69 protein-coding genes, 3 tRNA genes and 1 pseudogene (2 of these 73 running past the window's edge) are annotated in these 56,939 nt (G+C 35.7%); 2 read left to right on the forward strand and 71 right to left on the reverse strand.

What is annotated here, in order from left to right; translation table 11 throughout:
* A protein-coding gene (locus tag IPN41_02615; GenBank protein QQS59999.1) for a hypothetical protein crosses the window boundary here: on the forward strand, positions 1–493 show its 3' portion. The gene continues 71 nt to the left of window position 1, outside the view; the window shows 493 of its 564 coding nt (coding positions 72–564); the start codon falls outside the window, past its left edge; its stop codon occupies positions 491–493.
* A gap of 48 nt (positions 494–541) precedes the next feature.
* Here IPN41_02615 and mrdA read toward each other — a convergent pair whose 3' ends face one another.
* The 19 genes from mrdA to IPN41_02710 all read right to left on the reverse strand — a co-directional run bounded on the left by mrdA (position 542) and on the right by IPN41_02710 (position 19,564).
* The gene (mrdA, locus tag IPN41_02620; GenBank protein QQS60000.1) at positions 542–2,509 is read right to left on the reverse strand and encodes a penicillin-binding protein 2; all 1,968 of its coding nucleotides are present in this window, start codon (positions 2,507–2,509) and stop codon (positions 542–544) included.
* Positions 2,506–3,033: a hypothetical protein gene (locus tag IPN41_02625; GenBank protein ID QQS60001.1), complete on the reverse strand. Its 528-nt coding sequence runs from the start codon at positions 3,031–3,033 to the stop codon at positions 2,506–2,508. The genes mrdA and IPN41_02625 overlap by 4 nt, the downstream gene beginning before the upstream one ends.
* 4 nt (positions 3,034–3,037) lie before the next feature.
* On the reverse strand, positions 3,038–3,844 hold the full coding sequence (locus IPN41_02630; protein ID QQS60002.1) for a rod shape-determining protein MreC: 807 nt from the start codon (positions 3,842–3,844) through the stop codon (positions 3,038–3,040).
* Positions 3,845–3,853: 9 nt separating this feature from the next.
* Positions 3,854–4,897 (reverse strand): rod shape-determining protein, encoded by a 1,044-nt coding sequence (locus IPN41_02635; protein QQS60003.1) that lies wholly within the window; start codon positions 4,895–4,897, stop codon positions 3,854–3,856.
* Between the two features lie 24 nt (positions 4,898–4,921).
* A complete protein-coding gene (locus IPN41_02640) occupies positions 4,922–6,172 on the reverse strand; it encodes a prolyl-tRNA synthetase (protein QQS60004.1) in 1,251 nt (416 codons plus the stop codon).
* A 101-nt stretch (positions 6,173–6,273) separates the two neighbouring features.
* Positions 6,274–7,188, reverse strand: a complete 915-nt coding sequence (gene secF / locus IPN41_02645) for a protein translocase subunit SecF (protein ID QQS60005.1) — start codon at positions 7,186–7,188, stop codon at positions 6,274–6,276.
* An 8-nt stretch (positions 7,189–7,196) separates the two neighbouring features.
* Positions 7,197–9,218: a protein translocase subunit SecD gene (gene secD / locus IPN41_02650; GenBank protein QQS60006.1), complete on the reverse strand. Its 2,022-nt coding sequence runs from the start codon at positions 9,216–9,218 to the stop codon at positions 7,197–7,199.
* A 79-nt stretch (positions 9,219–9,297) separates the two neighbouring features.
* Positions 9,298–9,735: an N-acetylmuramoyl-L-alanine amidase gene (locus tag IPN41_02655; protein ID QQS60007.1), complete on the reverse strand. Its 438-nt coding sequence runs from the start codon at positions 9,733–9,735 to the stop codon at positions 9,298–9,300.
* 75 nt (positions 9,736–9,810) lie between these two features.
* Positions 9,811–10,362: a nucleoside monophosphate kinase gene (locus IPN41_02660; GenBank protein ID QQS60008.1), complete on the reverse strand. Its 552-nt coding sequence runs from the start codon at positions 10,360–10,362 to the stop codon at positions 9,811–9,813.
* Complete coding sequence (locus IPN41_02665) at positions 10,359–10,847, reverse strand: adenylyltransferase/cytidyltransferase family protein (protein ID QQS60009.1); 489 nt, start codon at positions 10,845–10,847, stop codon at positions 10,359–10,361. The genes IPN41_02660 and IPN41_02665 overlap by 4 nt, the downstream gene beginning before the upstream one ends.
* Positions 10,848–10,947: 100 nt before the next feature.
* Positions 10,948–11,211 (reverse strand): DUF3850 domain-containing protein, encoded by a 264-nt coding sequence (locus tag IPN41_02670; protein QQS60010.1) that lies wholly within the window; start codon positions 11,209–11,211, stop codon positions 10,948–10,950.
* Between the two features lie 48 nt (positions 11,212–11,259).
* Positions 11,260–14,049, reverse strand: coding sequence for a preprotein translocase subunit SecA (gene secA, locus IPN41_02675; GenBank protein QQS60011.1), 2,790 nt, complete (start codon positions 14,047–14,049; stop codon positions 11,260–11,262).
* Positions 14,050–14,170: 121 nt separating this feature from the next.
* A complete protein-coding gene (gene raiA / locus IPN41_02680) occupies positions 14,171–14,509 on the reverse strand; it encodes a ribosome-associated translation inhibitor RaiA (GenBank protein ID QQS60012.1) in 339 nt (112 codons plus the stop codon).
* An 11-nt stretch (positions 14,510–14,520) separates the two neighbouring features.
* On the reverse strand, positions 14,521–15,654 hold the full coding sequence (rseP, locus tag IPN41_02685) for an RIP metalloprotease RseP (protein ID QQS60013.1): 1,134 nt from the start codon (positions 15,652–15,654) through the stop codon (positions 14,521–14,523).
* Between the two features lie 35 nt (positions 15,655–15,689).
* A complete protein-coding gene (gene frr, locus IPN41_02690; protein ID QQS60014.1) occupies positions 15,690–16,244 on the reverse strand; it encodes a ribosome recycling factor in 555 nt (184 codons plus the stop codon).
* A 17-nt stretch (positions 16,245–16,261) separates the two neighbouring features.
* On the reverse strand, positions 16,262–17,323 hold the full coding sequence (locus tag IPN41_02695; GenBank protein ID QQS60015.1) for a hypothetical protein: 1,062 nt from the start codon (positions 17,321–17,323) through the stop codon (positions 16,262–16,264).
* A gap of 8 nt (positions 17,324–17,331) precedes the next feature.
* Positions 17,332–18,306: a hypothetical protein gene (locus IPN41_02700; GenBank protein ID QQS60016.1), complete on the reverse strand. Its 975-nt coding sequence runs from the start codon at positions 18,304–18,306 to the stop codon at positions 17,332–17,334.
* Between the two features lie 64 nt (positions 18,307–18,370).
* Positions 18,371–18,922 (reverse strand): hypothetical protein, encoded by a 552-nt coding sequence (locus tag IPN41_02705; GenBank protein ID QQS60017.1) that lies wholly within the window; start codon positions 18,920–18,922, stop codon positions 18,371–18,373.
* A 246-nt stretch (positions 18,923–19,168) separates the two neighbouring features.
* Positions 19,169–19,564 carry a tryptophan-rich sensory protein gene (locus IPN41_02710; protein ID QQS60018.1) on the reverse strand — a complete coding sequence of 132 codons (396 nt, stop codon included), beginning with the start codon at positions 19,562–19,564 and terminating at the stop codon, positions 19,169–19,171.
* A gap of 65 nt (positions 19,565–19,629) precedes the next feature.
* Between IPN41_02710 and IPN41_02715 the strand changes: the two genes are divergently transcribed.
* Positions 19,630–20,034 carry a hypothetical protein gene (locus tag IPN41_02715; GenBank protein ID QQS60019.1) on the forward strand — a complete coding sequence of 135 codons (405 nt, stop codon included), beginning with the start codon at positions 19,630–19,632 and terminating at the stop codon, positions 20,032–20,034.
* Positions 20,035–20,036: 2 nt separating this feature from the next.
* On the opposite strand, the gene IPN41_02720 is transcribed toward IPN41_02715, so the two are convergent.
* From IPN41_02720 to IPN41_02975, 52 genes and pseudogenes are all read right to left on the reverse strand, one after another.
* Positions 20,037–20,537, reverse strand: a complete 501-nt coding sequence (locus IPN41_02720; protein ID QQS60020.1) for a GreA/GreB family elongation factor — start codon at positions 20,535–20,537, stop codon at positions 20,037–20,039.
* A gap of 18 nt (positions 20,538–20,555) precedes the next feature.
* Positions 20,556–22,097 (reverse strand): hypothetical protein, encoded by a 1,542-nt coding sequence (locus IPN41_02725; protein ID QQS60021.1) that lies wholly within the window; start codon positions 22,095–22,097, stop codon positions 20,556–20,558.
* Between the two features lie 72 nt (positions 22,098–22,169).
* Positions 22,170–22,243 (reverse strand) — tRNA-Trp (locus tag IPN41_02730).
* A gap of 56 nt (positions 22,244–22,299) precedes the next feature.
* Positions 22,300–22,452, reverse strand: a complete 153-nt coding sequence (rpmG, locus tag IPN41_02735) for a 50S ribosomal protein L33 (GenBank protein QQS60022.1) — start codon at positions 22,450–22,452, stop codon at positions 22,300–22,302.
* Between the two features lie 90 nt (positions 22,453–22,542).
* Positions 22,543–22,628 (reverse strand) — tRNA-Tyr (locus tag IPN41_02740).
* Positions 22,629–22,802: 174 nt separating this feature from the next.
* Positions 22,803–23,549, reverse strand: coding sequence for an endonuclease/exonuclease/phosphatase family protein (locus IPN41_02745; GenBank protein ID QQS60023.1), 747 nt, complete (start codon positions 23,547–23,549; stop codon positions 22,803–22,805).
* Between the two features lie 8 nt (positions 23,550–23,557).
* Positions 23,558–24,100, reverse strand: a complete 543-nt coding sequence (gene cyaB, locus IPN41_02750; protein ID QQS60024.1) for a class IV adenylate cyclase — start codon at positions 24,098–24,100, stop codon at positions 23,558–23,560.
* A 466-nt stretch (positions 24,101–24,566) separates the two neighbouring features.
* The gene (locus tag IPN41_02755; protein ID QQS60025.1) at positions 24,567–25,469 is read right to left on the reverse strand and encodes a hypothetical protein; all 903 of its coding nucleotides are present in this window, start codon (positions 25,467–25,469) and stop codon (positions 24,567–24,569) included.
* A 146-nt stretch (positions 25,470–25,615) separates the two neighbouring features.
* Positions 25,616–25,688, reverse strand: a tRNA-Thr gene (locus IPN41_02760).
* Positions 25,689–25,759: 71 nt separating this feature from the next.
* Positions 25,760–26,581, reverse strand: coding sequence for a tetratricopeptide repeat protein (locus tag IPN41_02765; GenBank protein ID QQS60026.1), 822 nt, complete (start codon positions 26,579–26,581; stop codon positions 25,760–25,762).
* Positions 26,582–26,588: 7 nt separating this feature from the next.
* The gene (locus IPN41_02770) at positions 26,589–26,963 is read right to left on the reverse strand and encodes a hypothetical protein (protein QQS60027.1); all 375 of its coding nucleotides are present in this window, start codon (positions 26,961–26,963) and stop codon (positions 26,589–26,591) included.
* A gap of 4 nt (positions 26,964–26,967) precedes the next feature.
* Positions 26,968–27,867: an aldolase gene (locus tag IPN41_02775; protein QQS60804.1), complete on the reverse strand. Its 900-nt coding sequence runs from the start codon at positions 27,865–27,867 to the stop codon at positions 26,968–26,970.
* Between the two features lie 63 nt (positions 27,868–27,930).
* A complete protein-coding gene (locus IPN41_02780; GenBank protein QQS60028.1) occupies positions 27,931–28,683 on the reverse strand; it encodes a triose-phosphate isomerase in 753 nt (250 codons plus the stop codon).
* A gap of 11 nt (positions 28,684–28,694) precedes the next feature.
* Entirely contained in the window at positions 28,695–29,627 is a 933-nt protein-coding gene (locus IPN41_02785) for a D-alanyl-D-alanine carboxypeptidase (GenBank protein QQS60029.1), read from the reverse strand.
* A gap of 3 nt (positions 29,628–29,630) precedes the next feature.
* The gene (scpB, locus tag IPN41_02790) at positions 29,631–30,179 is read right to left on the reverse strand and encodes an SMC-Scp complex subunit ScpB (protein ID QQS60030.1); all 549 of its coding nucleotides are present in this window, start codon (positions 30,177–30,179) and stop codon (positions 29,631–29,633) included.
* 3 nt (positions 30,180–30,182) lie between these two features.
* Positions 30,183–30,893, reverse strand: a complete 711-nt coding sequence (locus tag IPN41_02795) for a segregation/condensation protein A (GenBank protein ID QQS60031.1) — start codon at positions 30,891–30,893, stop codon at positions 30,183–30,185.
* Positions 30,894–30,905: 12 nt separating this feature from the next.
* Positions 30,906–31,844, reverse strand: a complete 939-nt coding sequence (locus IPN41_02800) for a hypothetical protein (protein ID QQS60032.1) — start codon at positions 31,842–31,844, stop codon at positions 30,906–30,908.
* 18 nt (positions 31,845–31,862) lie between these two features.
* On the reverse strand, positions 31,863–33,656 hold the full coding sequence (gene aspS, locus IPN41_02805) for an aspartate--tRNA ligase (protein ID QQS60033.1): 1,794 nt from the start codon (positions 33,654–33,656) through the stop codon (positions 31,863–31,865).
* Positions 33,653–34,375, reverse strand: a complete 723-nt coding sequence (gene recO / locus IPN41_02810; protein QQS60034.1) for a DNA repair protein RecO — start codon at positions 34,373–34,375, stop codon at positions 33,653–33,655. Before recO ends, aspS begins: the two co-directional genes overlap by 4 nt.
* 7 nt (positions 34,376–34,382) lie before the next feature.
* Complete coding sequence (gene ruvX / locus IPN41_02815) at positions 34,383–34,763, reverse strand: Holliday junction resolvase RuvX (GenBank protein QQS60035.1); 381 nt, start codon at positions 34,761–34,763, stop codon at positions 34,383–34,385.
* A gap of 62 nt (positions 34,764–34,825) precedes the next feature.
* A complete protein-coding gene (locus tag IPN41_02820; protein ID QQS60036.1) occupies positions 34,826–35,134 on the reverse strand; it encodes a GIY-YIG nuclease family protein in 309 nt (102 codons plus the stop codon).
* Between the two features lie 132 nt (positions 35,135–35,266).
* Positions 35,267–36,070 (reverse strand): type I methionyl aminopeptidase, encoded by an 804-nt coding sequence (gene map, locus IPN41_02825; protein ID QQS60037.1) that lies wholly within the window; start codon positions 36,068–36,070, stop codon positions 35,267–35,269.
* Between the two features lie 8 nt (positions 36,071–36,078).
* Positions 36,079–36,753 (reverse strand): nucleoside monophosphate kinase, encoded by a 675-nt coding sequence (locus tag IPN41_02830; GenBank protein QQS60038.1) that lies wholly within the window; start codon positions 36,751–36,753, stop codon positions 36,079–36,081.
* A 132-nt stretch (positions 36,754–36,885) separates the two neighbouring features.
* Entirely contained in the window at positions 36,886–38,154 is a 1,269-nt protein-coding gene (gene secY, locus IPN41_02835; protein ID QQS60039.1) for a preprotein translocase subunit SecY, read from the reverse strand.
* Between the two features lie 5 nt (positions 38,155–38,159).
* Positions 38,160–38,597, reverse strand: a complete 438-nt coding sequence (locus IPN41_02840) for a 50S ribosomal protein L15 (protein QQS60040.1) — start codon at positions 38,595–38,597, stop codon at positions 38,160–38,162.
* A 62-nt stretch (positions 38,598–38,659) separates the two neighbouring features.
* Positions 38,660–39,316 (reverse strand): 30S ribosomal protein S5, encoded by a 657-nt coding sequence (rpsE, locus tag IPN41_02845; GenBank protein QQS60041.1) that lies wholly within the window; start codon positions 39,314–39,316, stop codon positions 38,660–38,662.
* A gap of 11 nt (positions 39,317–39,327) precedes the next feature.
* Positions 39,328–39,678 (reverse strand): 50S ribosomal protein L18, encoded by a 351-nt coding sequence (locus IPN41_02850; protein QQS60042.1) that lies wholly within the window; start codon positions 39,676–39,678, stop codon positions 39,328–39,330.
* Positions 39,679–39,687: 9 nt separating this feature from the next.
* Positions 39,688–40,233, reverse strand: coding sequence for a 50S ribosomal protein L6 (rplF, locus tag IPN41_02855; protein QQS60043.1), 546 nt, complete (start codon positions 40,231–40,233; stop codon positions 39,688–39,690).
* Between the two features lie 10 nt (positions 40,234–40,243).
* Positions 40,244–40,645: a 30S ribosomal protein S8 gene (gene rpsH, locus IPN41_02860; GenBank protein ID QQS60044.1), complete on the reverse strand. Its 402-nt coding sequence runs from the start codon at positions 40,643–40,645 to the stop codon at positions 40,244–40,246.
* Between the two features lie 13 nt (positions 40,646–40,658).
* Positions 40,659–40,844: a type Z 30S ribosomal protein S14 gene (locus IPN41_02865; GenBank protein ID QQS60045.1), complete on the reverse strand. Its 186-nt coding sequence runs from the start codon at positions 40,842–40,844 to the stop codon at positions 40,659–40,661.
* A gap of 9 nt (positions 40,845–40,853) precedes the next feature.
* A complete protein-coding gene (gene rplE / locus IPN41_02870) occupies positions 40,854–41,396 on the reverse strand; it encodes a 50S ribosomal protein L5 (GenBank protein QQS60046.1) in 543 nt (180 codons plus the stop codon).
* 1 nt (position 41,397) lies between these two features.
* Positions 41,398–41,724 carry a 50S ribosomal protein L24 gene (locus IPN41_02875; GenBank protein QQS60047.1) on the reverse strand — a complete coding sequence of 109 codons (327 nt, stop codon included), beginning with the start codon at positions 41,722–41,724 and terminating at the stop codon, positions 41,398–41,400.
* 14 nt (positions 41,725–41,738) lie between these two features.
* Positions 41,739–42,110: a 50S ribosomal protein L14 gene (gene rplN, locus IPN41_02880; protein ID QQS60048.1), complete on the reverse strand. Its 372-nt coding sequence runs from the start codon at positions 42,108–42,110 to the stop codon at positions 41,739–41,741.
* Between the two features lie 5 nt (positions 42,111–42,115).
* Positions 42,116–42,361, reverse strand: coding sequence for a 30S ribosomal protein S17 (rpsQ, locus tag IPN41_02885; protein ID QQS60805.1), 246 nt, complete (start codon positions 42,359–42,361; stop codon positions 42,116–42,118).
* A gap of 37 nt (positions 42,362–42,398) precedes the next feature.
* Positions 42,399–42,581, reverse strand: a complete 183-nt coding sequence (locus IPN41_02890) for a 50S ribosomal protein L29 (protein ID QQS60049.1) — start codon at positions 42,579–42,581, stop codon at positions 42,399–42,401.
* Positions 42,582–42,585: 4 nt separating this feature from the next.
* A complete protein-coding gene (rplP, locus tag IPN41_02895) occupies positions 42,586–42,993 on the reverse strand; it encodes a 50S ribosomal protein L16 (protein QQS60050.1) in 408 nt (135 codons plus the stop codon).
* 8 nt (positions 42,994–43,001) lie between these two features.
* The gene (gene rpsC, locus IPN41_02900) at positions 43,002–43,694 is read right to left on the reverse strand and encodes a 30S ribosomal protein S3 (protein QQS60051.1); all 693 of its coding nucleotides are present in this window, start codon (positions 43,692–43,694) and stop codon (positions 43,002–43,004) included.
* A gap of 8 nt (positions 43,695–43,702) precedes the next feature.
* On the reverse strand, positions 43,703–44,269 hold the full coding sequence (gene rplV / locus IPN41_02905; GenBank protein ID QQS60052.1) for a 50S ribosomal protein L22: 567 nt from the start codon (positions 44,267–44,269) through the stop codon (positions 43,703–43,705).
* A gap of 8 nt (positions 44,270–44,277) precedes the next feature.
* Complete coding sequence (gene rpsS, locus IPN41_02910; protein QQS60053.1) at positions 44,278–44,562, reverse strand: 30S ribosomal protein S19; 285 nt, start codon at positions 44,560–44,562, stop codon at positions 44,278–44,280.
* Positions 44,563–44,570: 8 nt separating this feature from the next.
* Entirely contained in the window at positions 44,571–45,413 is an 843-nt protein-coding gene (gene rplB / locus IPN41_02915; GenBank protein ID QQS60054.1) for a 50S ribosomal protein L2, read from the reverse strand.
* 4 nt (positions 45,414–45,417) lie between these two features.
* On the reverse strand, positions 45,418–45,852 hold the full coding sequence (gene rplW / locus IPN41_02920; protein ID QQS60055.1) for a 50S ribosomal protein L23: 435 nt from the start codon (positions 45,850–45,852) through the stop codon (positions 45,418–45,420).
* 4 nt (positions 45,853–45,856) lie between these two features.
* Complete coding sequence (gene rplD / locus IPN41_02925; protein QQS60056.1) at positions 45,857–46,504, reverse strand: 50S ribosomal protein L4; 648 nt, start codon at positions 46,502–46,504, stop codon at positions 45,857–45,859.
* Position 46,505: 1 nt separating this feature from the next.
* Complete coding sequence (rplC, locus tag IPN41_02930) at positions 46,506–47,420, reverse strand: 50S ribosomal protein L3 (GenBank protein QQS60057.1); 915 nt, start codon at positions 47,418–47,420, stop codon at positions 46,506–46,508.
* A gap of 207 nt (positions 47,421–47,627) precedes the next feature.
* Positions 47,628–47,986: pseudogene (gene rpsJ, locus IPN41_02935) on the reverse strand (30S ribosomal protein S10).
* Between the two features lie 87 nt (positions 47,987–48,073).
* Positions 48,074–49,261, reverse strand: a complete 1,188-nt coding sequence (gene tuf / locus IPN41_02940; GenBank protein ID QQS60058.1) for an elongation factor Tu — start codon at positions 49,259–49,261, stop codon at positions 48,074–48,076.
* 56 nt (positions 49,262–49,317) lie between these two features.
* Positions 49,318–49,710 carry a hypothetical protein gene (locus IPN41_02945; protein ID QQS60059.1) on the reverse strand — a complete coding sequence of 131 codons (393 nt, stop codon included), beginning with the start codon at positions 49,708–49,710 and terminating at the stop codon, positions 49,318–49,320.
* Positions 49,711–49,796: 86 nt separating this feature from the next.
* Complete coding sequence (fusA, locus tag IPN41_02950; protein ID QQS60060.1) at positions 49,797–51,884, reverse strand: elongation factor G; 2,088 nt, start codon at positions 51,882–51,884, stop codon at positions 49,797–49,799.
* Between the two features lie 73 nt (positions 51,885–51,957).
* Positions 51,958–52,425, reverse strand: a complete 468-nt coding sequence (gene rpsG, locus IPN41_02955) for a 30S ribosomal protein S7 (GenBank protein QQS60061.1) — start codon at positions 52,423–52,425, stop codon at positions 51,958–51,960.
* 91 nt (positions 52,426–52,516) lie between these two features.
* On the reverse strand, positions 52,517–52,936 hold the full coding sequence (gene rpsL / locus IPN41_02960) for a 30S ribosomal protein S12 (GenBank protein QQS60062.1): 420 nt from the start codon (positions 52,934–52,936) through the stop codon (positions 52,517–52,519).
* Positions 52,937–54,210: 1,274 nt separating this feature from the next.
* Positions 54,211–54,900 carry a site-2 protease family protein gene (locus IPN41_02965; protein ID QQS60063.1) on the reverse strand — a complete coding sequence of 230 codons (690 nt, stop codon included), beginning with the start codon at positions 54,898–54,900 and terminating at the stop codon, positions 54,211–54,213.
* 85 nt (positions 54,901–54,985) lie between these two features.
* Entirely contained in the window at positions 54,986–56,560 is a 1,575-nt protein-coding gene (locus IPN41_02970; protein ID QQS60064.1) for a glycosyltransferase family 2 protein, read from the reverse strand.
* A gap of 44 nt (positions 56,561–56,604) precedes the next feature.
* On the reverse strand, positions 56,605–56,939 hold the 3' portion of the coding sequence (locus tag IPN41_02975; protein QQS60065.1) for a DUF1361 domain-containing protein. Its footprint extends 328 nt past the window's final position; the window shows 335 of its 663 coding nt (coding positions 329–663); the start codon falls outside the window, past its right edge; its stop codon occupies positions 56,605–56,607.

Raw genomic sequence — 56,939 nt, forward strand, 5'->3', positions numbered from 1 at the left:
AGATACAAAGGAGCAAAAACAAATTGTACCGGAAAATTCAAAAACCTTAGACTTCCAAATTCTAAGAGTCTTAACTAAGGTTGGTTATCATTACAAAATAACGGGGAATCCCGATAGACCGGTAGAATATTTTGTTCAAGAGGACATTATGTATTTAAAAAGAAATATAAAATATAAATTAAATGCTTTACTGTCTTTATACGAATGGGAAGAAAGTCGTAGCGGTCATGAAGTTGTAAAAAATCAATTAACCGGTTTTCAGAGATTAATTGGAACTGGAAAATTGAATATTGATCGTAAAAAAAATAATGGATATTTTTTCTGGACAGGACTAAAATCCTTCGGAAGAATTTATCTATTAGTTCCAGGGTATTATGGTAGAAAAATTGGAAAGTATCAAGAGTATATTAGAGTAAGCGAAGATACAAATATTAAAGATGCTTCTATTATATATGATCCAAAAAAGTATATAATAGTGCCAAAGTTTTTCTAATACACTGCCCGCTGCTAATCTACAGCGGGCATTTTTAATACAAAAAAATTATTTCTTTTTATATTCTCCAAAATACCATTGTAAAAATTCTCTTGCAACTGGTGTGGCAGCCACACTTCCCTCTTTGCCCTCTTCAACTAAAATCGTAATAACAAGTTCTGGGTTTTCAAAAGGAGCAAAGCCAGTAAACCAAGCGTGTGGATCTTTTTTTGAAGACCACTGGGCAGTTCCAGTTTTTCCAGCTGATGAAACTGGTAAGACACTCAAACTACGGGCACTACCTGATATAGTTGTTTCTTTCATGCCCTCTCTCACAATCCTAACAACTTCAGGAGATACAATATTTTCAGCCAGTGGTTTTGGTGAAATATGTGTTACCAAGTGACCGTCTGGTGATCTAACTTCTTTGACTAGATGAGGCTGAAACAGTGTAGATCCATTTGCAAAATACGATGTATAGGCTGATACTTGCAGTGGAGTTGTGATTAAATCCCCCTGACCAATTGCCACATGATACGTATCACCAATATACCATTTTTCTTTTTTAACTTCTTCTTTCCAGGCCTTTGTTGGAACAAATCCCGAAGCTTCGTTTGGCAAATCAATTCCCAGAGTCTGACCTAATAAAAACTTTTTTAAGTATACTACCATTTTATCAATTCCAAGACCTTGAAAATCATTATGCCCTCCACCAATATAGTAAAAAAAGGTATTAACTGATTCAGCAATGGCTTTACGAACATTACTGACACCGTGTCCGCCGGCTTTCCAATCTGGGAATGACCATTGACCGACTTGAAGACCCCCTGTACTCAAAAATGAGGTATCAGAGCTAATAATTTTTTCTTGAAGGGCAGCGGCGGCGATTATAGGCTTAATTGTTGATCCAGATGGATATTCACCACTTACGGCTCGATTAAACAATGGTTTATCTATTGATTGCTCCAAGGATTGATATTCCTCAATGGTAATACCACGAGCAAAAACATTAACATCAAAAGTAGGCAAGCTTACTAAGGCTATAATTTCGCCATTTTGCGGATTCATAATAATTCCAACTCCTTTTTGGCGGTTCAGCTTTTTTAAATTATCACTTAAAATTTCCTCTAATTTCTTTTGGATGTTAGCGTCAATTGAAAGTATTAAGTCATTACCTGGAATTGAAGTTAATTCACTAACCACACTTTTTTCTTTACCCAAAGCAGTTACTTCAATTTGCTTAACACCAGGCTTGCCTCTTAATTCTTTTTCCCAAGTTTTTTCTAAACCACTTTTTCCAATATAATCAATTTGTGTATAGTCCTTACTATCTTTTTTTAATTCCTTTTCACTAATTTTTCCCGTATACCCAAGTATATGTGAAAAAGATAAACTAGGTGTTTGATATTCACGTCGACTTTTGCTTGATAAAATGACTCCAGGTGAAGAAAGAGATTCCAGATAGGTCTTTATAGCTGCTTCATAAGAAATATTATCGGCTAAAAATATTGGTTGATAATACTCGAGTTGTGATGGTTTGATGCTTTCAATAGATTTAATAACTTCTTCTGAATTAAATTGACCTGTTAGATTGGCTAATTTTTCAAAAAGATTTTTTCTTTCAGTGATATCTTTTGGTAAATCGGCTGGAATACAATATAAAAGAAAATTAGCTATATTATGAACAAGTGGCTTCTCGTTAGAATCATAAATAGTCCCTCGACTAGCTTCTAACCTCTCTAATCGTAAGCGATTTCCATTAGCCATATCTCGATAATACTCACCTTTAGCAATTTGAAGCCAGAGTAAACGAGTGCCAAGTAAAATTATTAAACAAGCAAGACACCATTTTAAGAATACTAAAAATGTTGTATTAAAATGATTGGCAACTGTTTCTTGGCCTTCACCAGTTGGCGTAAAAGCATCCTCAATCCAACCTCGTTTAAAACGACCGGCAAAATCACCATATTTAAGTCTCCCCTCTTGAATAACAAAGGGGTTAGTATTTTTTCTTTTATTTTTTCTCTGAATCATCATATTTTGTAACCTCTTTGTGCTAGAAAAACCGGTCGAAGTCGTTTTGTAGCTGCATTAATCAAATAGAAAAGTACTGTGGCTATAGCAATACTATACAAAATAGTTACGCCTTGTTCAGTAAAAAAAGTTGGCCAAGAAATACTTCGTTGTTGAATACCAATATACACTTCAAGAAAAAGACTTGAGTTATATAACAGTACAGAAACTCCAGAAACAAAAGCAATGGAATATAAAGAACGGTTTGTCATTACTTGTTCAAATAAAATATATATAGCCGCAAGAGCTAGACCTAAACCTAAGAAATGTAGGCCATAAACTCCAAAGGAAAAAAGTTCCAAAAAATAGCTACCACCAATTACCCACCATGCTGAATAACGAATATTACCAAGTAAAAAAACAAATAATAACATAATAGGGAAAAGATGCACCCGATGTAAGCCTAAAGGTAAGCGACTCATAAAGGCAATATCAATCAGTGCAATAATAATTATTAAAATTAAGTGACTGATAACTTTTATATACACAATATTATTTTATTACGGTTACTATTTTAATATTAGTAAAATTACTAATTGGTTTAACCAAAGCATGCTGCCAGAGTTCATTACCATCTTTGATTACTTGGTTAATTCGACCAATAACTAGTCCAGCCGGCATCCCCTCTTCTAAACCAGAGGTAACTACAATTTGATTTTCTGAAATTTGCTGGCTATGGGGGATAAAATCAATCTTTAGTGTAAGTGATAAATCACTTTGAATTACGCCAATAGTTTCTGGCTGACCCTGAATAGCCACAGCTATTCGGCAAGAATTATCAAAAAGTAAGCATCCTTGGGAAATATGGTCTTTTGTTTCTGTTATTTTTCCAAGTAATACGCCTTCATTATCAACTATTGGCATTCCAATAGTAATACCATCAAGGCTCCCATGATCAAGGGTTATACTCTGCTGTTGGCTAAAACTATTTGGTAATCCGCGAGCAATAACGTTAGAGATAACATATAATCGAGGACTTGCATTAAAAAAATCAAGGAATTTTCGTAGGGTAATATTTTCTTGCTCAATTTCTGCTACTCGTGCGTTTTCAACAATTAATGTATTATTTTCAGTAGTAAGTCTTGATACTTCATTTTGTAATTGATCTAAGTTTTTTTCACTATCTGAACTAGTAGAAAATATATCTCCAAACCAATACGTTAAACGGACAAATGGAGAAAGAAGTTGACTCATTCCTTCATTAATTGGTTTTAAAATATTAATTTGCTGTCCTATTACTAAAAAAATAGCAATTACTGCCATAGCGATAAACGTAAGCAGGGATTTTTTTTGTTGCATAAATTGGCTTTACAATTCTCTTGTTCCTGGAGCAACAACTTTTTCTAACAAAACTGAATCAGCTAATAAAATACCTGTACCACGGACTACACACGTTAAAGGGTCATCGGCTGCCCGAACGGAAATTTTTGTAGCTTGAGCAATTTCTTGATCTAGGCCACGTAAGAGGGCTCCCCCACCGGTTAAAATAATTCCATATTCATAAATATCGGCCACTAATTCAGGAGGTGTGGTTTCTAAAATTAATTTTATATTATCAATAACTTGATGAATAGTTCTACTCATTGCTTCACGAACTTGGCTGTCAGTAATTTTCATTTCTTTTGGTAAACCGTTCATTAAATCACGACCGCGAACCATCATGTCTAGTGATTCTTTTAATGGTGTGGCAGAGCCTATACGAATTTTTATTTCTTCAGCTAATTGCTCGCCAATTAATAGATTAAATTCTTCACGAATATATTGAATAATCTCATAGTTTAAAAAATTTCCAGCCAGACGTAGATTTTTCCAACTAACAGCTCCACCAAGCGATATAACAGCAATTTCAGTGGTTCCTCCGCCAATATCAACTACCATAGTGGCACTGGCTTCGGTGACTGGTAGGCGTGCTCCAATAGCTGCTGCCATTGGTTCTTCAACCAAATATACTTGCCTAGCCCCAGCTGATTTGGCAGCATCTTCAACGGCTTTTTTTTCTACTTCAGTAATATCTAGTGGTATTCCAATTACAACTCGGGGACGTGGTGAAAGACTAAACTGTTCATTGTGAGCTTTATCAATAAAATATTTTAACATTTTTTCAGTAACTTCAAAGTCAGAAATAACTCCATCAACTAAGGGTTTTATAACCTGAATGTGAGCCGGTGTTTTACCAAGCATTTTTTTAGCTTCTTCACCAACAGCTAAAATTTCTTCAGTTCGGATATTAACGGCCACAATTGATGGCTCATTAATTAAAATACCCTTGTCTGGAGTGTAGACAAGGGTATTTGCTGTGCCCAAATCAATTCCCAAGTCTTTACTAAATTTTCCAAAAAATTTATTAAACATGTATATACATTTTAAAATAAAAAACTACAAAAATCTTGCAAGTAAATTATCAAAAGCTAAGACCTCACTTTTTTCTTCTTTTCGACCCTTAATTTCCAAGCCACCGGCTGCTAATGATTTCTCACTAACAACAACTCTAAATGGACAACCAATTAAGTCAGCATCCTTAAACTTTTCACCATTACTAATTTCGGATCTGTCATCAAACAAAACTTCAATATTTTTTTCTAGCAATTTTGTATAGGCTGATTGAGCAGCCGCTATAACCTCTTCATTATTACCAAGTGCGAGTAAGTGAATTGTATAGGGGGCAATATTTTCTGGCCAAACAATTCCTCGATCATCTGAAAGAGTCTCAACAATTGTGCCCATAACGCGAGCTGGACCAATTCCGTATGAACCCATTATTACTTTTTGAGAATCTCCTTGTTCATCAAGATAGGTTAAGTCTAGAGCATCGGAAAAACGAGTACCAAGATTAAATATATTCCCAACCTCAGAGGCTTTTGACTCAACAAGGTCTGTTTCTGATAATTCTAATTCTGAAAGTATATCTTTTGAGAAAACTTCTTTATTAATAGCTAGTTTTTTTTCTTTGTGTATATAGATTGTGTCTTCACCGGCGTCAGTAACCACCTGAAATTCGTGTGAGAATTTTGAAAAAACGCCTCCTGAGGCTGTTGTGATATAGGTTATGTCACCAAGTCCCAATTGATTAAATATTTCAGTATAAGCTTGTTTGATTTTTTCATATAAGCTTTCATGTTCGGAAATATTTCGAGAAAAAGAGTACATATCTTTCATTACAAATTCTCTCGTTCGCATAATACCACTTTTGGCACGAACTTCATTTCGGAACTTTGTTTGAAATTGATAAAGTAATTTTGGCACATCACGATATGATAAAATATAATTTTTCATCATTTTAGTGATGGCTGCTTCGTGCGTAAAGGCTAAGCCTAGTTCAGTGTCATTTTTTAATTTTGTTTTAAACCAAATATCAACTTCTGCATCATCCCATTGATTGGTTGGTTCCCATGTTTCTTTGTTTTGCAGTGAAGATAAGGTAATTTCCTGACCACCAACCTTATTCATTTCTGTTCTAATAACATTCTCAATCTTTTTTATTACTCTAAGGCCTAAAGGAAGAAAACCATAGACCCCCGCCATTTCTTTGTATACAAATCCAGCTTTGAGTAAAAGTTGAGCATTCAAAGAAGTTTCGTCCTTTGGCGTTTCTTTGATTGTTTTGGTAAATAATTGAGATTGACGCATATAATTTGTTCTGGAAGTATACCGGAAATATAGCTCTTTGTCAAAATAAAAACAGCCCATTTTTTATAATAAATAGGCTGTTTTATTCAGAAATAAGAATATTATGATTGACGTTGTTTCATTTGCTGCCAAATAACCAATAACGGAGAGGCTAGGAAAATTGAGCTATAAGTCCCAAAGAAAATTCCAATCAATAAAGCCAAAGAAAAATAATGGATTGACGAGCCACCAAGAACAGTGGTTGAAAGCAAAACTAATAATACTGTTACTGAAGTGTTTATAGAACGACGAAGAGTTTGGTTAACACTGGTATTTACTGTTCCAGCAAAGTCGTCATTAGAACGTGGTAAGTTTTCTCGTAATCGGTCAAAAACAACAATTGTATCGTGAACTGAAAAACCAAGCACAGTTAAGACAGCTGCAATAAAGCTTGTATTAATTTCAACCCCGTGAAAATGTCCAAGGTAAGCAAAAAAGCCAAGAACAATTATAACATCATGAAATAATGAAATAATCGTTGCCATGCCATATTTCCATGAAGTAACAGGACGAGAAACTTTTCTAAAGGCCCAAGCAATATACAAACTAATAGATAATAATACTAATAAGGTGGCGTAGATGGCCTTTTGTTGTAATTCTTGACCAATTGATGGTCCTACAGACTCAAAACGCAATTCTTCAAAGTTTACTTGGTTATTCTCTGATATAGGTGATAGTTCTCGTAATTTTGTTAAGACAGCCTGGTGAGTTTCTTCACTAGTATCTTGAAAACGTAAAATCATTCCCTTCTCATTAACAGGTTGGACGGTTAAACTTTTTAGATTATTACTTTGTAGTGCTTCCTCAATTATGGTTACTGATGGGCGATCAGTATTATATTGAATTTCTAATAAACTTCCTCCAGTAAAATCAATGCCAAGTCGTAAGCCCCACATTGATAATGCGACTATTGAGGTGGCTATTAAGAGACCGGAAATAGAGAGCCAAATTTTACTTTTTGAAATAATATTATACATAATATTGTCTATTGATTTTTCTTATAGCCAATTAACCATCGGTGTTTCTCAAACCACTGCTCGCTAAACAATCGTAAAAGAGTTCTGGTTATGGTAATTGCGCTAAACATTGAAAGCAAAACACCAAGCATCAAAGTAACGGCAAAACCTTTAATTACACTGGTAGAAAATTCAATCAATACAAATGTAGTTAACAATGTAGTGAAATTACTATCTCTGATTGATGGCCAAGCTCTTGAGAAGCCTTCACTTATAGCCGTTGATAATGATTTTCCGGCTCTTAATTCTTCCTTGAGACGTTCAAAAATCAAAATGTTAGCATCAACCGCCATACCGATAGACAGAATAAATCCAGCAATTCCTGATAAGGTTAAAGTTACAGGCCACAACTTAAAAATGGCTAATGATAATATTCCATAGGCAGCCAGAGCAATAATAGATAGAAAACCAAGAAATCTATAGTAGATTAACATAAAGATGGCGACCAAAATTAAACCAATCATACCTGCATATAAGCTGTCTCTAACTGACTGTTGACCCAAACTTGCCCCAACTGTTTGCTGATTAACTAGAGTAATTGGAACCGGTAAAGCTCCAGCATTAAGTCGCTTTGCTAAATCCCGGGCTTCTGTAACAGTGAAACTACCAGAAATTACGGCTTGTCCTCCAGTAATTTTTTCATTAACGTTAGGTGTGCTAATTGGGTAATTATCAAGAAAAATGGCCACTGGTTTACCAACATTTCGTTCAGTAATTTCTTCAAACATCTTTGATCCAGCTTCATCAAACTCTAGACTTACTTCCGGAGAATTATCTTGAGGATTAAACTGAACAGTTGCCCGCTTGAGGTTTTTTCCTGTTAACTCAGTATTTTTCCAATCAGATTCAGGTCCAAGAATATCATCAATTGATTGTGTAGCAATCAAAATATGGCTGATATTGTATTCAGGATTTTCATCGGTTTTATGAATTAAATGATAGCCAAACTTTGTTTCAACAACAAAAGAAATAGTGTCAATTTTTTGACCAAAAGCAACTTCTTCAAATGGTTTAGCCATTATATCTTTACCAAACCAACCAAGATCACCGCCACGTTCCTTATTAGACGCATCAGTGGAATGTTGTTTAACTAAATCAGCGAAATTTTTTGGTGTTGCTTGTTCTTTTATTTCCTTAATTTTTTTATAAGCATCTTCTTTACTCATTTCACTGGAACATCCTTCTGAGCCTTTATAGCAAAGTAGTAAATGAGAAGCTTTAACTTCTTTAATTCGTTGGTCATTAACTTTTATTATTTCAAAGCCACGATCTGTCTGAATATAGGTTGAACCAACTTGCCCAATAGCAATTTTTGAGGCAACACTAGCGATCTCCTCACTATCTCGTTTTGAAACCCACTCCACATTACCTCCGTTGTCTTTACTGGTTGTGTCATCGCTATATTCTTTTGCTAAGGCAGAAAAATCGCCATTACTTTTAACTTTTTGTAATACTTCATCAGCTTTCTTTTTGGCTGATTCATTAAAAACTTTTAAGCTATTCTCTTCTTCCGTAGTAAGAGCTCGTCTGGCTGTATTTTGTTCTTTAAATTCTAGTAATGGTGTTTCACCAATTTTTTTAATGGCTTCTCCAATATCTTTGATACCTGCTAATTCAACTAGAATTCGATATTTATTATCAGCTGTTCGGTTAACTTCAACATGAGGCTCACTAACACCAAAGACGTTAACTCTTTTTTCAATGACATCACGGGCGCCTTCAACTGCATTCCCCTGTTCTCCAGCCGGAACTCCTGAAACATCAGCATCATATGTAAGCTGGGATCCACCTAGTAAATCAAGACCAAGTCTAAAAGGAATCTCTTTTACTTTTGGTAAAGGGATCTTGTAGGCGTCAATTGCTTGATTATAATAGTTACCAAAAACTACTAAAGAACCGGCAATTATAATTATTAATATAAAAACAAAGCTCCGCCAGACACGGCCTTTGCTTGTCACACGAAGTAATTTAGAAAAGCGACTTTCAGGCATAGAGGGAAATTTAAGGATATTTGGGTATTATACAGTAAGGACTATAAAAAGCAAGGCTAAAAATGTGGAAAAACTTAGTCTATTTCAGAAGGGATTGGATAAATAATATATTTAGATTTATTCCTGGGCAAGATTTATGGGCAAAATCACGATGAAAGAATATATAGTTTGATTCAATTTTATATTTTTTGGCTAATTTTCGTAATAAATCACGAAGGGCATACATTTGCTCAGCTTTTGGTTTTTCTTGATCAAAATTTCCGTCAAGGCAAATATGAAGACAACGCCCATCGTTCATTCTTTTTTGCCAACAAGCTACTGAGATTTCTCCATCTTGCCGAGCTTGTCTTATTTTTCCATTAGTGGCAATTTCGTAATGATAGCCATTATAAAATCCTTTACTACTTTTTACACCCCACTTTTTCTGATGATAGAGATTAGTTGCTTTAAACTGATCAGGATTTTTGTTAATTGAGACAGCAGTGTGATGAATCATTATACTGGATGGCTTAATCATAAAGCTAAATACAAAATGACTAAATTTTAAATCCAAAACTATCAAATAAAAAAATAAAATCTCAAAATTAAATGACTAATCTTTTTTTATCTTTTCAAGTAGTGAATCAAGTTTTCGATATAATTCAGCACGGATGCCAGAGTTTTCAATAATATAATTTGCTTTGGCTATAACATTATCTACTTCATGTGATTCAGGATCATTATTCCTTTCAGCTTCTTCTTGCTCTTGAAATTCTTCAAACGAAATATTATCCCCAACGCGATTACGACTAATTGTTCGTTCATATCGGGAATGTAACGGAGCTTCTAGCGCAACAAGTGTAAAATTGTCTTTAAAAAAATTTTTAGTATAATCTGCTTCTGCCACGTTTCTAAAACCAGTTATCACAGTATTCCCTTTCACTTGCTCACAAGCTATATCAACTGGATAAAAGGCACCGCGTTTTTTCCTTTCTTCAGCAGCAAACTTTCGAATTGAAGGTCGATCAATGGAAAGATTTCTTTTTTTCATTTCTTCCCGGAGTAAATCTCCACAAGAAATATGAGCAAAGCCCTTACTAGCGATAAATTCAGCGGCTGTATCTTTACCCGAGGAAGGATGTCCGGTTAATCCAATAATAATCATTTATATTTGCTTAAAGTTTTTTTAGCAGCTTTGCCGACTAAAACAGAGCTTGATTGAATTTTACCACCTTTGCCAATATTAAACACCATTTTAATCCCTAATTTTTTGCACAATTTATTTTCAGGAATTTCATCCAAAAAACGATCTCCGCCATTAGCGAAAATATCGGGTTTAAGTTTAGCAAGTTCTTTGACAACACTTCGTTCAAGTGGATTGCTATATGTAGTATTTTTTTTATGTGAAGTATATATAACTTTATCAACGGCTGATAAGGCCATTAGTAACTCTTTGCGCTCTTTTTGAGGCATGAATATATAGCCCTTTTTAGCGCGTAGCCAGTGATCATTGTTCATTATGACTACTAATTCATCCCCAAGTGCCTTAGCCTCGTTAATAAGACGAATATGGCCAATATGGATGGGGTCAAAGCCACCACTAATAGCTACGATGATTTTCCTCTGGTTTTTTAGGGAGGGTTTTTTCATATAATTCTGTCATCCCCGCGAAGGCGGTGATCTGATTAATCACAAGGTCTCCGCCGGAGTTTATCCCTGCGTAGGCAGGGACCAGGATGACAATAGTAAATTACTCCAAAGAAATTATCTGAAATCCTTTCTTCTCTATCTCCTCAACTGGCCAAAAAAGTTTGTCGAGTTTAAACTTCTTTACGTAAGTTACTTTTTTCTGAAGTTTTCGGCCTGTTAACTGTTTATTCTCGTCTATCTCTACTAATTCTAGCATGTCCCCTTCTTTAATTGTGAAGTTATTAAGTCGCAAATCAAACTTTTTCTTTCCAGACAGCAAGTCTTCATAATATCCCTTAACAATTTTCTTTCTGATACGGTTCATAAAATTTTACCTAGATCCCCGCTTTCGCGGGGATGACAGGAGAAAGTATTACTTCTTCCCTATCAACTCCTGATGCTCAACAGTATTTAATAACCCACATTTCTTATACTTCTTCCCACTACCACAAGGGCAAGGGTCATTACGTCCAATTGTATTTCCCTCACTATCTTTAGCTTTTCTTTCAATATAAACAGGAGTCGTAACTGAAAGTGAGCCTTCATCACTCATTTCTTTGGCTGGGGCGGTTAATTGAATATTTTGGGTATTAATTGTCGGCATCATAAATTCCTGCAAACCACCAATCTTATAGATTGAATAAACAACTTGCTTCTCAATCATACTGTTTAATTCGTTAAATAGTGTGTAAGCTTCTTTTTTATACTCAACTAACGGATCACGCTGACCATAACCTCGCAAACCAATACCTCGACGCATATAGTCCATTGTTTCCAAGTGATCCATCCACAACATATCCATTGAGCGTAATAAAACTGAACGCTCAACTTCTGGCCAGTTAAAGCCTGCTTCAGTAGCCAGTTTTGTCATTTTGTCGTAGGTCTCATGAGCTAACTTTGATAAATGTTCAATAATCTCCGTTTTTAAATTAATTTTATCAAGTTTTGAAGCATCACTTGTCAATTGCCCAAGTACTTCTTCAAAATTATTCTCAATTGGAAATATTGTCGCAATGGCTTCTCTGATTTCTTTCAAACTCCAATCCTTAGAATTATCAGCCTCGGTATGAATGGAAATAATTTGTTCAATTTCATGTTCAACCATTCCTAAAATGATATCTTTTAAAGTTTTTTCAGCTTCATCAGACTCTGGCAAATCTGCCAAGCGCAAGACTTCAGCTCGACGTGTATACATTGCCATTCTATGACGATTAATAACGTCATCATAATCAACTAAATGTTTTCTGGTATCAAAGTTATTGCCTTCAACTCGTTTTTGAGCTGATTCAATTGAACGTGAGATAATTTTATTTTCTATTGGAGTGCTTTCAGGAAGTTTCAATGATTGCATCATTCTTTTCATACGATCCCCGCCGAAAATACGCATCAAGTCATCTTCCATAGAAACAAAAAATCGACTTGATCCAGGATCACCCTGACGACCGGCCCGACCTCGTAACTGATTATCAATACGTCGTGCTTCATGTCGCTCTGTACCAATAACATGCAAACCTCCAGCAGCTACCACTGCATCATACGATGCTTGATCAAAAGGTGTTCCGCCTAGGATAATGTCCACACCACGACCAGCCATGTTTGTAGCAATTGTCACAGCACCTGGTTTACCAGCTTGAGAAATAATTGAAGCTTCTTTTTCGTGTTGTTTAGCGTTTAAAACATTAGGGGTTATACCTTCTCGGTCTAATAGTTCAGCTAAATGCTCATTTTTCTGAATAGAAATCGTACCAACTAGAACTGGCTGACCATTACTATGTCGTTCTTTTATTTCTTGAATAACAGCTTGATATTTTCCTTCCTCCGTTGCATAAATTAAGTCATTCTCATCTTTACGAACGGTTGCTTTATTAGTTGGGACCGAGACAGTTTCTAATTTATAGATCTTAAAAAATTCTTCAGCTTCGGTAAGAGCCGTTCCGGTCATACCGGACAATTTCTTAAACATACGGAAATAATTTTGAAAGGTAATAGTGGCCAAGGTTCGGCTTTCGCGTTGAATTTTTACTCCTTCTTTAGCTTCAATAGCCTGATGCAACCCTTCGCTATACCGACGACCAAACATTAATCGACCAGTAAACTCATCAACAATAATAACTTCTCCTTCGCGAACAACATAATCACGATCGCGTTTAAATAAAACTCGAGCTTTTAAGGCTTGTTCAATATGGTGAACTTCTTTGATCCCACCTTCTGTATAAATATTTTTAATATCTAGCCAATCTTCCATTTTCTCAATTCCGGCTTCGGTTAAGGTTGAGACACGAAGCTTTTCGTCAACGTTATAATCTTCATTTTCATTAAGTCGTTCTACTAATTGAGCAAAAGTGTAATATCGATCTGTTGATTCTTCGGCTGGGGCACTAATAATTAAAGGTGTTCTGGCTTCGTCAATTAAAATTGAGTCTACTTCATCAACAATGGCATAATTTAAATCACGTTGAACTCGTTCTTCAGCTTTTTGAACCATGTTGTCTCGTAAATAATCAAAGCCAAATTCATTATTTGTGCCATATAGAATATCACATTGATAAGCCTCATTACGTTTTACTGACCGAAAATGTTGAAGTCGTTCATCAAATTGCCTGTCATCAATATGTTCTGGGTCATATACCACTGCTTCATCATGAATAATAACTCCAGTTGAAAGACCAAGAGCTGCATACACAGGGGCCATCCAACCCGCACCGACACGGGATAAATAATCGTTGACTGTTACAAGATGAACTCCACGTCCTGTAAGCGCGTTTAAATATAAAGGTAGTGTTGCAACTAAAGTTTTTCCTTCTCCAGTTTTCATTTCAGCAATTTGGCCTTTATGTAAAATCATGCCTCCAATTAGCTGAACATCATAGTGTCTTTGTCCACTCACTCTTCTAGCTGCTTCACGAACAGCAGCAAAAGCTTCCGGCAATATTTCTTCAAGAATTTCATTCTGCTCTTCAAGACTTAATGATTGCTCGGGTAAATTTTGTTCGTTGAATGAAACCCCTAGTTTTTTCCGAAAGGTATTTGTTAGTTCTCGTAATGCTTCGTCACTTAAAGCAGAAAACTGCTCTTCAAGACTATTGATTTTTACAACAATCGGTTTATAAGCCTTAACTTCTTTTTCATTTGGATCACCAAATAATCTTCTAAAAATACTCATAAATATAGTTAAATTGACTTCTATCTAGATTAAATAGTTATACAATCTTAGCCTAAAATAGGAAATAAATCAATTATTCCCTTAAATATACAAATATTAGACAATTTATAGTAACAATTAATTAAGACGCCTTTTTGGTTGTAATTCTGCGTTTAGCTAACCTTTTGTCCTTATGCTTCTTAATTAAATCGCTAATGTGATCCTTTACTTTATCTATAGCCTTGTATAAGTCGTCTGCAGTGCAATCGGCCCACAAAACTTCTCCAGGAATTGTTAAATTAACTTCTGCTCGAAAAATCTCACCTTTATTATGATGTTTAGTTGTTAGTTCAATCTCAAAATCGCAATTAATTACTTTTGTTTTTCCTAAAAACTTCTCAACCATTTCCATCTTTTTCTCAATATACGATTGAATTGCTGGAGTTATTTCTAAGTTAGTAGCTCTAATTTGTGGCTTCATAGAATTAGAAATTAATTAAATAAATTTTTGATATCCTTAAAGGTCACTAAAATAATCAGACCTATTAATAACATAAAACCAATATTGTGAATCAAAGCTTCGGTTTCTTGTTTTGCCGGTCGTCCTTTTATTTTTTCTATAATTAAGAATAAAATTCGACCACCATCTAGAGCAGGAAAAGGTAAAATATTTATAACTGCCAAATTTAATGATAGCAAGGCGGCAAATTGTAATAAATACTGGAATCCCATCTCAGCAACTTGTCCGGTAAGAACAGCTATGCCAACCGGTCCTGCAATATCAGCGCTTACTCCCCCACCAGTTACTAATTTTGTTAGAAGGTCAACGAAGCCTGTGATAATTAACCAAAGATAAAATCCTGTGGTTTTTACTCCTTCATAAATAGCTAAATGCCAAGGAAAACGAACAAAAGCATTTTCTGAAATAGTAATACCTATACCTCCTCGGCTGGTTTCTTTTATGGTAACAGGAGTAATTTCTTTGGTAATAGTTTCTGTATCTCTAGCAAAGGTATAAGTTACAACTTGGCCAGTCTTTTCACCAACATAATTTTGAAGGAAATCTGTGCTACTAATTTCATTATTATCTACGGAAATAATTCTATCACCTGGTTGTACTCCGGCTTTTGCAGCTGGTGAGTCACCTGTAACTGAATTAACTGCAATATGTCTGTCCCTAACAATCGCACCGTCAAGTGGCACACCTTCAATTGGCTGAACTGCACCGATTAGTAGGTTAAATGAGATAATAATGGCTGCTAATATGACATTCATAACGACTCCGGCGGATAATATAATACTACGTTGCCAAATTGGCTTATTTGCAAAACTGCTACTATCAGATTTGCCTTCTCCGTCTTCACCTTTAATTTTTACAAAACCACCCAAAGGGATACTATTTATAGTGTATACCGTGTCTATGGCGTCAGTTACTTCAGTATTCCCAAAAACAGTCTTCCATTTACCAGAAGAGCTTTTATACCAGCCAACTATTCGTGGTGGGAAGCCAAGACCAAATTCATCAGCTTTGGCCCCAAATCTTCTGGCTGCCAAAAAATGTCCTAGCTCATGAACAAAGACTAGAACACTTAAAATTAGAATGAATGAAATAATAGTTACTAACATAGTTTACTTTAAAGGTATTAAGGAGGGAGAATTTATTAAATTGTCATTATATCCTTTTCTTTATGATCACGTTTGGTTTTTAAGTCTTCGTTATATGAATTTACGGCTTCATCAAGATCTTTTACAAATTTAAACTTATCATCTTCGCCAATTTCTTTGTCAGAAAAAGCTTTTTCTATCAACTGTTTAACTTCATCACGAATTTGTCTAATAACAATACGAGCCTCTTCCATTTTAGCATTTAATTTTTTTACTAATTCTTTTCGGTTTTCTTCAGTTAATTGAGGCACGGATAATCGAATTTTATCCCCTTCATTAACAACACCCACACCAAGATCAGCCGCCACTAAAGCTTTTTCAATATCCTTCAAAACCGTTTTATCCCAGGGAATAATTACCATGCTTCGTCCATCAGCTACGGAAATATTTCCTACGGCGTTTAAGGCCATTTTTGAGCCATAGGCCTCAACTTCTATACCCTCTAAAATGCCAGGATTAGCTCGTCCAGTTCGCAAGGCTGAGATATCTTTTTCAAAAAAATCAATTGCTTGTTTAAAAGCGTTACTATGTTCTTGTAGATATATATTCATACAATGATTTACTAATATTATTTCTTTACTTGTTTAAAGGTTAGATAGACAGTAGTTGGAGATTTTGGATCACTGAGTAATTGTTGCCCGGGACGACTTGATGGAAGTTTCTTTGTGGCCCAGTTTTCACCCCCATCTGTAGAGCCATAAAAGGTGGTATTGGTTATATAATATATTTCTTGAGGGTTCTGTGGATGAGTAATAACAGAGTTTATTGTGGCCTCTGACTCTGGAGTAATTAATTTTAGGGCAGTCCAGTCGTCTCCATTATTAATTGATTTTATTAAACCATATTTTGTAGCCATCATTACAAAACCTGGCTGTGAGGTAGATACAAATAAATCTCTATATTTTTTGCTATCAGGAAATTCTTTAAGATTTTCTTTTAATGATATCCACGTTACACCTTTATCCAATGATCTAAATAGTCCAGCTGACTCAGTAGCGACAAAAAGTATGCGACTATCAGCTGGTCCAATTAATATTTTCTTTAAATCATTTTCAAAACGATTCATAGTTTGCCAGCTTTTTCCACTATCTAATGATTGAATTATTTCGCCACGAGAGGTTCCGATATAAACAATAGTGCTATCGTAATGATCAATAGCCACTACATTTATTTTAACTTTTACATCATTGTCATAATAAGTTTGAATCCAACTGCGTCCACAATCAGAGCTTTTGAGAAGTTTATTATCGGTTGCTGCATATAAAACACATTTTGAGCTTGGATCAACAGCAAAGGCGATAACAAGAGTACCTTTTAAGGCTGGGATTTCACGCCAACTTTCTGCACTATCATAGGTATAATAGACACCTCCCTCAGAGCTTGCGTAATATAGAGCCTTAGTATCACTTGGATCCATTGCGAGTACTGTGGAGCCGGACTCATTGAATTGTCCAGGCTTTCCTGATGTGGTAGCGATTAAGGATTTTTGTGCCCAGGTGCTTCCACTGGTCGTTGATTTAAAAATACCGCCATCGGGACCTTTAGTGGTTTTTTTTGAACCAAAATTAATTGTACAGCCTGATAAGGTAACAGCCACTATCAAAAAAACAAATATAAGTATTTTTTTCATATAATATTTTACTGAATATTCATCATCGCCTGCTCTAAAACAAGCTTGGGATTGATGTTTGAACGAATATAAATAAGAGCTCGTTCAAGTATTGAGTCATAAGTACGAATATCCGAAGGACTTAAACGTTTAGTAGCTAACTGTAGTTCATCAAGAAGCAGTGTATGTACAACCAACTCCGGACGATTTAAGTGTAGCAGTAATATGTCCCTTAGACCAAGTCGCCAGTGAGAAATAATGGAATTTGCCTTAATTCCAGCATCGGTTCCTTTTGCAGACCCGAGGAGTTTATCAATCATTTGCCATCGTTCATATAATGAAGATGTCAAGGCAGAACACAATAAACGAACAGGAGCGATATGTTCATCCACTACTTTCTTGTCTTTCAATAAGGAAACTGCTACGCCCGGCCGACCATTAGCTAACCGAGAGATGTGCTTAGCCTGTGTGCGAGGTAGTTTATGCGAGTCAATTAACCATTGGTACATTGTATCTGCTGAAACTGAGTTAAAAGAGATAACTTGGCTTCGTGAACAAATGGTTGTTGGAAGTTGATCAAGTGAAGTTGTTATTAAAAATATAATTGCTTGATCACGTGCATCTTCCAAAGTTTTCAAAAGTCCATTAGCAGCTTCTATGCTTAAATACTCGGCTGATTCAATAATACCAATTCGATAATAGTTTCCAAAAGAGCTTAAAGCCATTTGATTACTAAAGTCTCTTGCCTGTGCAATCCCTATTTCTTTTTTGTCACTTAGAATTTCTAGTCGAGCAATGTCATATACAGAATGTTTTGAATGAGAAATCTTGCTTAATTTTTCTAAAAATAAAGCAAGGGTGGACATTCTTCCACTGCTTGTTGAACCTGATAAAATATAGCTACCACCTAAATTGCCAGGCAATCGTTGCTCATAGCTTAAAAGATGTTCAAAAAAATTAATAGCTTGATTTTGCCCAATTATTGGCCAGGAATGCTCTTTCATGTCATAAATATTATCATATTTTTATGGTAAATACAAGTTTAAAAATAAAAAAACTCGAACCTTTTTAATTAGTCCGAGTCTGATTTTTATCTTTTCTAAATGTTAAGTATTTATGGCACAAAAACCACACCCAACCAGTAAAGAAACTGGTTAAAAATTGAGGTGTTGATTTGTAGCCAACTATTCCAGCAATACCATCCGGGAAACCAAGAAATATATTGTTTACCCGATTGAAATTGCTTTCAATAGCTTGTACGGCGTGGTAGTTTGCAATCAATCCAATTACAGAAATGATTGTATACACCACAGCCTGTTTGAAATATTTTTTTCCTTCGTACCTAAATATATAGGTACGACTAATAAAAAAATTAAAAACGTTAAGAATAAATAAAGATATGTCAGAGGCTGATGCGATTGAGAAATTTGTGAAACGCAAAATAATCTCAATCATTCCTATTTGACATACCGAAATAAGTAGGCTTATTGAAACTGAAACCAAAAAAACGATAGACGATTTTTGTTTGGTTATCCAATCTAAGTACTCATCCCTTAGAGCTTGGTATTCATAAGTCACTACATCCCACTTCATTTGAAAGTAGAAGGTGACTGAAATCATACCTAAACAAGAAAAGATTGTTACCGATGGGATCTCAGCTATTGAAGACAAACCATAGGCAGGCTGATAGCTTACAAGAAAGCAAAAGGTAGAGTATATTCCGATTAATCCAAGGAAAAATACTCTACATATTGAAATTAATTTTTTAAACAACGGACCCTCCTTTTTTAATTATTTTGTAATACCACTTCTTTTTTAAAAAGTCAATGTTTTAAGTAATATTACGTTAAAAAACAAGAATTAGTTCTAAATGTTAAGAATAGTTATTGAGATCTGAAGAGTAGTTGCAAACATTACCCAAAGAAAATAGGGAATATTAACATAAACAACCCAACGCTTATCTTGTCCAATTGCCATAAAGCCCCAAGTTAAAGTCGCTAAAATCAAGATAATATCAATAGAAGCTAGTACATTATTTCTTAAACCAAACTGCAAAGGTGTAAATAGAAAATTAAATAAAAGGTTTAAAGCAAAAGGCCAGGCAATATATTTTGATAATTTTTTTTCATATAGATCATAAAAAACCGCTCCAAAAGAAATGAAAATTATAACATACAAAATTATCCAGACAGGTTGAAAAACCTCGGCTACAGGTGCCCAAGAAGGTTTTAGTAGTGAATCATACCAAGAATATGCATCCATATTGATAGTATATAATAGATTCTCATAATAATAAATTATATCTTAGGCTATGATATAATAAATATATGAAAAAAATTACAATTCCAAGTCCAAGTTCGCCAAGTTATCGTCTACTTGTTTTTATAGTTGGGATTATTGCCACAATTTCCTATCGAGCAATTATTATTGTTAGCCATTATAATCAGGCCTGGACTGATATTATTTGGTACATTGGCACAATCGGCTTTGTTTGGTATTTTGCCCATCGTTATCATATTGAAAAAAAGCGGGATAGAATTATTATAGAACATAAACTCATTCAAAAAATAAATCGTAGTAAAGAACTAAATGAAAGTGACCGTGAAGCTCTTGAATACACTTTGAAAAGTTTAGCCTCCAGTAAATCAAGTTGGAACTATATCGCTATTTTTGTGGCTTCTGGAGTTGCTTTGCTATACGATATTTGTCTACGAATATTTTTCTCGCAATAATATTATTCAATTTTTAGAATTGAAATCTTAATTAGGTTATTTTGCAATGATAGCTCTACACTCTCCCCTACCTTTCTACCAAGTAGGACTTGCCCCAAAGGAGAATTATGAGAAATTATATTTTTTGTTGGATCAACTTCAGAGGAGCCTAAGATTAAATAGGTTTTTTCTTTTTTATTACTTAATATAGTTACAGTACTCCCTAGTGTAACTCTTGCAGTATTTTTTTGAGGCTGAATTATTACAGCTTTTTTGATTTGATTTTCTAAGTCTAATATAAGTTGATTAATTCCCCGCAACTTGCCTTTGGCAATTTGGTAGGCTGCATTTTCAGATAAATCCCCCATTTCAGCTAAAGTTGAGACTTCTTTCATTGAGCGAAAGCGAGAAGTCTTTTTTAAATGCTCAAGTTTATTAACCAGTTCTTGATATTTTTTAGCTGTAATATGAGGATCAAGTTTTGGACGCGCATAATTTTCTGAACGACGAGTTGGGACTCTCATAAAGATTATATTATATATTTATTGTTCAACACTCGGAGTTGGTGGTGTAGGATTCTTTGTCCTTATTGCTAAGATAGCTTGCGAATTTTTATATTCTTTTATTATCTGCAAAGAGTATATTTCAATTAATTGATAGTCATCAGGTAATAAAATATATACATTATAATTTGGGGTTGGCGGAAGTGTGCTTGCCCACGGTAACCAGCCAATAGAATCAGTCTGCTTTATATAGTTAATTGAGGGCATAAGCTTCCAGTTATTCCAGATAAGTAATTTTGACTGTGGTGAGGCTTGATGAATTAAATCAATATCTGCCAAAATATTTTTTGTATCACTGTCGTATTTCCAAATATATGTATAGGAAAGATTGGCATTGATTATAAAATTAAAAGTTAGACAAAGCATTAGTGTTAAGCCAACTGCTAGGACATACATTTTCCCGCTATCCTTTATCGTTAAATACAATGTTTTGAAGATTAACACTAGCGATAACATAACAATCGGGATGAAATAAATAACTGCTCGATCAGAAACAAATGGTGTTTTAAAAATTAAATGCTGAAGAAAACTGGCAAAGAATAGAAGAATTATTATTAGATAAATATATGCAGTACTATTCACGTCCACTTTACTTTTTTTCTTATACATATATAAAATGACTCCCCCGCCAATAACGAAAAATAATATTATGATAATTGCAGGTATATAGGAAATAGCTAAACTGATTGTTGGATTATAGAGAGAGGCTTTTATTACACTCATGACTGTATCAGTAAAAAAGCCAGAGTTTCCTCCCACATATAGTAAGCCTGCTTTTTTTAAAAATAATAGTTGGGGGCCAAGTAAAATATAGAGTAAAAGAGGGGTGGCAACTGCCGGTATAATGGTTTGTTTTATTAAATTTTTAGTGTTTCTAGTTTTTTTATTTCTAATATATGTATTTATGTAAATAGCAATGCGCACATATATAATAATTAAGAATGGAGTAATAAAGGTGAAGTTAGCAAATGAAGCAAGTAGACCACAAATAATTAAATTAAATAACGTGTTAGGTGTTGCTTTTTTGCTAAAGCTTAAAAAGAAATAATATAGACTTCCCATTAAGAAGCCAAGCCCTAATGAGTATCCACGAGCTAAAGAAAAGAATTCAAGCAAAAAAGGGTTTAGAGTTAGAGCTATGACAGATATAATAATCCATTTTTTTGTAAATAATATTTTAGATATTTTTACTGAATACCATAGATACAAAGCAAAACCAAGAATAGCCGGTAAACGAAAAATAAAGTTAAATTGGCCAAATACCATTTCAAAAAATTTTATAAGAATAGTATTTAAAATATGGTTATTAACCGCAAAGCCACCAAATGAAGGAAAGTTAAACAAGGTGGAAAAATTATTTAAAGAAATAAAATAAGTAATTGCTTCATCATGAACCACTGATACAGAAAAAGCACGAATTAAAACATATGCCGAGACTAAGCTAATATACAAAGCCAAGAAAAGGTTTTCTTGAGTTATTGTAACTTTTTTTGAGAGTTGATTTAATAACATTTTTTTCATTATCAATTAATAACTGTAATCATATCATAGTGCTTCTAAACAAAAAATACAGCCGTATCGGCTGTATTTTATTGGCACGGGATGAGGGAATCGAACCCCCGCTAGAGGTTTTGGAGACCCCTGTACTACCACTATACGAATCCCGCATATGTTTGCTAACTGCAAACAATAATCGATAGATCCGACACAGCCCGGAGGCAGCTTACTTTGTTTCTCGATGCAGAGTGTGTTTGCGAGCTTTTTTCGAAAACAACATTAATTCAAGACGACCTTTTAAAGTCTTCTTGTTTTTATGTGTTCGACGAATCTCACCGGTCTCGGTGCATTGCATCTTAATCATGTTATCTTGAGGCATAAAATATTTTAAATGTTATAAAGTTATAAAGTTATAAAGTTATTGTTATTCACATTATAACTTTATGACCTTAAAACTTTATACGTTTTATGGTGGGCCGGGTAGGATTCGAACCTACGAAGGCGAAAGCCAACAGATTTACAGTCTGCCCCGGTTGACCGCTTCGGTACCGACCCTTACCTAATTAAAAAGAGGCTTTTCAAGCCTTAAAAATTATAACAGGATTATAACAGAAATAAAAGTTTTTTGCAAGAGATGGTGAAAACTCTGAGCCGTTGACCGGGATTCGGACGTGAGACCCTATTATTAGCATTATTTATTCATTCATATATTATATAAAAACCATATCTTTAATCAAAATCTAGATACATAGCTAAATGATCAGAAACCTCATCAGGCATGATCTTAAAATCGTTCATTGTTATCCCGGGGCTTAGGAATGTATAATCCGCAAAACGAGAAGAAGTCTTAGTATACATACTTGATCGCGTAGTAGAAATATTAAATTCTTTGATCAGGTTGCGTAATCCTACCTCTTCAATCATTTGTAGGCTCTTAGTATCGGGTTCTAAATTAAAATCTCCGCAGAGAATAAATGGATCAGAAATACTTTTAAGAAATTTAATAATATTTTCTGATTGAATAATACGCTCCGGAAAATCCTCTTTACTAATACCATTCCATAAACCATGAAAATTCAAAATAACTCTGACGCCATTTGGCGTTTCTATTTTTAGATATTGCAGATTCCGGGCATGATTTATTGCTTTGTCATCATCAAAGATATTTTCTCGCTCCTTATAAACAAAAATATCCCCTTCTTCCAAAACTTTAATATCTTTTTTAAGAAAGATTGCATCACCAAAGAAACCCATGTAATGAGGGTAAAAAAAGTTGGTATGAGTAGGAAGAATATTTTTTACACTTGTAACTAACCTTGGATCAATCCCCTCACCCCATAATGGTGCATGGTCTTCTCCACCTTCCCACATTTCTTGAAGACAAAAAATATCGACCCCCTGATTCTTTTTAAAGAAATTATATAGTTTTTCTTTTCCTCCTCTGCCCGCCCAGGTATTTAAGCAAATAAGTTTCATAGAAGTAATTATTGCTTTTTTTCTAACAACAAATAAGGATACCCTTTAAAATTACGTTCCAAATTACCACATTCTAATGCCATTAGAAATTGCATCATTTGGTCAGTTATTTCTTTTGGGTTTGCATCTTTACCTTTATATTCGATTTCAACAAACTCTCCCAGCTCTTTAACGCTATCTAAGGAAATTTCATAATCATTATAATTCCAGGAACTTCGATTTTTATCAACTGTTATCAAATACTTAAAATTTAAAGCTTTAAAAATATTATTCATTTGTTCTAGGTTATCAATTGCTGATTCGAATTCGTCAGCATAATTACTCTTTCCATCTTCCTCGTAATAATGTTTTTTATATGTAATAAAAAACTTGCCATTACTATTACGTAATCGTAACCATTCTTCTATAGGATTAAAATCTACAAAATTTCGATGAGCAGGAGTGTAGTATTCGTCTATTTGGTTATGAGTATACTTAAACTTACCTTTCTCTTCTAGAAAAGTTAGTAATGGTCTAATATTTTCAACTTTAACTTTAATTTCTATTTCCATAATTAATGAAGTGTAAACTTAATTATCTTTACAATACTCTATTAATAAACTGCAGTTCATCGCCTTCTTTTAAATCTTTATCATCAAACAAACGCCATGTTGAATCTTTCTCACCTGAAAGTTTTAGTGGAACTAAATGGGGTTTAAATTTTAATGTTTTCATAATTTAAAATATTTCTTCTAAAAAACTTCGATACTATAAAAAAATATCTGAGTCGTTAACCGGGATTGAACCGGTGACCTTCTCCTTACCATCTTTGGCTCCATCCTCCTCTTGTATAAAAACCTTTTAATCATTGACTAAAATCAGATTTTAACAACTCTAAAAAACTTAATAAGGTAGGCCTACTCCGTATGCAACTTTTGTATGGTTACCAAAGTCTTTGAAAAGTAGTGTACTCTATTTAGTTAGTAAAAAATTATACATTATATTCTACTTTGAAAGGGTTTTCAAGATGGATATCTTCTAAAAATAAGGATTTTTACCAGGTGGGCAAACATTCTTAATTACTGTATTAGTTACAGTGTCATACATATCCTCTCTACCATTAAAAAGCATTATAGTGCCTGTCTTAAACCCGATAAGGTTAGAAAATAATTCTTGCTTTTCAGTTGAGCTCCTGTGAGTAATAGCATCTTTAGGTAATGTACATTCATTAAACATGCATTTTGTCGTATCTTCTGCTTTTGAGATATTATAAGTTTGAGTCTCAAAATTAAAATTTGTATCCTCTGGAAAAACTGGGTTGATAGTTGTTCCTTCAACTTCAAATTTAGCAGGTTTACAATTTAGCAATGCATCGTTTATACATTCAATTGCGGCCAGAGAACTAGCTGGAACCTCATATGGTGGTTCAATCGTATTAAACGAAGACAAAAATTTTTCGTCTAGAGAGAAAAAAACATAATCTTTATAAGAAATAGATCCACATTCTGCTACAACTAAATTTTGAGAATTTGATTGATTGTTTTCAATTTCGCTATCTAATTTAGAAGTTTGTGTAATTGCATTGTCTCTCGAAATAGGATAATTATTTGTTTCATAGTCTGATTGTAAAGGAAAATTGTCCAAAGCTTTTTTTAATACGGGAATTGTACTGGTAGTAAAATATAAAATAAATACAATATACACAAGAACAGCTCCTATCCCCACACTGAATACTATCAATAATAGCTTTAAGTATAGTGATTTTTTACTTGAAGGCTCGATTTTAATAGCTTTTAACTCCTCCAAAGGAATAGAATTAAATCCCTCATCAATCATTTCTTTTTTCCAGCCACTAGATAATAAGGCATTTTCTATATCTGCTCTCGTACAACCTTGATTCAAGGATTCTTTAATATAGGAAACTAAGTTCTGATCAATCATAAGAATTTTCTAAATATTATACTATTTATAGTATACTCTGTTTTGAACACGGATTCAACAATTATAATTAATCAGATATTTTACATGAAGAATAGAAAAAAGCGGATTATTCTCCGCTTTTTGTGAAAATTATAAAAAAATATCTGAGCCGTTGACCGGGATTGAACCGGTGACCTTCTCCTTACCATGGAGATGCTCTACCAGCTGAGCTACAACGGCTAATTAATCTATGAATATATAAAGACTTTTCAAAAAGAAAATCCTTTAATCTTAACTTTTCAGAAAACATCTTAAAGAATGTCTATTCTTTCTTTAAAACTAGCCAATTTCTGATTCTCAGGGTTGGCACTTTCAAGTTGCGACAAAGCTTGCTGAGCACTGATTTTATCTTTCTTTAGTATACTGACCTCAATCAACCTGTCAAGATAACGTGGGCTATTTTGCTCAATTTTTAGAGCCTTCTTTAATTGAACTATAGATTTGGTAAATTCACCTAATTCTTCAAAAACTTGGGCTAATAAAAAATAAGCTTGAGCAACATCTATATCTTTGTTTATAGAATCAGTAATGACTTCACCTTCAGGAATTACTTTTTTATTAAGTCGCAAAGCATGCTCGAGAGTTTGCTTGGCTTCATTTAAATTTTGATTTTTTAAATACACTTCACCAAGATCTTTGAAAGCTCGGAAGTTTTTTGGATCAAGTCCAATAATTTCAATATATTTTTTTTCAGCAGCATCAAGTCTTCCATCTCGAACTAACTCTTCGGCTTCAAATAATAAGACTTCTATTCGTTTAGAAATTTCCTGTCCAAAAGCTGCTTCACGATTAGCTTGAGATTTTTGCCAATTATTTAATTTATCATATAACCAATCAAAACTATTCCTAAGAAACCGTGAGAATGGTTTTAAAAGTCTGGCGAAAAAAATTCCAGCGCGTCCAAAACGACGTCGTAACTGACTGGCAATAATTTGCTGTTTAAGAAGAGCATTTTTTTCACTTTGAATTTCTGCTACATCAATATTAGCCAAAACGCTAAACTTGCGTCCGACAATAACTAAAACACCAATAAATCCAACAATAAATAAGCTCCAGCCTAATAAATAAATCATAATAAAATTAAAAATTTGTAATAATCCAATTCGTCAATGCTATCACACTAATGAAAATAGTAACATAAAAAAATATTACTACTAATAAATTAACTACAATGTAAAACTTTTTTAGTAAAGGTCGAAAAGCAATTTTAAATTTATTTGGTTTGTCTTTTAATTTAATAGTTGTTATAAAATCGGCAATAAAAATAGATAAAATTATTTCTAAAAACCAATTCAATAAAAAAACTGGCCAAGAAAAAATACTATCAAACCAGTAAACTTTTTTTTCATTTTCTTGTGAGATAACTCGGCTCCTTTGGTCAAACTGTTGTTCCTCAAAACCTAGAAAACTTATCGGAGTAGTAAATAATTTCTTTACTCCTTGTAAAAAAGTCATATCTTTAAAGAACTGGATTGGTAATTTCCGGTGTCTGCCCATCATAGACAACACCAGCAATTGCATTAGCTAAAGCAACGGCTTCAGCTAAAGGTCGTTGATGAATATTACGACCAACAGCAGCGCCTGCAATACCTGCACCATTCACTTCTTCATGAATCAGACGTAATAATTGCCCAGCCGACATAGTATCACCACCGGCAAATAATAGTCTAGAGCCTTCACCGGCTGCGGTAATTTCTTGCAGGCCATTATAATCCTCAGAAAGTGGACGATTAATTTTTATAAAGTCTGCACCAAGAGCTGAGCCAATATTCACTGCTCCTGCAATCGTATGTGCCGAAAACTTATCAGCCACTGACTTACCTCGAGGATACATCCAAAGAATAACTACTAAACCAGCCTTATGAGCATCAAAAACAATCTGAGCGGCTTCTCGTAGCATAGCACTTTCATAACTGCTACCAACATAAACTGTATAACCAACGGCAGGAATATTTAGCTTGGTTTGACGAGCAAATTCTACAACTTGTCTAACATCATACCATGCAGCACTAAAAGGATCATGAAGTTCTTCGGTAACAAGATTAGACTTACTATTTAATTTAACAGCATAAGGTATATGCGGATATTTTCGTCCAAATTTTGCAATATAGCCCAACTGAGTCGCAAAAACACCAATTCGCGAGGAGGAAGCAATTTTGAATAAATGTTCAGGTGTAGCATCATCAGATGAAATATCAGGACCAAAAAAATCATCATTTAAGTGTTCAACCCGTTGATCACCGGCAAATAAAAACAAACGACCAGAATTTTTTGTGATCAAATTAAAATTTTTCAAATACGTTGAGCACTTATCATTAGGAACATCAAGTGGAGGTTGGATAATTATTTTTGAACTCATGTACTTCATATACTTTATAAACTTTAGATCCTCGTCTTCGCGGGGACATGCTTTATAACACTCTTAGTCTATCACGGTTGAAACTATCTGGTAAAATTCACGGGCCTTTAAACTCGCACCACCAACTAATAAACCATCAACTGAAGGTTGATTGATAATTTCTTCGGCAGTTTCAGCATCTACACTGCCACCATAAATCGTGGCACACAAATCATCTGCATGTTGACCAAATTTTTTTCGTAACATTACTTTGATAACATTTAAAGTATACTCAATATCCTCTGCTTCAGGCATCTCACCACTACCAATCGCCCAAATTGGTTCATAGGCAACTATTAAATTTTTACCAATACCTAAGCTAACACCTGCCAAAGCTTCACTAAGTTGCATTTCCAGAACAGATTCTCTAGCATCGGCTTGATAATCCTCTTCACTTTCTCCAATACAAAGAATTGGACATAATGGGTGAGTTGCTAAAACGGTTCTAATCTTTCGATTAATCATCCAATCTTCTTCGCCAAGATGTTGTCGTCGTTCACTATGACCAATAATTACATAACCTGCTTTTAAAGCTACTAAATCAAGTGCTGATACTTCTCCGGTAAAGGCTCCCGACTTTTCCCAAAAGACATCTTGTGCACCAACCGCCAGTGGACTATCATCTAACATTTTTCCAACAAAGGGTAAACTTGTGAAAGAAGGACAAACCACAACTTCAGCTGGAGTTTTTTTAAAATATTTTAGATAATCCTTAGTTAATGCAATACTTTGCTCAACATTAAGGTTCATCTTCCAGTTAGCAATAATAAACTTCATACTCGGTTAGTTTACCATGAATAGCCATTATATGCCCATTTGACTAATTTTTGAGTTTCAATAAAGCGATCATCAGCTTCCGGAGCCCCTAAAACAACAGAAACTATGGCCTGACCGTTATGTTCAAACCAACCAACAAAACAATAGCCAGCTTCTGGTAGATGACCAGTTTTTCCTGCCAGTAGCTTTGGAGAGTTTGAGGAAGGAATTCCTAATAAGTCATTAGTAGAATAAACAATTACTTTTTTTTCAGCCTTAGTTTGAAATTCATATCTAGAATATTGCAGAGCTTGTCTAATTTCTGGCTTTTCAAAAGCAGTTAAAGCTAAGCGTGTAATGTCTCTAACGGTTGATTGATTATTACTATCTAATCCGGTGGGTTCAACAAAAACTGTTGATCCGAGACGAAGAGTTTCGCCCTTTTGATTCATCTCTTTGACAAACTCTTCTTCTGATAAACCTGTACTTCTGACCAGAGCCGTAATTGCAGTATTATCAGAAGCTACTAGTGCAGTTTTAAATAGATCTTCTACTGACAATGTATCACCTAAAAATAAATAAGCTTTACTACCAAGACGATTGTCATCAGCAGTAATTTCAACTATTTTTTCCCAACCAGGATTATGATCAAGAAAAACTAAAACCGTCATTAATTTTGTGATACTGGCAATTGGTCGAACAGTTGTACTATTTTTTGACCAAAGGGTAAAACGAGAACGAGCTTCATAAACACCAGCAGCTAGAGCTTTAATTTCTGGATCATTAATTTCACTTCGTATTGGCTTGGCACGAGTATTTAGTTTATTATCAGAAAAATCTTTTGGTATAAGATTAGAAAACAAGACATCATTCAAAGTGTCATCCGCCGAAACTGATTGCAAAAAAGTTGGTTGCCAAGAACCAAAAATCAAGAGCACTGCGATGGCAATAATGACAGGATACATAGATTAAGATTGAATTTCTTCAGAGAGAACTCTTTCCAAACTATCATGCTTGCGAAGTCGATCGTAGTCTGGTAAAGAACTAACTTCACTAATTCCCAAAAAACGAACAAAATCAACGGTTACAGAATAGTACGTATCATCTTTTTGTTTATCAAATGTGGCTTCTATTAAACCATGCATTAATAAATTACGAAGAATCAGGGCACAATTAACACCACGAATACGATCCAAGTCTAATTTTGAGATTGGCCCACGATAAGCAATAATTGTTAAAGCCTCAAGGCTTGGACGAGATAACTCCCCCATTGTTTCGTCCTTAATAAACTCTTTGACTAAATCTGCTTGCTCAGGAGCGGTCACCAATTGATAAGTTGTGCCTTGATTAACAAGTCGAACACCTCGTTTTTGCTGCTCAAGGTCAATTAGTAATTCATGTAAGGCGGAAACGATTGTTTCTGATTTTGCTTTTGTTAAAGCTACTAAATCTTTAACATGTAACGGTTTAGCAGCTACAAATAACAGAGCTTCAAGATTGGCTTTAAGTATACTCATAGATTAATTTATTTTTACAATATCAATCTCGGAAAACAACTCACCTTGTTCTGCAGTAATATTTCGTTGCTTCATTAATTCAAGCATAGCTAAAAAACTAACTACGATCTCAACTTTTGAAGCAGCACTGGAAAATAACTGACTAAAGCGAGTTTTAATAGCCAGGCGAATTGTCTTAGTAATAAAAGCAATTTTTTCTTCAATACTTACTGCTGATTGAATAGTCTGTTCAGGCAACGGTGCTGACTCTGGTCTAAGGTTTTCAATAACACCTAAAAATATTGTTTTCATTTCCTTTGGTGTTAGTTTTGCTGGCGGAGCAAATAAATGTAGGTTGTTGACTATAGCCTTGCGGTTGAATTCTCGAACAAACATAAACTTTTTTCCAGCAACCATTGTTTCAATTTTTTTTGTTGCTTCCAAAAACTCTTTATACATACGTAGTTGCTCCTCAAGATCTTCAATCGCCTCTTCTTCTTCTGGGAGAAGATAGGGTAATAAGGCCTTTGACTTAATTAAAAGAAGTCTTGATGCCACGACTAAAAAATCAGCCATGGCTTCTGGATCAAGGTAGGTTAGACTTTTTAAATGGGCAACATATTGATCAGCTACTTTTGCTAAACTAACTTGAGTAATATCAAGCTCGGCTTTATCAATAAGTTTAACTAGTAAAGCTAAAGGACCTTCAAATTGTTCTAACTTTATTTGAATCATTTTTTATGATAACTACGGTTGCATTATAAATGGCACTTCTTTCATTCCTGGATTGATATTATCTAAAACTTTTTGACTTAAACAATGATAACCTGAACCATGTGGCCAACGATCAGTGTAAGCATAATCTTGAGTATCACCCGGAATGGTATTATCTGTTTCAAACGTAGCACAAAGTTGATATTCTTTATCGCCAACTTTCTTATATTCATAATTTACTCCAGTATTTGGATCTTTTAAGGCAGCTGCATTAATATATGGTATTTGTCCCTTGAGTTCATCAAGATTTTCAGGCAAAACTTTTTTCTCGGAATAATAATTTGTAATTGTGCTATCAATCTGAGTAAAATTATTTAAAACTTCATAATCATGACGGCGGGCTCGAGCTTGCGATGGTGATTCAACAACAAAGAAAGCAGCAACCAATGATCCAATTGTAATAACAAGTGAGACAACCAAATACGTCTTCATGATTGAACTAGTTTTAGTTGTTTGATCGCGACGAATGTCATATAAATAATAGCTAAATACTAATCCAGAAATAACCATTACAGTTAGAGTTTTTAACAAGAATTTTGATGTCAGCTCACCACCCAAGAAGCTATTTATAGTTGCAATCAACCAAACGAGGATTACTACTGAAGAGACGAATAAAATAAAATAAGTTAACCAGCGACGAACCGCAGAATCTTTGTCTAGCTCTTTTTTTTGTAAACTTTTTTCAATCTGCCTCGTAATTATAAAATAGAGAGGAATTGAAATAATTAATGAAGAAATTGCAAATTTTAAAATTCCAGACTCAAAACTTTGGGCATACCCATTGCTAAAATCAGCAATAAATTTATTGATAATCTGAAAGATTACCTGCCCGGTTGATAGCGCCATAAAAATAAGCGCCACTAGTGAGAGCATATACCAGAAAGCAAATTTTGCATTATTAGTATTAGACATATATTTTATTAAAAGTAACTAAGATTTTATTTGAGACAATCCCAATTCTCGTAATTGTTCAGGATTAACTTCGCTTGGACTATTCATTAAGACATCTCGACCTTGACCGTCTTTTGGAAAAGCATATAAATCACGAATTGAATCCCAGTCATTCAACACCATCAGTAAGCGATCAACTCCTGGAGCATTGCCGGCGTGTGGTGGGACACCATACCGAAAGGCTTTAATCATAGCTCCAAATCGTCGCTCAACTTCCTCCGCTTCATAACCAGCTTTGATAAATACTTTTTTAAGTAATTCTGGATCATGATTACGAACCCCTCCACTGGAAATTTCATAGCCATTTAAGACTAAATCATATTGATAGGCCAAAATGTCTAACGGATGTTTTGTATCAATGGCTTCATGTCCACCTTGAGGCATTGAAAAAGGGTTATGACCAAAGTCAATTGCTCCTGGTTTTATTTCAGAGTGATCATACATTGGAAAATCAACAATCCAACACCATGCAGCCGAACTCTTATCAATCAAATTTAATTGCGTGGCACAGAATGATCGAACAAGTCCAAAAGCCTCACAGACATTTCGCCATTGTCCAGAAATCATTATGACCTGATCTCCTGGCTTGGCTAAAACCTTCTCGGCAATTGAATCCAGAGTAGTTTGATCTAAGAATTTAGAAAGTGAGCTTTTTACCTCGCCATTTTCTTCAACCAAGAGAGTGGCAAAAGCTTGAATTGATTTTTTTCCAGCCAATTCTTTTATCTCATCTATAATTTTTCTGGTAAACGTTGCACCGCCTGGTATTCGGAGAGCATGAACGACTCCTTGATGCTGTAAGGCCTCATCAAAACCAGCAAAGCCTTTGTTTTCAACTACACTAGAAATTGATTGAATAGAAAGATCATAGCGCAAATCAGGTTTGTCACTTCCATACATTTCCATTGATTCTTTCCAGGCCAAACGACGAAAACTACCATTGGCTTCTAGATTAATAATTTTTTTTGAACTAAATTTTTCTGTAATTTGCTGCATGACTGGCTCCATAATCTCAAAAATATCATCTTGTGTGGCAAAGCTCATCTCCATATCAAGTTGATAGAATTCACCATAATGACGATCATGACGAGTATCTTCATCTCGAAAACATGGGGCAATCTGAAAATAGCGGTCAACACCACCAACCATTAATAATTGTTTAAACTGTTGTGGAGCTTGAGGCAAAGCATAAAAACTTCCTGGATAAAAACGCGAAGGAATTAAAAAGTCGCGTGCACCCTCTGGAGAAGAATTGGCCAAAATTGGAGTTTGAACTTCAACAAAGTTATGCGATTGAAAGTAGGATCGAAGATATTGAAAAAGATCATCCTTGGCTTTTAACATTGCTTGTAGTTTTGGACGACGTAAATCTAGAAAACGATATTCTAATCGTAATGACTCTTTGACAGTAGCCATTGTTTCCTCGTTATTAATTTCAAAAGGCAAAACTTCAGCCGTACTTAAAACAATCAATTCAGCAGCCTCAATTTCAATTTCTCCTGTTGGAAGTGAGCTATTAATCATAGACTCTGGTCTCACAACTACATGTCCATTAATTTGCACAACTGATTCTTGTCGTAAATCTGAGGCTGCCTGACAAAGCGTAGCATTTTTTTCACCATTAAAAGTAACCTGCGTTATACCGTAGCGATCACGAATATCAATAAAAATAACACCACCAAAATCACGGCGACTATGTACCCAACCGGCTAAGGTGATATTTTGATTACTATCTTCACGGCGTAATTCGCCGCAGGTATGTGTTCGTATCATGTAATTTCTTCAATTAATATTTTAGTTCTTAAATTTAAAAATTCAGTAGTCCCTTCCAGATCAAGTCGTTTAGATGGTAGTAATGCAGCTGACAAAGGCTGACGGACTAGTGATGCCAGAAATGATAAATTAGAAAATTTAAATTTCTGACCTTGCCCAAGCGACTCTGAACAATTTTTACAAAAGAGTGAGTGATCCGAAAATGAAAAAACTACTTCTTCATCATTGAATTGTTTTTGACATCCTCGGCAAACTTCAATATTTAATCCATAGCCCAAGATATCAATCACTTTATACATAAACAGCTCACTCAACCAATTATACCAAACTGGGTCAGCCACTTGATTGTTAAGTAATCCTAGAAATGAAGCCATTATGTCAAAAATTTTTTCATCGGCAACCTGTTCTTTTAATAAACGGTTGAGATAATAAAAAGCTTGACCAGCTGCTTGTAACTTATCAAAATTATTTTTGATATTTGGAAAACAATCTCGACTAACCGAACCACCAACATACGCCATTCGTCCTGAGATAACCATAATGTCAACCAGGTTAAACGGTTCAAGGTGAGAGGCTAATTTGGAGTTGGGACGCAATGCCCCACGTACTAAAAGGTCTATTTTCCCACGCTCTCTCGTATAAACTGAAATGCGACTGTCGTAACCACGATATGCTTGACGACGCAAAACAATTGCCCGCTCACAGTATGTTTCTGGCATACCTATATTATAGACTATCGAAATAGCTTTGCAAAATGATCATGGCCGCCACAGCATCACGTTCTCCATCTCGACCAGTTCTACCCATTAACTTATCAGCAGCCTGGCTTGTAAAACGCTCATCTATAGATGTCACAGAAAGCCCGCTTTGAGCCTCCAGAGCCTCCAGAAAGCCCTTAAAATGGCTATCCAGGGCTTTATCCTGTCCTTCGCTATGTAGAGGCAAACCAATCACCAAATGCTCAATTTTCTCTTTTTTTACTATATCCAGAAGGGCATCCAAAGACTCCACCGACCCCAAGGGCGAGGCTATTTTAGTTTCAGCATTACCTAACGCCAAACCGATTCTTTTTGTCCCCCAGTCAATTCCTAAACATTGTTGGTTCATAAGTTTCTTTATTCGTCATCCTGCCGAAAGGCAGGACCTAGCTAAGTTGGTATATTTGTATTCTATGAATACTCTTTAATAATATCATCATACAAATCCCTCCAGGTAGGATTCACTTCTTCAATTAATTTTAATTTCCAAATTCTTTTCCAGTTTTTCAGTTTGTGCTCTCGTGCAATTGCCATCTTAATACTTCCTAATATCTCATAATAAACCAAGATTGTCACATTATACTTTGATGTAAAGCTATATGGGTAATAATGAGTTTTATGTTGATCAATACGTTTTAATATATTATCAGTTACTCCGATATAGATTGTACCATTTCTTTGACTAGCCAATATATAAACATAACATAAGCCCTCCTGCATATGTTTGAATAATTAATTATTAAATTAGCTTAGCGTCATCCTGGCGAAAGCCAGGACCTAGCTAAGACTTTAATAGTCTAGACTGGGTCCCTGCCTACGCAGGGATGACGAGAAAATTTTCTGACATTTCAATTATAGCTTAAAGCGTGTCAAAACTTCACTGCCCTCTTCTGTTACTAAAACTGTGTGCTCAAAATGAGCAGCTAAACTTTTATCAGCTGTAATAAAAGTGAAGCCATCATCAGCCGTAGCAATTTGCCAACTGCCCAAAGTCGCCATTGGCTCAATCGCAATCACCATCCCAGCTTTTAATTCCATATCTGTGAATTCATTCTTTTTGAAACTATAGTTTGGAACCTGTGGCGGTTCGTGAACATCTAGACCAACCCCATGACCAACTAAATCACGGATTACACCAAGTTTATATTTTTTTAAAACAGTCTCAATTGTCTTACCAAGTTGATTTAAAGTTACACCTGGTTTTACAAAATCAATTCCCGCCTCTAGAGATTCTTTTGTGCCAGCCAATAACATTCTTGCCTCAATAGAAATATTGCCAACAGCCACAGTTGTCGCCATGTCTGTATAATAACCTTTTTTTCCTTTTACAAAAGGATACTCCATGCCAATATCCAAAGTGACAATTTGACCTTCCTCAAGTTTTCGAGAAGGAACAGCCGGACCGTGAACAATCTCTTCATTAACAGAAATACAAAGTGCGGAAGGAAATGGCTTTGAATGTTTATCAGGCTTATAACCTTTAAAAGCCGGACGCCCACCAGCTGTGTCTATTAATTCGAGAGCCCTATCTTCTAAAACTTTAGTTTCAATTCCTGGAGAAACTAAAGCAGACACATCTTCTAAGATCTGACCAAGAATATGCCCGCCTTCACGGATCATATTAATTTCTTCGGTTGTTTTAATTAATCTACTCATCACAATCATTATTTACTTGTTTTCTTTTTTAGAACCCCAAAACTCTTTAACTGTTTTTTTAACTCTTGGTTAATTGTTGCGATTGAACGCTCTCCATCAACAATAATAATTGAACCTCGTCCACTGGCTTTTTCAAGTAGTGGCTTAATTGAGCTATGATATTCTTTAAGCCTCGTTCTAATCACTCCTGGTTTGTCATCAGCCCGCTGTCGAAGTGTATTGCCACATAAATCACATTTCCCAGCGTTTTTTGGAGGGTTATACATTATATGGTAAGAAGCCCCGCAATCGCAAATCCGACGCCCTGACAATCTGGTAACCACTTCACGATCGGGTACTTGAAATTCAATAAAATAAAGGCGATCATCACCTTTGATTAGTTTTAATAAATTACGAAATTGATATTCATTACGAGGATAGCCATCAATCATAAAACCTTTTTTTGTATCTGGCTTTGATAACCGAAGTTTTAATAAATGGTCAACCAAAGTTGCCGAAACCATTTTCCCACTACTCATTAATCCCCTCACTTTTCGGCCAAGTGAACTTCCAACTTTTTGTTCATGACGAAGTAGCTCACCAGTGGAAATGGCTGGTAAGTCTGTGAGCTCGGAAAGCATATCTGATTGAGTCCCTTTACCTGATCCAGGAGGGCCGATAAAGACTAAAATTGTGCGTGGCATGATGTTAATAGTGAATAATTAGATGATTATAGTATAACATATATGACTAAATTTCAATGCAAAATCAAAATAATAAAACAAAAAACCCCTCATTAATTAAACAAGGGGCTTTTGTATAAATACGTAACAAGTCTAATCCATTGTATATTCGCGCATTGAGAGCTGAGCTTCAAGCTGTTTAACACTTTCAATAACTACCGATACCACAATCAATAAACTAGTACCACCAATAGCCAAGGATTGAATACCTGAGAAATACTGCATGACTAAAGGCAAAATAGCAATAATACCTAAGAATAAAGCACCAGCAAAAATAATTTTATGCGTAGTATTGGCAAGATATTCTGAGGTATGGCGACCTGGTCGAATACCAGGGATAAAACCACCTTGCTTTTGTAAATTTTCAGCAATCTGATCTGGCTTGAAGACGATTTCAGTATAAAAATAAGTAAAGGCAACTACTAAGACAAAGTAACTAATACCATAGACTAATTGATTTTGGAAAACTGAAATCACCCATTGAGCAGCTTCAGCAATTCGAGTGCTTCGAGCATTTACAAAGAATTGAGCTGTCATTGAGGGGAATAGTAGAACTGATATGGCAAAGATAATTGGAATTACACCAGCCATGTTAACTCGTAATGGCAGATGAGTTGTTGAACCACCAAAAGCACGATTACCGCGCATTTGTCTGGCGTATTGAATTGGAACATTACGTTGACCTTCATTTATAACTACCACACCCACAACAGTAATGATGACGATTACGAGCATGCCAATTAACGTGAAAAGCTGTGAAGGATCATAGTTTACAAATACTTGTTGTAAAGCGGTTGGTAAACCCGAGATAATACCGGCAAAAATTAATAGAGAAATACCATTTCCAATCTTTTTTTCGCTGATTAATTCTCCAAGCCACATTAAGAAAATAGTACCAGCCGTAACTGTTAACATGATACTTACTAAATCAAAAACCGGTAATTCGGGTAGAATTACTGTTCCAGAATTTCTGAGTAAGGAGATCATAGCGTAGGACTGAATAAGAGCAAAGGGAACAGTTGCCCAACGAGTCCACATATTAATTTTTTGTCTTCCAGCTTCTTCCTTGTTCATTTCTTCAAGTTTTGGAATCAACATGGCTAAGAGCTGAAAAATAATTGACGAAGTAATATATGGACCAACGCCCATCATAACAATAGAAAAATTTTCCATTCCACCTCCAGAAAAAAGATTTAATAAACCTAAAATTTCATTTGAGGAAAAAAACTGACGAAGAGCCGCTGGATCAACACCAGGAACAGGAATATGCGCCGCAAGTCTAAAAATTGCTAGCATTGCTAACACAAAGATTATACTTTTTCTGATATCTTTATCTCTCCAAATTTTGGCTATTTTTTCCATAGAAATTAGGAAATTATGCCACCATTTTTTTCAATCTGTTCACGGGCACCAGCTGAAAAAAGCAGGCCACTTAGTTTAAGATTTTTTATAGTCAAAGTTCCTTGAGCTAAAACTTTAATTCGTCCCTTAACAGTTGATACTAGATTTGATCGTAATAAAACTTGAGCATTAATTACTGCTCCATCTTTGAAATGACGATTAAGTTGAGATAAGGTAATTGGCTGAGCTTTTGATTGATATGAAGTAAAGCCTCGTTTTTTTGGAATACTTAACATCTGTTTTTTCATACCCAAACGCTTTAAACCACTAACACCCGAACGTGATTTTTGGCCTTTTAAACCTCGAGTACTATATGTACCATGCCCAGACGCATTACCACGCCCCACACGCTTGCGAGTTTTATTGCTTTTAATTGTTTTAAGATTTGAGAGTGAAAGTGACATATGCAATAGTTAAAAGTGGAAAGTTATAAGGTTTATAATATTGTAAAACAAGAATGTATAATCTATTTAGTTTCTACTGGTTCTGCTTTAACTACTTCTTCTTTATTCTTATCAGTAACTGGTTGCTTTTTTGGAGTTCGTAATGATTTCAAGGCTTCAATAACACATTTGGCATTATTAACCTTATTATTAGTTCCTAGAATTTTACTAGTTACATTGTTGACTCCCGTTAATTCCAAAATAGTACGAACAATACCTCCTCCTATAATACCACGTCCAACGGCTGCTGGCTTTAGTAAGACATGAGCAGCCCCAAACCATTGATCAACGGAGTGAGGAATAGTTTGATTTACCATTGGCACAGTTACCATATCTTTTTTTGCTTGATTTACAGCCTTTGCTACAGCTAAGGTAACGTCTGCACCCTTTGCTAGACCAATGGCTACTTTACCTTTCTTATCACCAATAGCTACACAGGCACGAAAACGCATACGCTTTCCTCCGGCCATAACACGGGTTACTCGAGCGATATCAACAATTCTTTGTTCAAATTCATCAGCTGGTTTTTCTTCATGACGACCACCGCCACGACGTGGACCACGACCAGCTCCACCCCCACCGCCTCGACGTGATCGATTATCACGACCAGCGCCACGAGAAGAAGTCTGACCTTGATCAGAATTTGCTTGACTGCTTGTTGTTATTTCTTGTTCATTCATACGTTTCAAAATTAAAATTGCAGCCCGCCTTCACGAGCACCATCAGCGGCCGCCTTAATACGACCAGTATATCTATTTCCTCCACGATCAAAGACCACACTTGAAATTTTCTTAGCAATTGCTTTTTCAGCCAGTAATTTTCCAAGAGCAGCTGCTGCCTCAACTTTTTTCACAGTACCTTTAAGTTCTCGAGTATGAGCACTGACAATTGTCACACCTGTTTCATCATTAATTAATTGAAGATATAAACTTGTGTTTGACTTTGAAACATTTAATCGTGGACGAGCTGAAGTTCCAGAAATCTGTTTACGAATTCTTCGTTGTCGTCGAACTTTTGTAATTTTAGCTTGTTGTTTATTCATATATATATCTTATGCGCTCTTGGCAGCAGTTTTACCAGCTTTGCGACGAACCTGTTCGCCAACATAACGGATTCCTTTTCCTTTATATGGTTCTGGTTTTTTTAAACGTCGAATCTGAGCAGCTGTTTCACCAACAAGTTGTTTATCAATGCTTGTCAAAGTTATAATATTACCTTCAATGGCTGCCACAACTCCCGTTGGCATTTCAAAATTAACAGGGTGTGAAAAACCTAAACTTAAATTAATGGCTTTTCCGCCTCCAGCAACTTTATATCCAACTCCCTGAATTTCTAATTTTTTTTCATAACCTTGGCTAACACCAATAACCATATTCTTTATTAGACTATAAAACAATCCCCACATTGCACGTTCTTTTTTATTATCTGGATTCGCCACTGAGACTTTAATATCTTCAGGCGTTAAGGAAACAGTAACTTGATTATGGACAGCCTGATGTAGCTCGCCTTTAGACGACTTAATCGTTAATATATTGTTAGCCAAAACAGCAGTAGTGCCGGATGGTAATTCAATTGGTAGTTTTCCTAGACGTGACATACTGGTATAATTAGTAAATTTCGCAAATAACTTCCCCGCCCAAATTTCGCTTTCTGGCTTCGCGGTTAGTCATTAAGCCTTGTGAAGTTGAAAGAATTGCAATTCCTAGATTGTTTAACACTCGAGGTAATTCATCTTTGCCAACATAGACACGTCGGCTTGATTTACTAATACGAGTAAGAGAAGCAATTTTTGGTTTGCCATCAGGCTTATATTTCAAAACTATTTTAAGTTCATCAAAACCATCCTTGCCTTCATGAGGAATAACTTCAGCTTTAGTTACCCAACCATTTTCTTCAAGTAACTTGGCAATATTAAATTTAAGCTTGCTCATTGGCAAAACAATCTCCGCCTTTTGAACAGCGGCAGCGTTTCTGATTCTTGAGAGCATGTCTGCTATTGGATCCATCATATAATTATATTGCTTACCAGCTGGACTTAGTAACTCCAGGCATATCAGTATTATTAGCTAATTCTCGAAAACAAATACGGCACAAATCAAAGTCACGCATATAGCCATGGTTTCTACCACAACGCCAACAACGTCGGACTTTTCGGGAGCTAAATTTTGGTGCTCGTTTTGCTTTTGCGATTAATGCTTTTCTTGCCATATTGATAGCCTAATTATCTTTCTTAAAAGGAAATCCCAATAATTGGAATAATTCCAAACCTTCTTTTGCATTTTTTGCGGTTGTTGTGATATTAACTTCTAGACCATGGATATTATCAACTTCATCAGCTTTAATTTCTGGAAAAGCAATATGCTCCTTAAAACCAATTGATAGATTTCCAGTTTTATCCATTTTCTTTGGATCAACACCTCGAAAGTCTCTAACCCGAGGAAACGTAACTTTAATCAGTTTTTCTAAAAAGTCATACATTCTTTGACCACGTAAAGTGACAGCTACACCAATAGTTGTACCTTCACGAAGTTTAAATGCTGAAATTGATTTTTTAGCTTTTGCCATAATTGGCTTTTGACCAGTAATACGGGCAATGTTATGAGCAACTGCTTCCAGTTGACCTTTATCTTTAGTTAGACGCCCAACTCCGACATTCAAAGAAATTTTTGTAATTCTTGGAATGGCTAAGTCGTTTGCATAACCAAACTTTTCTTTCAAAGCTGGTTTTACTATTTTTTGGTATTGTTCTTTAAGTTTCATATTAGTCAATTGCTACTTTACATTTAGTGCAGACACGAACTTTTGTGCCCTTTTTACCACCTTCACCTTTAATCAATAAATGGCTAATACGAGTCGGTTTGTTACACTTTGGACAAACTAACATTATATTAGAAAGGTTTAAAGGAGCTGCAAATTCAACTCGTTGACCCTTTTCACCATTTTTTCGTGGTCGTAAATGTTTAATCAGTAAATTAATGCCTTCAACGCTAGCGCGCCCAGTCTCAGTAAAGATCTGAATAACCTTTCCTGTTTTGCCTTTATCCTTGCCGGCAATTATTTTTACTTGATCATTTTTCTTAATATTCATATATATATCTAAACTTACAAAACTTCAGGGGCTAAGGAAGCAATTTTTACATAACCGGCCTTTCGGACTTCACGTGGAATTGGACCAAAAATACGACTACCCCGTGGTTCACCATTTTTTTTATCAATGATAACACAAGCATTTTCATCAAAACGGATATAACTTCCATCAGCTCGGCGGATTTCTTTTTTAAGTCTAACTACAACAGCCAATAAAACGTCACTCTTTTTTACCATGGCGTGCGGGACAGCTTGTTTAACTGTTACAATAATACGTTCACCAATATGGGCGTAACGCTTTCGATAACCGCCAAGAACACGAATACACTGAACGCTTTTGGCGCCTGTATTATCGGCTACTTTTAACATTGTTTGAACTTGAATCATACAATTTAGTTATACAAAACGCGCCAGCGCTTATCTTTACTTAATGGGCGACATTCTACAAAAGTAACTTTGTCCCCTTCATGAAACTGATTTTTTTCATCATGAACCTTATATCGACTTGTAGAAATATATCGCTTTTTATACTTTGGGTGGATTTTAGTAGATTCAACAGCAACCACAATTGTTTTGTTCATTTTATCACTTGTAACCATACCCTTAAAAGTTCGATGAGCAGTCGGTGTTGTATTCATAGATTTTATTGTAGTTTCTTTCGTAGATTTCATATAATTATTGCTTGTTGATCAAAGTTAAAATCTGAGATACCAGCAAACGTTCACGTCTGATTGAACGAACATGTTTCAATTGCTTATTGGCATCTTTAAAACGTAGTTCGCGAATCTTTTCACGACTAGCTGCCAACATTTTATGCAGTTCTGGCTTTGATTTTTCTTGTAATTCCTTGAATTCCATATAATTAATGCTTTTTTACAAAATTACATTTAACAGGCAACTTATGTGCAGCTAATGTCATTGCCTCTCTAGCCTGAGTTTCCGTAACACCTTCAATTTCAAATAAAATCATACCAGGTTTAACAATAGCAACATAATGATCAACTGGACCTTTTCCTTTACCCATAGGCATTTCTCCACCTTTTGCCGTTACTGACTTATCAGGAAATATTCTAATCCATAGTTTACCAGTTCGTTGAACATATCTTGTGATAACTCTTCGAGCTGCTTCAATTTGGCGACTTGTTACCCAGCAGCCTTCTAGACTTTTTAGTCCATAGCTACCAAAGCCAAGATGAATCCGACGAGTTGCTTTGCCACCTCGTGTCATTTTATGGGTTTTTCTAAATTTGGTTTTCTTTGGTGCTAACATATCAAAATTTATTTCTTAACATTTTCAGTAATAACTTCGCCAGCTTCTTCGTGACGATCAAAAATTTCACCACGATAGATCCAAACTTTAACACCAATCAAACCAAAAGTAGTTTGAGCTGCAGTTCGAGCATAATCAATATCAGCTCGCAAAGTTTGTAGTGGCAATTTTCCTGTAATCAACATTTCTCTTCGGGCAATTTCTGCTCCATTTAAACGTCCAGACAACATAACTTTTACACCAAGTGCTCCTGATCGCTCAACTCGTCCCATTGCCTGTTTCATAACTCGTTTAAAAGGCATACGCTTCTCAATTTCCAAAACCATTCCTTGAGCAACAATTTGAGCGCTTAAATTAGGGCGATCTACCTCATTAATATTTACATTAATTTCACCAGTTTTAAAGTTTTTCAAAAATTTTGTATGTAGCTTCTTCTTTAAATCTTCAATCCCTGCTCCACCACGACCAATAATTAATCCAGGCTTAGCTGTATAAATAGAAATAACAATTTTTTTACCAGAAGGGCGCTCAATCTCTACGCGATCAATACCTGCTTCACGTAAATGCTTAGTAATAAATTTACGTACTAAAACATCTTGACGAAGTTGGTCAATATAATCTCGAGAAGAGGCAAACCACTTGGAGGGCCAAGTTCTGGTTATACCTACGCGCATTACTTTTGGATTGATTTTCTGTCCCATATATATTTTTATCCAGCTTTTCGATTAAATATTTTTGAAGTAAACCCTTGTTTACCTCCACCTTTACCGCCACGTCCTTCACGTCGTGGATCAATAATCTTCTTGTCCTTTTCTTCAGAAGTATCAGATGGTTTAGTAATTGGCTTTTCTGCGGACTTAATTCCTTCGTCTTCTTTTGGAGCTATGCCAAGTTTCATTGGTTCATCAACTTTTTGTTTTCGTCCTGTTTTAACTCCACTGTCATTAATTTCAGCCAAAGTTATATTAATATGGCTCATTCTCTTTAACAAAGGAGTAGCACGACCATGAGCTCTTGGCAACCAACGTTTTAAAACCGGACCGCAATCAACACGAATTTCTTTAATATACAAATTATCTTCAGTTAAATCAAAGTTATGGGTTGCATTTGCTACTGCTGAATCAAGCACTTTGCGCACAGGCATAGCTGCTAATTTACCAACAAATTGCAATTGATCCAAAGCTGGCTTAACTTTAAGGCCTTTTAACAAGCCAATAACAAGCCGTACTTTACGAGGTGATATTTTAATATAGCGAGCTGATGCTTTTACTTCCATATAAATATTTATTTACCTTTAGCTTGTTCTTTAGCCATCTTACCACCATGGCTAACAAATTTTCTGGTTGGGGAAAATTCACCAAACTTATGTCCAACCATATTTTCTGTTACTAGAACTGGAATATGTACTTTACCATTATGAACACCAAAGTTAAAACCAACCATTTCAGGAGTAATTGTTGAAGCACGATCCCAAAGCTTAAGAACGGTTTTATCACCTGGTTTAAGGTTTAGCACTCTTTTCTGGAGACGTTCATTAACGTATGGTCCTTTTTTTAGACTTCTAGACATAAGGCTGATTAAAGTTTCTTGCCATTTCGGCGAGTAATAATTAATTTATTTGAATGTTTTTTTCCTAAACGAGTTTTAACACCATAGGCATTCTTTCCCCATTTAGTTTTTGGATGCTTTAAACCGATAGGCTGATTACCTTCACCACCACCATGTGGGTGATCATTTGGGTTCATAGCTGTTCCACGAACTGTTGGACGAACACCAAGATAACGACTGCGACCAGCTTTACCCAATGTAACGTGACGACGATCAGCATTTCCAACTTGACCAATAGTGGCTAAACATTCTTTCTTTACCAAACGAATTTCACCAGATGGTAATTTTAACTGAGCAAACTTCTTTTCAACTGACATGACATACACTGAATTTCCTGCCCCGCGAGCTAAGCGACCACCTTGGCCTGGTTCAATTTCTACATTATGAACTGCTAATCCAACCGGAATAAATTCTAAAGGCATAGTGTTACCAACTTTTGGCTCAACTAAGGTTTTTGAACTTATAATATCCATTCCAACACTCATTCCAACTGGGGCAATAATATATCGCTTTTCGCCATCTTTATAATTTACTAAAGCAATACGTGGTCCACGATTTGGGTCATATTCAATGGTTATTACTATTCCTGGGACATCAAGTTTATCACGTTTAAAATCAACAATACGAATATAGCGTTTAACACCGCCTCCTTGGTGACGAACAGTAATCTTACCCTGTGCATTTCGGCCAGCATGCTGCTTTCGGAAAAGTAACAAAGAACGTTCTGGAGTCTTTGAAGTAATATCAGAAAAATCTTCGAAAGTTGCCGATCGACGTCCTGGAGTTGTTGGTTGTGCTTTTTTTATAGCCATATAATTATACGCCTTCGTATAGACTAATAGTTTTACCCTTTGGTAGGGTTACCATAGCTTTTTTCCAATCTTTTCGACGACCAATTGTTGAACCAATTCGTCGAGCTTTACCTTCACTTCTAATAATATTAACTTTAATTGGAGTTACACCATATACATCTTTAACGGCTTTAGCAACCTCAATCCGGTTAGCATTAAGTGCCACTGCAAAAAAATACTGGTTTAATGATTGTTGGTGAGAAGCCTTTTCTGAAATCAATGGACGAACTAAAACTCTGTAAGCCTGAGATGGGTTATTAGAATTTGTCTTTTTTTCTGCACCTGCATTTTTTGCATTTTCTTCAGCATACAATGTTTTCATTCCGCCATTAACGGACTCAGTCTTCTTTGACTTAGGTTCATCACTGTTATTCTTTGTTGCTGTTTTAAATATTGCCATATAATTAACTCTTATATCGTTCTTCAATTTGAGCAATTGCCTTTTTGGTAATTACTACATGACGGTATTTTAAAACATCAACCAAGTTAATATTATCAACACCTAATAATTTTACACCTTGTAAGTTACGGGCAGAATTTTTTACCATTCCTTCTGGCATATTTTCAATAATCAACATACTAGTTTTATCAGCTGTAAAAACCTTAGTCTTCATATTTTCAACAAGTGCATTAAAAACTTTAGTCTTATATTCTGTCATTGATAATTCATCTAAAATTGCCATCTGCTTGCTTGCAACTTTATCGGATAAAGCCACACGCAACGCCTGTCGCTTCATTTTAACATTCAAGCCTTTTGAAAAATTACGGCCTTTTGTTGGACCAAAAGTAACACCACCACCAATCCAAATTGGACTTCGGCTTGAACCAACACGAGCACGACCAGTTCCTTTCTGTCGCCAAGGCTTTTTTCCACCACCGCGAACTTCACTTCGGTCTTTTGTGTGTGCTAAAACCTGACGTTCGTTTGCTCTCTGAGCTACAACAGCTTGATGAACTAAACTTTCATTTTTTGGTTGGCCAAAAACTTTATCGGAAAGTTCTGTTTCACCGACATTTTCTCCTTTTTCGTTGTAGATGATTTCTTTAATCATATTAACTATTAGATGGTGTTTCAGTTTTTGTAGGCTCTACTTCTTCTTCAGATGTAACCTTAGTTTCCGCTTCAGCTGTTTCTACAACAACCTGAGCTTCTGCTTCTTTTGTTTCAACCTCTGGATTTTCTGCTTCTTTTACTTCTTCAACAACTTCTGACTCTACAACTAGTTCAACAGGAGTCTCTGTAACTTCAGTAGTTTCAGTAGTGGCTTCACTTCCCTCTTCAAGGTTTGCAGTTTCTTCGGCTACAACAGGTTCTTCAACTTTTGCTTCTGGTAAACCAAGTTCTAAGTCACCGTTGCCGGATAATAGGACTAGTCCATTACGAGCACCTGGGATTGCTCCTTTAATGAAAATAGTGTTAGTTGCTTCGTCAACAGAAACAATTTTTACATCATGCAGAGTTACTCTATCGCCACCCATACGGCCTCCCATACGCATACCTTTAAAAACGTGTTGGACACCACCGGCTCCAACTGATCCAGACATACGCAATTGATCTTTATTACCATGAGTTGCATCCTGACCATGAAAACCATGACGCTTAACAACTCCTTGAAAACCTTTACCTTTTGAGGTGCCTGTGATGGTTAATGTATCACCTGGTTTAAAAGTTTTTACAGATATTGTATCACCAGCTTTTAGTTCAGAGGCAGTTTCACTAGCTGGAAGTCTGAATTCACGAACAAAACGAAAATCACCTAAATTTTTAAAATGTCCACGTAATGGTTTAGTAATTAAACTTGCTCGACGCTTACCATAACCAACCTGAACAGCAGAATAGCCATCTTTTTCAGAATTTTTTAATTGAATAACAGTGCAAGGACCAGCTTCAATCTGAGTCACCGGTATAACCGTTTCCCCTTGCCAAATCTGTGTCATATTCACTTTTTTTCCAAGAATGAATTTCATATGTAGAAAAAATAAAAACCGGTTTTCATAAACCAGTCATCTTTATGCGTCTTATAAGTTAACACTACGTTAACTTGTTTGTTGCTATACAGCAAATTGTGACGATAGAAATGAATGCTTGATTTATGTTGTTCCTTCTCGGTATGGCTAGTTCTCTGCCCACTGCTCGCAATTGCGAGATTAAGCAAATAACACCATATCGGTTTTTTACATTTTGATTTCAATATCAACGCCCGTAGGCAAATTTAAATTACTTAAAGCTTCAATCGTAGCGGCTGAAGGTTCAATAATGTCCAATAAACGCTTGTGAGTTCTCATTTCAAACTGGTCACGAGCATCTTTATGAACAAAAGTTGACGCATTGACAGTATACTTTTTTTTTCTGTTTGTAAAGGAATTGGGCCATATAGATGGGCTCCAGTTCGTTTAACAGTCTGAACAATAATTTTTGTAGACTGGTCAATGATTTTGTGATCAAACGAACGAATCTTAATTCTAACTCGTTGTTTAAAATCGGTAGCAGGCGCTGCTGCTTTAACAACTGGCTTGCTCGTAACTTCGGTCATACGGTGAAATTCTAAATAATGTATTTCTGACTTATTAATGTTAAGTACAGATTACCCCCTCGGTCAACTGACCGAAGGGATCTATCTTTACTTAATAATTTTTACTACTACACCAGCACCAACGGTACGGCCACCTTCACGAATAGCAAAACGTTGCTTTTCTTCTAAGGCGACAGGTGAAATTAACTTAATGTTTAAGTTAACAGTATCACCAGGCATGACCATTTCTGTGCCTGCTGGCAATTCAACTTCACCAGTAACGTCTGTAGTTCTGATATAGAATTGTGGCTTATAACCTTTGAAAAATGGCTTATGTCGTCCACCTTCTTCTTTGCTTAAGATATAGACTTCACTTTCAAATTCTGTATGTGGAGTTACTGAGCCAGTCTTAGCAAGAACCTGTCCACGTTGAACATCATCTTTCTTTGTTCCACGAAGTAATAATCCGGCATTATCACCAGCCTGACCTTGATCAAGTTGCTTGTTAAACATTTCAATACCAGTAACGGTTGTTTTAGTTGTGTCAGCAAGTCCAACAATTTCAACTTCATCACCAACTTTAATAATACCTCTTTCAACACGACCAGTTACAACTGTTCCACGACCTTCAATTGAGAAAATATCTTCAATTGGTAATAGGAATGGTTTTTCAGTATCACGAACTGGGTCTGGAATATATTCATCAAGAGCTTTTACAAGTTGCATAACTGCATCTCCGTATTCACCAGTTGGATTTTCTAAAGCTTTCAAAGCACTTCCACGAATAATTGGAGTTGTGTCGCCTGGGAATTCATATTTCTTCAAAAGGTCCTTAACTTCTTCTTCAACTAAGTCGATTAATTCTTTGTCTTCAACCATATCGCACTTGTTAAGGAAAACAATGATATATGGCACACCAACCTGACGAGCTAACAAAATGTGCTCTCTGGTTTGAGGCATAGGTCCATCAGTAGCAGAAACTACCAAAATAGCTCCGTCCATTTGAGCAGCTCCGGTAATCATGTTTTTTACATAGTCAGCGTGACCAGGACAGTCAACGTGAGCATAGTGACGGTTTTCTGATTCATACTCAACGTGAGCTGTAGCAATAGTAATACCACGAGCTTTTTCTTCTGGAGCAGCGTCAATTTGATCAACACCCTTATCAGATGCTGCCAAACCTTTAGTTGCTAAAACTTTTAGTAAAGCGGCTGTTAAAGTCGTTTTACCATGGTCAACGTGGCCAATTGTTCCAACGTTCACATGAGTTTTTGAACGGTCAAATTTTTCTGCCATATATATTTTTTTAGTTAAAGTTTAAAGCTTGTCCTCGCAAAAGCGGGGATCTTTTTTTATATATTTAAATCTGCCTCTCGGCGACGGGATTCAGGAATAGTCCAGTTATTCTTTGCTACTTGACGCTCAAAACTAGGTTTTGGCGGACTCCAAGATTGAGAAATTTCAGACTCAACATTCTCCTGATTTCCGGTATATTCTTGAGAGAAATCAGAAAATTCTGAGCCTTGAACTTGCCCATTTTTCCAAATAGCAATATCGCGGTTTATTTTATCAATAAGCTCATCTTCTGTCAAGCCCTTAATATCACTACCCTCTTTAACTATATGTTCATAATCTGAAAGACCAGAAATAACATAACAATTATCAGGGTTTTGCTGATCAAAAACAATAAGCTTGTCTCCGGTCTTGTTAATCAAGTGTATGAGACGTTGTAGGCGATCTGACATACTTTAGGCTTAATTCTTGATAGATGGGATTTGTACATTGTAACTAATACAATAAACCCCGTCAATCCTAAAATTGTGAATATCTGTTATTTTTTATCTTTACCGACCTGACCAATAATGGCTTCAGCGGCATGGCGAGGTACTTCATTGTAATGAAGGAACTCCATGCTGTAGTTGGCTCTACCTTGGCTCATAGAGCGCAGTTGAGTAGCATAGCCAAACATTTCTGCCAAAGGCACCTTGGCGTCAATAACCTTTAAATTACCTCTATCATTCATCTGGTCAATTTGACCTCTCTTAGAGTTTAAGTCTCCAATTACATTTCCCATATATTCTTCCGGTGTTGTTACTTCAACTTTCATAATTGGTTCTAGTAATACAGGGTTTGCTTTACGGCAAGCTTCTTTAAAAGCTAGGATTCCAGCCATTTTGAAAGCAGCTTCTGAAGAGTCAACTTCGTGATATGAACCTTCAAAAACTGAAGCTTTAACATCTACCATAGGGTAACCAGCAACAATTCCTTTATCCAAAGCTTCTTTAAAGCCTTTTTCAATGGCCGGGATATATTCACGAGGAATGTTTCCACCTTTTACTTCATCAACAAACATTGAACCAGCACCTGCTTTTTGTGGTTCAATTCGTAACCAACAATGACCATATTGTCCTCGACCACCTGACTGCTTAATATACTTACCTTCAGCCTCAGCGCTTTGTTTAATTGTTTCTCGGTATGATACTTGTGGTTGACCAATGTTTGCTTCAACATTAAATTCACGCTTCATACGGTCAACAATAATATCCAAGTGTAATTCACCCATTCCTGAAATTAAAGTTTGATTTGTTTCTTCATCAGATTCAACTCTAAAAGTTGGATCTTCCTCAGCTAAACGAGATAAAGCCATGCCCATTTTTTCTTGGTCAGCTTTAGTTTTTGGTTCAACGGCAATTTTAATAACTGGTTCTGGAAATGTAATAGTTTCTAATAACACTGGGTGATCAACATCACATAATGTGTTTCCAGTAAATGTATCTTTTAAACCAATAACAGCGGCAATATCTCCAGAGTAAATTGCTTCAATTTCTTCGCGGTGATTGGCATGCATACGAACCAAACGACCAATACGCTCTTTTTTTCCAGTTTTAGAGTTTAAAACATATGAGCCAGACTTAAGCACACCGCTATACACACGAACGAAACATAATTTTCCAACAAATGGATCCGTAGCAATTTTAAAAGCTAACGCAGAAAAAGGCGCGTCGTCATTAACTGGAACTTCAATTTTTTTTGTTGTATCATCAGGATCCATAGCCTCAATTGGTGGCACATCTAAAGGAGAAGGTAAATAATTATTAACTGCATCAAGAACTAATTGAACACCAATATTTTTTAAGGCAGTTCCACATAATACTGGGTATATTTCATTTTTGATAACTGCTTTGCGTAAAGCTTTTTTTATTTCATCAACAGTTATCTCTTCTCCACCTAAATATTTTTCAGTTAAAGTTTCATCAGATTCAACAACTCTTTCAATCATTTCATGACGATGAGCATCAACTTTTTCTTTCATATCAGCCGGAATTTCAATTTCAGTAATCTGTTCACCGTTTTGTCCTTTGAATTCAAAGGCTTTTTGCTCAATTAAATCAATAACACCGCGCATTGTGTCTTCGGCACCAATAGGCAACTGGATTGCTACTGCGCGAGGGTTTAAACGATCACGGATTGACTTTAAACTCATATAAAAATCACCACCCATTTTATCCATTTTGTTAACAAAACAAAGACGAGGAACGTGATATTTGTCAGCTTGACGCCAAACTGTTTCAGACTGCGGTTCAACACCTGCAGCGCCGTCAAACACAGCTACAGCGCCATCAAGAACGCGTAGAGAACGCTCTACTTCAACAGTAAAGTCAACGTGACCAGGGGTATCAATAATGTTAATACGGTTATCATGCCAGAAACAGGTTGTGGCTGCAGAAGTGATAGTAATTCCTCTTTCTTTTTCTTGTTCCATCCAGTCCATTTCAGCTGCGCCTTCATGAACTTCTCCGATTTTATGCTTTTTTCCGGTATAAAAAAGCACACGTTCTGTAAACGTAGTTTTTCCAGCATCAATGTGTGCCATGATACCAATATTTCTTGTATTTTCTAAAGTATATTCACGTGCCATATAATAGAGTTAAAAGTAGGAAGTTAAAAAGCATGTCCCCGCGAAGGCGGGGATCTAAAGTTATACTAAACAATTATCGAGCAAAATGAGCGAAAGCTTTGTTTGCTTCAGCCATTCTCTGGACTTCAAGTTTCTTTTTAATAGAAGCACTTTCTCCTTTAGCAGTATCAAGAATTTCAACAGCTAGCTTTTCAGCCATTGGTTTGCCTTTGCGAGAACGTGCAGCTTCAATCATCCAACGGCAACCAAGCATAAAACGACGATCACCACGAACTTGGTATGGGATCTGATAGTTTGCACCACCAACACGACGACCACGAACTTCTAATAAAGGAGTAACCATTTTTAAAGCTTTATTAAAAACGTGGCGAGGATCTTGTTTTGATCTATCTTTAATAATATCAAAACAATCATACACTACTTTCTGAGCAACGGCTTTTTTACCACGACTCATTATATAGTTAATGAATTTAGCTATTTCCAGGTCGTTATAACGAACATCTGGCTGAATTTTTCTTTTAGGCGCTGGCTTTCCTCTCATAGAATGTAATGGTTTATAAGGTTATAATGTTATAAAGCTATAAAGTGGAATTCTAATCTTTCCTTCAACTTTACAACTTTATAACATTAAACTATTTTTTCGGTTTTTTATTACCGTATCGAGAACGGCTTTGGCGTCGAGCTTCAACTCCTTGAGCATCATAGACACCACGGATAATTTTATAACGGACACCTGGTAAATCTTTCGTACGACCACCTTTAATTAATACAATTGAGTGTTCTTGTAAGTTGTGACCAATTCCTGGGATATAAGCAGTAACTTCCATGCCGTTTGATAAACGAACACGGGCAATTTTACGTAAAGCTGAGTTTGGCTTTTTTGGTGTAGTTGTAGTTACTTTTAAACATACGCCTCGCTTAAAAGGAGCGCCATTAACGGTGATTTTTTTGCGACGATGTAAAGTGTCCAGTGTAAGCTTTAAGGCTGGAGATTTACTTTTAGTCTTAATACTATGTCGTCCCTGTTTAATTAATTGATTGATTGTTGGCATAGTGCCGTAAAATTTTCATAAAATAAATACCCGAACAATCGGGATGATAGTAAATATAACAGAAGCTTAAAATGAAGTCAAAAGGGATTTCTATTTAATAAAAAAAATTTTTTTTTTTTTTTAAATTATTAAAAAAAAAAAAGGTAAAAAAAAAATAAAAAAAAAAAAACCCCCCCAGAATTTTGCAATAATTTAAAATTTTTTTTTTTTTTTTTTTATTTTTTTATAAATTCCCCGGGCCCCCCCCGGGGGGTTTTTTTTTATTTAAAAAAAAATAAAAAATATTTTTTTAATCCCTTTTCGGTGCCCGCCCCCCCCCCTCCCCCCTGGGGGGTTTTTCCCTCCTTGGTTATTAATTATTTTTTAATAATTTTTATAATTATCAGTCCCCTGCCGGCCCCCCCCCGCCGGCCCGTGTGGGCGCTCTGGAGGGTTTTTTGGGGCTTTTGGTGTCCCCGTAGGGCCCTCCTCCGGGCCTGGGGGCCGGCCGTTCTCTCCCCCGGGCCGTCCTGTTGGTAATTTGTTAAATGAAAACTTAAAAATTTTTTATTAAGCAACTTTTCCTTTCCGTCCCCCCCCCGTGAACCGGGTTGGGGGGGGTAAAAAGTGGGGGAGTTGGGAGAGGAGAAAGTTTTTTGGGGGGGTTGGCCGAAAAAATTTTGGGGGTCCGTTTGGAAATCGAAAATAAGGTATGGGACAAAAGATAAACCATTACTTTTTTATAATTAATTTTTTTTTTTTATTTATTTTTTTTTTAATTAGTTTTCAAAAATTCGGCGGGAAATTAACAGCCTGAGAACAAGCAAAAAGGGAGAAAAAAGAAAATTGAAGAAATTGTGAAAAGGGTTAAGTTTTAAGTTGTCCGTTTTTCTTTTTTTTTGTCGTTTTTTCCTTGGGGGGGGGGGTTGGCTCCGTTGGTTGGGGGGGGAAGTAGGTATTTTTTTTTGGGGGAGAAAAAAAAAAAAAAAAAGAGGGAGAAAAAGAAAAAAAAAAAGGAATTAAAAAAAAAAAAGAAAAAAGAGGGGAAAACGGGGGAACCCCGCCCCCCAAAAAAAAAAAGAGGGTGCAGGAAGGGCCCCCCGGGGAAAAGGGAGGAAAAGAGCCCTTATAAGAGAGGGGGGGGGAGGAAAAAAAGGGGGGGGGGGGGGGGGGGGGGAACCCAAGGGGGGGGGGGGGGAAAAAAAAAAGGGGAGGGGGGGAAGGAAAGGAGGAAGGGGGGGGGGGGGTGGGGGGGGAGAAGAAAGGAAAATAAAAAACAAAAATGAAGTCAAGACTTAAATGATGCCCGTCAGAAGTGCAAATATCCAAAAAACGATAGTACTGGCAAAGCTTAAGGCCCCGGCCATAATAAGAAAAATTAGTATAATAAACCCATACTGCTCAACCCTATAAAACAATTCACGTCCACGGGTTGGTAGAAAGGTAAAAAGAATCTTTGAACCATCCAAAGGAGGTATTGGAATAAGGTTAAAAATGGCTAAAGCTAGGTTAATATAACAGATAATCATTGCCAGTAGGCAAAGACTGGTGGTTAGCGAACTATAAGTTAATGACGAAATTAGAGCTGTATTTCCTTGAAAAAAAGCGGTTAAAAGCGTAACTTTGGCTCCTTCTGCTGTGGGTATAAACCGAGCAATTAGGCCAAAAAATAAAGCTAAAATAATATTTGAGCCCGGTCCCGCCAATGCTACTTTTAAATCCCCATATCTATGGTCTCGTAAATTATTTGGATTATATGGCACTGGTTTAGCCCAAGCAAAAAAGAAACTAGCTTTCGTCAACACTAATAGCAAAGGAAGAATAACTGACCCCACTGGATCAAGATGCTTTAACGGGTTAAGTGTTAATCTCCCCTCTCGTTCTGCAGTATCGTCACCAAGGCGCTTAGCCATCCAACCATGAGCATACTCATGAATAATAGCTGAAAATACTAAAACAATAATTGAGAGAATAGTTAGAATCATAATTGTAATTTTACCATACAAATCAAAAATCCAGTTCCCCGCCTTCGCCTGCCTTCCGGCAGACAGGTGCGGATGACAAATTAATCTACTCCCGATGTTTTGGTGTTACCCAAAAACCCATATATTTTCCAAGCATCAAACGTGTTTGAGCTTCTAATCCCGGGATAGCACCAAAAACAATAATTACTACGGGCAAGAATAACCATTGCACTAACATTATCACATATTTTTTTATACCACCTTTATGGTCTTGGGGCAGAATAAGAACAGAGATAATTGCCGAAATCACCATACCAACCATAGCTAAGGTCATAAAAAACTTCGTAACTGTTGGTAAATTATTAGAAAGAACTGTTGAATTAAAACGATCACCGCCTAACAACAACGGCAACCATCCCAATACTGAGGTAATTAAAGCATTAGTTGCCCAAGAATGAAAACCATATAATTGAACAATAATATGATTGATATATCGCTTCTTCGCTTCCTTTGGTAAAGTTTTCCATTGCTTAAAAGTATTGAACAGTAAATAAGGAATATTCTCTACTCCCCAGCCCCAACGACGTTGCTGGCGATATAAGTTACTGCTGGTTTTAATAATCCCCTTATCCATACAAATATCCATAGAAACCGGGAAATATAAAGGTTCAACTCGATAATCACCTTTATAATAACAGAAACAATGCCAAAAAATTCGTGAATCCTCACTAACCATATTTGTTGACCAAAAGCCAATATCAACTAAGGCGCGCCAGGTCATTGAATGAGATGAATATGTTGCTAGTTTTTCTGGACGTAACTGCTGCATCATCTGCCAGAAGGTATTTGAAAATGCAGCCACACGAGCAAAAAATGGCGCTTCCCATAAATTATTATGGTAGACAGGAACTGGTTGAAAGCTCGCACGATATGGATTTTCAACAGTCAGGAAATGATACATTAAACAATAAAAATAACCGGGGTAAATAATTGTATCTGCATCAAATACACTCACTAACAGTAAATCATAGTCAAAATTTTCCTTATCAATAATTAAATGTTTTAGTTCCGCTGCTGCCCAGGCTTGATTGGCGCCTTTGCCTTTTAGCTCCCCAACAATATCATCAGGATGAACTGTTACTAAAAATCTACCAAATAAATGTGCATATTCTTTAGTAATAATTTGAGATCGCTGCTTACCTTCCTCCCCCTCTCTCCCTTCAGTTGCCAAAACCACAATTAGTCTATCATGAGGATAATCAGAGTTCACTAAACCATTAAGTGTAGAACGAAGTACGGTTAAACTTTCTCTATAGTTTGGAATAATAATAATATGATAAAAATCTCTCCATGAGACAGAGCGTGTTTCTCCACTATGAGGAACTACAATATTTTTTACTTCTAAAGCTTCACAACGTAGCTTCCAGTCAATTTTCATATACTTACGCATCAATCGAAAGGAAATTAGAAGATGAGTCCCTAAAAACAAAACTAAAATTAGCCAATAAATATTAAATAAAATTATAAAAAAAGCACTGCCCACTGGTTCAAAGTAGGAAAATATAATCAATCCGATAATTGTGCCCCATGCCAATGCCCCCGGTAATATCTCCAAAAAACGATATATTTTTTTGTCTTTACCTGTTAAATCAGTGGCTTTACTTACTTTAAAATAATTCATGTAAATAACCAAAAAATTAGATGTATAGCACTTTTCTTAAAACTTTATTTTTCCCATTTAAAACGAACAAATAATTTTTCACCAGAAAAATATAAAATATAAAACAAGACGCTTATAATAAGCCAATTTGATAGATAGGTCAAATCAATGATATAGGTAAAAATTGTATAAAAAATTGCTAAGGGGTCTGTAAAAATTTCCCAACTATTCCATCGATTAATCAATCCAATCAAAACTCCAAGAGCCATAACCGGAATAATGCCCAAAATAAAAATCCAACTAGCTACGATCCCATACAATTCATGGATTACCGATCGAATTGGGCGAATAGTCCAAACAAAAGTCGGCCAGCCTACAGCTGCAAAAGCAAAAAAGAAAA

This window comes from Candidatus Falkowbacteria bacterium (assembly GCA_016699775.1).
Classification (GTDB): domain Bacteria; phylum Patescibacteriota; class Patescibacteriia; order Patescibacteriales; family Patescibacteriaceae; genus Patescibacterium; species Patescibacterium danicum.

Excerpts from the sequence above, each read along its gene's own strand:
- map (QQS60037.1), bottom strand. The coding sequence starts at position 36,070 with ATGAGTAGATTAATTAAAACAACCGAAGAAATTAATATGATCCGTGAA.
- IPN41_02745 (QQS60023.1), bottom strand. The coding sequence starts at position 23,549 with ATGAAACTTATTTGCTTAAATACCTGGGCGGGCAGAGGAGGAAAAGAA.
- IPN41_02695 (QQS60015.1), bottom strand. The coding sequence starts at position 17,323 with ATGAAAAAAATACTTATATTTGTTTTTTTGATAGTGGCTGTTACCTTA.
- IPN41_02725 (QQS60021.1), bottom strand. The coding sequence starts at position 22,097 with ATGAAAAAAATGTTATTAAATCAACTCTCAAAAAAAGTTACAATAACT.
- aspS (QQS60033.1), bottom strand. The coding sequence starts at position 33,656 with ATGATACGAACACATACCTGCGGCGAATTACGCCGTGAAGATAGTAAT.
- IPN41_02965 (QQS60063.1), bottom strand. The coding sequence starts at position 54,900 with ATGATTCTAACTATTCTCTCAATTATTGTTTTAGTATTTTCAGCTATT.
- IPN41_02775 (QQS60804.1), bottom strand. The coding sequence starts at position 27,867 with ATGAGTTCAAAAATAATTATCCAACCTCCACTTGATGTTCCTAATGAT.
- rpsE (QQS60041.1), bottom strand. The coding sequence starts at position 39,316 with ATGAATGAACAAGAAATAACAACAAGCAGTCAAGCAAATTCTGATCAA.
- rpsG (QQS60061.1), bottom strand. The coding sequence starts at position 52,425 with ATGAGAGGAAAGCCAGCGCCTAAAAGAAAAATTCAGCCAGATGTTCGT.
- IPN41_02655 (QQS60007.1), bottom strand. The coding sequence starts at position 9,735 with ATGATTAAGCCATCCAGTATAATGATTCATCACACTGCTGTCTCAATT.
- IPN41_02660 (QQS60008.1), bottom strand. The coding sequence starts at position 10,362 with ATGATTATTATTGGATTAACCGGACATCCTTCCTCGGGTAAAGATACA.
- secY (QQS60039.1), bottom strand. The coding sequence starts at position 38,154 with ATGGAAAAAATAGCCAAAATTTGGAGAGATAAAGATATCAGAAAAAGT.
- rpmG (QQS60022.1), bottom strand. The coding sequence starts at position 22,452 with ATGCCTCAAGATAACATGATTAAGATGCAATGCACCGAGACCGGTGAG.
- rplB (QQS60054.1), bottom strand. The coding sequence starts at position 45,413 with ATGGCTATAAAAAAAGCACAACCAACAACTCCAGGACGTCGATCGGCA.
- IPN41_02890 (QQS60049.1), bottom strand. The coding sequence starts at position 42,581 with ATGGAATTCAAGGAATTACAAGAAAAATCAAAGCCAGAACTGCATAAA.
- IPN41_02840 (QQS60040.1), bottom strand. The coding sequence starts at position 38,597 with ATGTCACTTTCACTCTCAAATCTTAAAACAATTAAAAGCAATAAAACT.
- IPN41_02665 (QQS60009.1), bottom strand. The coding sequence starts at position 10,847 with ATGAAAAAACCCTCCCTAAAAAACCAGAGGAAAATCATCGTAGCTATT.
- secD (QQS60006.1), bottom strand. The coding sequence starts at position 9,218 with ATGCCTGAAAGTCGCTTTTCTAAATTACTTCGTGTGACAAGCAAAGGC.
- cyaB (QQS60024.1), bottom strand. The coding sequence starts at position 24,100 with ATGGAAATAGAAATTAAAGTTAAAGTTGAAAATATTAGACCATTACTA.
- fusA (QQS60060.1), bottom strand. The coding sequence starts at position 51,884 with ATGGCACGTGAATATACTTTAGAAAATACAAGAAATATTGGTATCATG.
- IPN41_02795 (QQS60031.1), bottom strand. The coding sequence starts at position 30,893 with ATGATTCAAATAAAGTTAGAACAATTTGAAGGTCCTTTAGCTTTACTA.
- IPN41_02700 (QQS60016.1), bottom strand. The coding sequence starts at position 18,306 with ATGAAAGAGCATTCCTGGCCAATAATTGGGCAAAATCAAGCTATTAAT.
- IPN41_02630 (QQS60002.1), bottom strand. The coding sequence starts at position 3,844 with ATGCAACAAAAAAAATCCCTGCTTACGTTTATCGCTATGGCAGTAATT.
- rseP (QQS60013.1), bottom strand. The coding sequence starts at position 15,654 with ATGTTAGTAACTATTATTTCATTCATTCTAATTTTAAGTGTTCTAGTC.
- rplC (QQS60057.1), bottom strand. The coding sequence starts at position 47,420 with ATGAAATTCATTCTTGGAAAAAAAGTGAATATGACACAGATTTGGCAA.
- IPN41_02640 (QQS60004.1), bottom strand. The coding sequence starts at position 6,172 with ATGCGTCAATCTCAATTATTTACCAAAACAATCAAAGAAACGCCAAAG.
- IPN41_02670 (QQS60010.1), bottom strand. The coding sequence starts at position 11,211 with ATGAACCGTATCAGAAAGAAAATTGTTAAGGGATATTATGAAGACTTG.
- secF (QQS60005.1), bottom strand. The coding sequence starts at position 7,188 with ATGTATAATATTATTTCAAAAAGTAAAATTTGGCTCTCTATTTCCGGT.
- IPN41_02875 (QQS60047.1), bottom strand. The coding sequence starts at position 41,724 with ATGAATATTAAGAAAAATGATCAAGTAAAAATAATTGCCGGCAAGGAT.
- IPN41_02785 (QQS60029.1), bottom strand. The coding sequence starts at position 29,627 with ATGTATCCTGTCATTATTGCCATCGCAGTGCTCTTGATTTTTGGTTCT.
- recO (QQS60034.1), bottom strand. The coding sequence starts at position 34,375 with ATGCCAGAAACATACTGTGAGCGGGCAATTGTTTTGCGTCGTCAAGCA.
- IPN41_02945 (QQS60059.1), bottom strand. The coding sequence starts at position 49,710 with ATGTCAGATCGCCTACAACGTCTCATACACTTGATTAACAAGACCGGA.
- IPN41_02830 (QQS60038.1), bottom strand. The coding sequence starts at position 36,753 with ATGCCACGCACAATTTTAGTCTTTATCGGCCCTCCTGGATCAGGTAAA.
- ruvX (QQS60035.1), bottom strand. The coding sequence starts at position 34,763 with ATGAACCAACAATGTTTAGGAATTGACTGGGGGACAAAAAGAATCGGT.
- IPN41_02770 (QQS60027.1), bottom strand. The coding sequence starts at position 26,963 with ATGACTTTTTTACAAGGAGTAAAGAAATTATTTACTACTCCGATAAGT.
- IPN41_02715 (QQS60019.1), top strand. The coding sequence starts at position 19,630 with ATGAAAAAAATTACAATTCCAAGTCCAAGTTCGCCAAGTTATCGTCTA.
- rpsS (QQS60053.1), bottom strand. The coding sequence starts at position 44,562 with ATGTCTAGAAGTCTAAAAAAAGGACCATACGTTAATGAACGTCTCCAG.
- rplE (QQS60046.1), bottom strand. The coding sequence starts at position 41,396 with ATGAAACTTAAAGAACAATACCAAAAAATAGTAAAACCAGCTTTGAAA.
- rplP (QQS60050.1), bottom strand. The coding sequence starts at position 42,993 with ATGTTAGCACCAAAGAAAACCAAATTTAGAAAAACCCATAAAATGACA.
- IPN41_02755 (QQS60025.1), bottom strand. The coding sequence starts at position 25,469 with ATGATTGATCAGAACTTAGTTTCCTATATTAAAGAATCCTTGAATCAA.
- IPN41_02780 (QQS60028.1), bottom strand. The coding sequence starts at position 28,683 with ATGAAGTTTATTATTGCTAACTGGAAGATGAACCTTAATGTTGAGCAA.
- secA (QQS60011.1), bottom strand. The coding sequence starts at position 14,049 with ATGAGTATTTTTAGAAGATTATTTGGTGATCCAAATGAAAAAGAAGTT.
- mrdA (QQS60000.1), bottom strand. The coding sequence starts at position 2,509 with ATGATGATTCAGAGAAAAAATAAAAGAAAAAATACTAACCCCTTTGTT.
- IPN41_02765 (QQS60026.1), bottom strand. The coding sequence starts at position 26,581 with ATGATTTATTTATTAGGCTGGAGCTTATTTATTGTTGGATTTATTGGT.
- IPN41_02800 (QQS60032.1), bottom strand. The coding sequence starts at position 31,844 with ATGTCTAATACTAATAATGCAAAATTTGCTTTCTGGTATATGCTCTCA.
- raiA (QQS60012.1), bottom strand. The coding sequence starts at position 14,509 with ATGAAGCCACAAATTAGAGCTACTAACTTAGAAATAACTCCAGCAATT.
- IPN41_02970 (QQS60064.1), bottom strand. The coding sequence starts at position 56,560 with ATGAATTATTTTAAAGTAAGTAAAGCCACTGATTTAACAGGTAAAGAC.
- rplF (QQS60043.1), bottom strand. The coding sequence starts at position 40,233 with ATGTCACGTCTAGGAAAACTACCAATTGAATTACCATCCGGCACTACT.
- scpB (QQS60030.1), bottom strand. The coding sequence starts at position 30,179 with ATGAGTATACTTAAAGCCAATCTTGAAGCTCTGTTATTTGTAGCTGCT.
- rplV (QQS60052.1), bottom strand. The coding sequence starts at position 44,269 with ATGGAAGTAAAAGCATCAGCTCGCTATATTAAAATATCACCTCGTAAA.
- rpsL (QQS60062.1), bottom strand. The coding sequence starts at position 52,936 with ATGCCAACAATCAATCAATTAATTAAACAGGGACGACATAGTATTAAG.
- IPN41_02820 (QQS60036.1), bottom strand. The coding sequence starts at position 35,134 with ATGCAGGAGGGCTTATGTTATGTTTATATATTGGCTAGTCAAAGAAAT.
- frr (QQS60014.1), bottom strand. The coding sequence starts at position 16,244 with ATGAATATATATCTACAAGAACATAGTAACGCTTTTAAACAAGCAATT.
- IPN41_02635 (QQS60003.1), bottom strand. The coding sequence starts at position 4,897 with ATGTTTAATAAATTTTTTGGAAAATTTAGTAAAGACTTGGGAATTGAT.
- IPN41_02865 (QQS60045.1), bottom strand. The coding sequence starts at position 40,844 with ATGGCAAGAAAAGCATTAATCGCAAAAGCAAAACGAGCACCAAAATTT.
- rpsH (QQS60044.1), bottom strand. The coding sequence starts at position 40,645 with ATGATGGATCCAATAGCAGACATGCTCTCAAGAATCAGAAACGCTGCC.
- IPN41_02710 (QQS60018.1), bottom strand. The coding sequence starts at position 19,564 with ATGGATGCATATTCTTGGTATGATTCACTACTAAAACCTTCTTGGGCA.
- IPN41_02705 (QQS60017.1), bottom strand. The coding sequence starts at position 18,922 with ATGATTTCAGTCACCTTCTACTTTCAAATGAAGTGGGATGTAGTGACT.
- rplD (QQS60056.1), bottom strand. The coding sequence starts at position 46,504 with ATGATTAAAGAAATCATCTACAACGAAAAAGGAGAAAATGTCGGTGAA.
- IPN41_02720 (QQS60020.1), bottom strand. The coding sequence starts at position 20,537 with ATGAGAGTCCCAACTCGTCGTTCAGAAAATTATGCGCGTCCAAAACTT.
- rplW (QQS60055.1), bottom strand. The coding sequence starts at position 45,852 with ATGGCAATATTTAAAACAGCAACAAAGAATAACAGTGATGAACCTAAG.
- IPN41_02850 (QQS60042.1), bottom strand. The coding sequence starts at position 39,678 with ATGAATAAACAACAAGCTAAAATTACAAAAGTTCGACGACAACGAAGA.
- tuf (QQS60058.1), bottom strand. The coding sequence starts at position 49,261 with ATGGCAGAAAAATTTGACCGTTCAAAAACTCATGTGAACGTTGGAACA.
- rpsQ (QQS60805.1), bottom strand. The coding sequence starts at position 42,361 with ATGAATACAACACCGACTGCTCATCGAACTTTTAAGGGTATGGTTACA.
- rpsC (QQS60051.1), bottom strand. The coding sequence starts at position 43,694 with ATGGGACAGAAAATCAATCCAAAAGTAATGCGCGTAGGTATAACCAGA.
- rplN (QQS60048.1), bottom strand. The coding sequence starts at position 42,110 with ATGATTCAAGTTCAAACAATGTTAAAAGTAGCCGATAATACAGGCGCC.